Source organism: Polaribacter atrinae, from assembly GCF_038023995.1.
Taxonomy (GTDB): Bacteria; Bacteroidota; Bacteroidia; order Flavobacteriales; family Flavobacteriaceae; genus Polaribacter; species Polaribacter atrinae.
Map to the genome: position 1 here is coordinate 2,775,393 of NZ_CP150660.1, position 57,671 is coordinate 2,833,063.

A 57,671-nucleotide genomic window follows, 5' to 3' on the forward strand; every position below is an offset into this window, starting at 1 on the left:
TAGGATCACCAATTCTAGCAGTAAAATCTCCAACTAAGATGATGACTTGATGTCCTAAATCTTGAAATTCTTTGAGTTTTTTCAATACAACGGCGTGTCCCAAGTGTAAATCTGGGGCAGTTGGGTCAAAGCCAAGTTTAATAATTAGTTTTCGTTTCTGATTTTTAGCTTGTTCTAACTTTTCTTCCAACCCATTTTTTGGAAGAATAATTTCTACGTTTTCTTTTAATCTATTTATTGTTTCCATATTTTTTAAATAAAAAAAGCCCGAGCAAATGCTCGGGCTTTTTAGTTATGTTATAATTTATAAGTATCAGATATTATTTGAAGTATATACATAGCCATTCCGAGCAGATATTATTTTGTAATAATAAGTACTGAAATAAGGAAGGCGTAATATGTTGTTCAATTTTTTCATTCTCTATTGCAAATGTAATTTTAAATTTTTATTCTGCAATTTTTTTTGTAAGATAACTGTGTTTTAACTTGTACCTAAGGTTGTTGTGTTTCCGTACAGTAATTTTTATTTCACCGTAGATTTTTTATCCTCCACCATTTAATTGATTAATTAATGTTCCGTGCATAATTAAAAATGCTGGATAGTATGTGTATATAATTAATTCATTTAAATCAATCAATTCTTCTGGTTGTTTTATGATTTCACAACTTATTTCAAAAACTGAAAAATTGCCTTTAGTCTTTTTATACTTTAGTAAATGAATTTTATTATCATCGTATAAGTTAAATTCCTGTTTAAAGCTATTTATCTTTAAGATGTATTTTTTTTCAAGTCCTTTTTGATTAATCGTAATTATACTATCGAGAAGCCAATTAAAATTGATTGAGCCAATCGTTTCTGAATTTTTAATTATAGAATATTGAAATTTTTCCCACCACTTATCTTTTGTTTTAAACTCAATAGAATCTCCTAAATAATTTATTTTTCCAATAGCGTTTGAATCAGATGTTAATTTGCAAATAGTCTTACCATTTTCATTAATTTCAAAATAGTATTTGTTAAAGTCTGTTTTTATATTCATATCATTGGTTTTACTATTTGAAGAAAATAATATGCAAAAGTTATAATTTTTCCTGATTATTTTTTGTTTTCCGAATTTGGGTTCAATGTTTCTACATGTTTATGTATCAATAATTTCGTGATTAAATAGTGAATTTAGTAGACAAAATATGAAGTACTAAATACCGTAGGAATTTTCCGAATAAATTAAAACCAATAATAAAATTTATTTGGTGTTGGTTGTAGTTATTTTTCAAGTGTTAAGCAATTTTTTTTCACATGATGTTTGTAACTGGCATTATTCAGGATATATTAATTTCCATTCGTATGATGTCACTATTATAGTAATTTTGTGAAATTCCACCACCTCCAGAAAATGTCCCTTTGGAATAATTTTTAAGTTTTGTCCTAACATTAGATATTACTTTAAAATTTAGCTGTTCATTAAAATGATTTTCATAAACAATTATTTGGTTCGGGACAAAATTGTATTTAATTAATAATTGTTCATCCTCAGTGTTGAATTGATAATAAGGTTCACTATCTAACTTGTTGTCAGTTATACATCCTACAATAAAAATAAGTCCGATACTCAGAAGTAACAGTTTTATTTTTTTTTCATAATTGAAATCTTTAGTTTGTTAATGTGTATTACGTTAGCTTGTTTAGCTAAATATCTCTAGATAATAATACATTTTTAGTGTCTTTGTCTACCTTATTTAACTTCTGTAAAGCAATGTCTAATGGGTTTATAATCTCCATTAAATCTTTTCTTCTTACATGCGTATAAATCATGGTAGTTTCTGGTTTTGCATGTCCTAATAAAGATTGAATGTATCTAATGTCAACACCGTTTTCTAATAAGTGTGTAGCATAACTATGTCTTAAAGTGTGTGGTGTAACTGTCTTTTTAATATTAGCTCTAGTACAGCTTTTTCTTAAAAATTGTCTAACACTTTCTGTGCTGTATTTTCCTCCATTATGTCCTTCTACAAAATAAATCTTTGGTTTGTAAGAATAGTAATAGTTAGATAATAGAGGCAAAAAACTATCAGCTAAACTAACATATCGGTCTTTTCTACCTTTGCCATTTTTTACAATCAACTGTTTTCTTTCAATATGAAAATCTACCAATTTTAAATTTGTAAGTTCACTAATTCGTAATCCACAAGAGTAAATTAATGCTAAAATTGCTCTATGTTTTAAGTTTTGTGTGCATCTTATAATTTCTAAAACTTCTTCTTGTGATAATACACTGGGCAATTTTCTAGATTTCTTTGGTCTTTCTAATACTAAATCATTAATTTTTGTTTGTGGAGAAAATATAATAAAAATCTTTAAAGCACTTATAAATTGTCTCTGAGAGCTAATTGAATAATCTCGTTCTATAAAAACTTTTTCAATAAACAGTTCAACACTTCTATTGGTAAGTTCTTCTAAAGGTGTTTTTGTGTGGAAGTTTATAAAATCGGCAACAAAAAAAGTATACGTCTGTATTGTGCTTTTACTGTATCTTTTTCCTTTTAAAAAAAGATAAAAGTTATTCAGTAGTTTTTTCTGATCATCCGTTAAGTTTCTTTTAAAAAGTATTTTTTTACTTAATTTAGAGGTATCAACCGTTGTTATGTTTTTAAAAAGAGTGGTAATTGTATTTAAGTTTTCTGGCGTGTCTTTTAAATACCAGGCAACTAATGTGCTACTCCAATAGGTATCTTTTACAGATTTTACAAGGGCAACGAGTTTATTATTAAAAGTAAATTTTAATAAAAGCTGATCCTCTTTTCTGTGATTTTTTTGTTCTAGATAAATGGTTGGTAGTCTTTTCAAGATATTTTCAGTTTTATAGCACTTTAAATATAATGAAAAAAATAGTATTAACTTATTTATTTTCAATCAATTATAAGTAAACTGAATTTCCTCTTAGAAAAGAAGTCTGAATAAAAACAGTAATTTAATTAATCATTTTCGCTTCATCAAAACTTGTCGTTGGACAAAATAATAAATCTGTAAGGTTATCGATTTCATATTCTTTAGATTTTTTTTACAAAATGATTTAATTTGATTTTCTATTTTTTCTAGGTGAGCTATAATTAAGTTAAGAGAAAGGTTTGTTATATCTAACCCCTATTTTTAGTACTTTTACTAAAAAAGAAAATGTCAAAGTTGCTACCTAATTTACCAATTGAAAATTTAACTACTAAAAATGATTATATAGGAATTATTGAAAAAGGAACACTTCTAAAATCTTTCTTTTTAAACAATAAAGATGAATTTTCTGAGATAAAAATATTTTCTATTTATGGTGAATGGGGAAGTGGGAAAAGTACTTTAATGAAATATTTAGAAAGGGAGTTGAAAGGTTCTTTTAATACTTTTTTCTTTGAATCGTGGGAGTTTGAAAGTGATGAGAATTTGTCCCTTTCTTTATTAGAAACATTAACAAAAAATACAGGTTCAATTACTGATGGATTTATAAAAAATGCAAATAAACTGTTAGAAGGTTTTGCGAAATCGGTAACTTTTAAAACTCCAATTGTAAATATCAATGCAGAAAAAATTATAGAAGAAGTAGATAAAATTTCTTTTTTAGAATTGAAAGAAAAGTTTAAATCAGACTTTATTAATTGGGAGAATAAAATTACTGAAGGAGATAAGTCTCCTGACTATAATATTGTTTTTATTGATGATTTAGATAGGTGTGAACCAGAAAACATCCTGAATCTACTATCTGCAATGAAGCTTTTTTTTACATACGGAAAGAAAACGATTTTTCTATGTGGTATTGATAAAAAGGCAATTAGAGAAGCAGTTAAAACAAAGTATGGTGAGATTGTTAAAGCAAATGAATATCTAGAAAAAGTTTTTGACATTTCTTTTTCGATGCCAGAAAGCGTTGATACTTCAAAATTAGTACATCAATATTTTGGTGAAGATGAAATGTTTGGAGACGAAAAGTTAGGAGATTTAATTAGTGCATTTTTTGACGACCTTCATTTTAAAAACCCAAGAAGAATAAAGAAAATTTTAAATAAATATTTGATCATTAAAATGATGCAGTCAAATGTTGACTTCGATGATTATTTGATTCCTAATATTATTAATAATGAAAAAGGAACTTTGTTTGAAACATATTTAACTTTATATCTCTTAATTTTAAAAGAATTTGAACCTGAAAATTTCAAACTTCTATTTGATTTAACTTATAAAAGAATTAATTATACAACTGCAATTGGTAAGAAAGTTACAGAAAATAATGAATTTAAAAACGCTGTAAATAGTAACCTTATACATTTAAAAGAAGATAGAATAAATAGAAGTTTGGATGAAGATGACATGAGAAGTGTTAAAGGTTTTAATTCTATTGTTGCTTTTTTTTCTCCAAGAGAAATAGACCAGTTAGATGGGTATGCTTTTATTGGTGCTGATGAATTTTCAGAGAAGGTTGGTACAAGTAAAAAAAGTTATGAATATTACTTTACTATATTTATTCTTAAAAATAAGACTAAAATCATTAAAGAGTTTGAAAGTATAAGTTTATCTCTTTTGGACTATAAAAAAATGATCTCAAACTTAATTTAATAAATCATTATAAAAGTCATCCTCCTCATCATCAAAGCTTGCCGTTGGACAAAATAATAAATCTGTAGGGTTATCGATTTCATATAAATACTCATACCCTTTAGATTCTTTTTTACAAAAAGGCTCTAAAAGTCTTGCCATATTTGTAAAACCTTCTAGGGTTAGTATACAGAAAAAAGTTTCGTTGTCTTTGGTTAAGATGCCTTCATCAGTTTTAAATAAACCAAAAATTAAATTGCAATTACGAGGCGTAATAAAATCTACTGTGGCTAAATCTAATTTTTGTTTTTTTTTGATAATGGTGTTTACTATTAGTTCTCTAAATAGAATTGCTTCTTCTTTATTAAAGTTGTAAAGTCTTACAATGTTCTGGTCGTGACCATCTATATTTTCAATATAATCTAATTCCATTTTGTGTCTTAATAAGTTTTTCTACAATTTTTCTTCATAAATGATAGGTAAAGAAAGATTGATGAATGATATTTTTAAATTTTATTCATTAATAGGAATAATATTTTTTTGTCTTTTTCTGTTAATTCATTAGACACCTCTTCTGAGTTAAAATGAAGTTTAAAAGCATAAATAGCATTTTTTATATTGTCGGTTTTATAACCAATATATTTTAAAGCAAAAGTGCTATTAAAGTCTACTGGTAGTACTACCGTTTTTAAATCTTCTTCATCATACCAAATTCCCAACCCACTTTCATACAGTGATTTCCAAGGAAATAATGCACTCGGATCTGTTTTTCTTCCAGGGGCAATGTCTGAGTGCCCCACAATATTTTGTGCTGGTATTTTGTATTTTGTAGTCAGTTTTTTAAGTAAGAAAATCAGACTATTAATTTGTGCATAAGAAAAAGGTTCTTTTCCATTATTATCTAATTCAATACCAATAGAAGCACTATTTATGTCTGTATTTTTACCCCAACTACCATTACCTGCATGCCAACCTCTTACCAAGTCATGTAGCATTTGTGTAGTGGTTCCGTCATCGCAAATTACATAATGAGAGCTTACTTGTGTGCGCTCTAAAGCAAAGGTTTTGTAGGTTTGTTGACAGCTGTCTTGAGCCGTATGATGAATTACGATTAAATTAGGTTTCCTTAAATTAAAATTTTGAGATTCAATAACTTTAGTCGTTCTGTTTCCTATGGTGTCTTGCTCAATTTTAGCAAGAGATTTCCCTAGTTTTTTTGCTTTTTTATGATACGTGTTCTTAGAAACTTGGTAGATGTTTTTAGAACATGAACCAAATAGAGAAATGATGATTAAAAGTCTTAAGTATTTCATTGTTATTTTTTTAATGTGCTTGTAACCAGTTTTCTCCAATTCCAACTTCAACATCTAAAGGAACACTCATTTTAAAAGCATTTTCCATTTCGTACTTTATAATAGGTCTTATAGTTTCTAGTTCGTCTTTATGCGCGTCAAAAACCAATTCATCATGTACCTGTAAAAGCATTTTAGATTTAAAACCTTCTTTCTCAAAACGGTTATGAATATTAATCATGGCTAATTTTATAATGTCTGCTGCAGAACCCTGAATAGGAGCATTTACAGCATTTCTTTCTGCACCAGATCTAACCATGGCGTTTCTAGAATTGATATCTTTTAAGTATCTACGTCTGTTTAAAATTGTTTCTACATAACCATGTTCTCTTGCAAAATCTACTTGTGCAGACATGTAGGCTTTTAACTTCGGATAGGTTTCATAATACGTGTCAATCAATTCTTTAGCTTCGCTTCTAGATAAGTCTGTTTGATTGCTCAACCCAAAAGCAGAAACTCCATAGACAATTCCAAAATTAACCGTTTTAGCATTACTTCTTTGTTCGCGAGTAACTTCTTCTAACGGAACATTAAAAACTTTTGCAGCGGTAGAAGCATGAATATCTTCACCGTTTTTAAAAGCTTCCATCATGTTTTCTTCTTCACTTAAAGCTGCAATAATTCGCAATTCTATTTGAGAATAATCGGCCGCTAACAGCACATAATTTTCATCTCTAGGGATAAATGATTTTCTAACTTCTTTACCACGTTCTGTTCTAATAGGGATATTTTGTAAATTCGGATTGTTAGAACTCAATCTTCCTGTAGCAGCAACTGCTTGCATATATTCCGTATGAATTCTTCCCGTTTTCGGATTGACTTCATTTGGCAAGGCATCTACATACGTACTTTGTAATTTTTTATACTGACGATATTCTTGAATATCTCTAATAATTTTATGGTCTTTTGCTAAGAATGATAAAATATCTTCTCCTGTTTTATATTGACCCGTCTTTGTCTTTTTAGGTTTTTTAACCAATTCCATTTTTTCGAACAAAACAATTCCTAACTGTTTTGGTGAAGCAATATTAAATTCTTCTCCTGCTTGCTCGTAAATATTTTTTTCAAGTCTGTTAATGTCATCCGTTAAGGCAACAGATAATTCTTTTAAGAAATCGATGTTAATGTTAATTCCCTCAATTTCCATGGCTGTTAAAACCGAAACCAACGGCAATTCAATATCATTAAAAAGAGTACTAACATTTCCACTTTCTAATTCACCTGTAAAAAGTTGTTTCAGTTGAAACGTAATATCTGCATCTTCTACAGCATATTCTGTTTGCTCTGCAACTGGCACAACGCGCATAGAAAGTTGATTTTTTCCTTTTTTACCAATCAAATCTACAATAGAAACAGGTTGATAATTTAAGTAGGTTTCTGCCAACATATCCATATTATGACGCATATCTGGATTGATCAAATAATGCGCAATCATCGTATCAAATAACTTCCCTTTTACAGGCATCTCATAATTCGATAATACTTTAATGTCATATTTTAAATTATTCCCAATTTTCTCGATTGCATCGGATGTAAAAAACGGACGAAATTCTTCTAAAATAGCTTTTGTTTCTTCTTGATCTTCTGGGAACGAAACATAATATCCTTTACCCACTTCGTAAGAAAAAGCAATTCCTATCAATTCTACTTCCAAAGCTTTTAAACCCGTAGTTTCTGTATCAAAACAAACCGAAGTTTGTTCCATTAACTTTTTAAGTAATAATTTTCTAGCAAAAGGCGAATCAATATGTTGGTAAAAATGACTCGTATCTTTTATGGTTTTAAAACCAGAGGCAGTTGCTTCTTCAGAAACAGATCCACTACCAGGAGCCGCAAATAAATCAAACTGACCTTCAGGTATTGGTGCTGCTTTTTTTGCAACAACTTTAGCAATTTCTTCTACTGTGCTTTCTGCAGAGTTAGCTCTTTCTGCATTTTCAACAGCAAAAGTTCGTAAGAAATTGGTTAATAAATTTCTAAATTCTAATTCATTAAAAAGTTCCGTTACCTTTTCTTTATCTGGTTGGTCTAATTCAAAATCTTTCGCATTAAAAGTTACCGGAACATCCAACATAATTGTTGCCAATTGTTTAGAAAGCAAACCTAATTCTCCATTTGCCTCTATTTTCTCCTTCATTTTCCCTTTTAGCTCATGTGTGTTTGCCAATAGGTTTTCCATAGAGCCATAAGCTGCTAAAAATTTCTTTGCGGTTTTTTCTCCAACACCAGGTAAACCTGGGATATTATCTGCAGAATCTCCCATCATTCCAAGAAAATCAATTACTTGCTCTGGGTTTTCTACGCCAAACTTTTCTTTTACTTCATCAACTCCCCAAATATCATAACCACCACCAAAACGAGGTTTGTACATAAAAATGTTTTCAGAAACTAACTGAGCAAAATCCTTATCAGGTGTTACCATATAGGTTTTGTAACCTTCTTTTTCTGCTTGTTTAGAAAGGGTTCCAATTACATCATCAGCCTCAAAACCATCTTTTACCATAATAGGAATGTGCATGGCTTTTAAAATTTCTTGAATGTAAGGTACTGCCAGTTTAATAGCTTCGGGAGTTTCATCTCGGTTGGCTTTATAAGCCTCAAACATCTCTACCCTGTCTACACTTCCGCCTTTATCAAAACAAACGGCCAAATGATCTGGTCTTTCACGTTTTATAACGTCTAAAAGAGAGTTCATAAACCCCATAATTGCAGAGGTATCTAGACCTTTACTATTAATTCTTGGGTTTTTTATAAAAGCATAATATCCTCTAAAAATTAATGCAAAGGCATCCACTAAAAAAACTCTTTTTTGATCTGACATTATATTGATTTTGTGGTTTAAATTGATGATAATTTGACCTCAAAAATAGTGTTTTTTGAGATGCGAGAAAGGTACAAAACTTTAACAAGACGTTAAAATCCAATCGATATTTAAACAGTTATCTTTGCCAACATTTTAAAATTTATCTATGCCACGTTGGGTTTTTCCTTTAATTATATTAACGATTGTTATCACTCTTGTAGAAATTTATACTTTTCAGGCTTTTAAAACAGTCTCTAAAAGTAAAATAGTTCGTTATTCCTTTCTATTAGTCAGTATTGCAGTATACATTAATTTTTTTATCAATATAATAACCTATTCTAGAACAGAGGGACAAACAGCTCATTTTCAAATGGGAGTAGGGTTGTTATTAACCATTTCTATCCCTAAACTGGTTATTATCATCTTGCTTTTCGGAGAAGATGCCTATCGTTGGGTTTTAAAATTATTTTCTGCAATTTCAAGCGGAGAAACAAAATCTTTAGTTGGTAGAAGAAAATTTATTTCTCAAATAGCTTTAGGATTAGCAGCAATACCTTTTGCCGCTTTTATTTACGGAATTATTCAAGGTAAATACAATTACAAAGTTTTAAAATATCAGTTAAGTTTTAAAGATTTGCCAGATGCTTTTGATGGTTTTACCATTACTCAAATTTCTGATATTCATTCGGGGAGTTTTACCAATAAAGAAAAAATTCAATACGGAGTCGATTTAATTAATCAACAAAAATCGGATATCATGTTGTTTACAGGTGATATTGTAAATAATAAAGCAGATGAAATGGATGATTGGATGGATGTTTTTGATAAGTTAGAAGCAAAAGAAGGCAAGTATTCCATTTTAGGAAACCATGATTATGGCGATTATATGGATTGGGAGAAACCGCAAGACAAAATAGATAATTTTCAAAAAGTAAAAGATATTCACAAGAAAATAGGATTCGATTTATTGTTAGATGAACATCGTTATTTAGAAAAAGACGGACAAAAAATTGCTTTAGTAGGTGTAGAGAATTGGGGAAAAGGATTTAACCAAGCGGGCGATTTAGCAAAAGCTTCTGCCAACATCAAAAAAGAAGATTTTAAAATCTTAATGAGCCACGATCCAAGTCATTGGGAGTACAAGGTAAAAGAAGATCCTTTTAATTATCAGCTTACATTAAGTGGGCATACACATGGTTTGCAAATCGGAATCGAAATTCCGGGTTGGATCAAATGGAGTCCGTCTAAATACGTGTACAAACAATGGGCAGGTTTGTATGAGGAATACGGGAGATATATTAATGTAAATAGGGGGTTTGGGTATCATGCATTTCCTGGTAGAGTAGGTGTTTGGCCAGAAATTACGGTCATAGAACTTAAAAAAGCTTGACAGTCAGACCATTTAATTACTTTTTAATATATTTGTTAAATTACTAGTAACTATTTATATGTTTTTCCCCCTTAAGAAATCTATACTATGGCAAAGTTTGGTGATTTAATAAGTGCAGAAAAGCCTGTTTTAATTGACTTTTATAAAGATTGGAACGAGGTAGATAATGCCGTACATACGTTAAGAGATGTTGCTGCGGTTTTAGGTGATAAAGCCAAGGTGATTAAAATTGATATTGCTAAAAATGAGGCGCTTGCAGAAGCACTGCGAGTAAATGGAAATCCCACTTTTATGATTTATAAAAATGGCGAAATGAAATGGCGTCAAACAGGTCTTCTAGATGCAAATAGTTTAATAGCATTGGTGCTAAAGTATCTTTAATTTTTTTAGAAGCTATTTCCTGCTTTTCACTATATCTTTTTGCAGAAAAAGCAAAAAGGATGCCGTTTCAATCAGGGCTAGAACTTGGTTGTAGAATTTAAAGATCTATTGCTCTGTGAAAAATTCGTTGAAGCAATTAATTCCACTCAAATCTTTCTCAATTTCTATTTTTTGAGAAGTTGTATTTGCTCTCCAAACTTTTTTAATATTCTTAATTTTTAAACGATCTGTTTTATCAATGATTGCAATAATATTTGTACTATTATCCGTATTTAGATTGCAGTAACCTATGGTTATAGATTCAGTATTTTTTAAGTTAGAAATACTTAAAGTATCTAAAATTTTATAAGTAAGGTTTTTAACGGAATCGGTAGTAATGCCTTTAAATATAACTAAATGTGTCGATTCGTTTTTTAGATGTAGAATTCCATACTTGTCTTCTCTTTTATTTTCATAAATACTGGTATCAGTAACTTTTACATACGCTTTAAGTAGCGATATGTCTTTAAAGTTTCGGGAAGCAGATTCCATTCCAATTATAGAGTGATTTTTTTTGTTTGTTTTATGACCACAACTAACAATCATCAATAAAATTATACTATAGAATGCATTTTTCATGATGTTTGCTTTTAGAATCACTTTTTTGAATTACAAAAGTTATGCCTTTTTTAATTACAAGCCTATTTTTTTATAAAACGTATACCAGATGAGACGTGTATGAAATACAAAAGAAGGGTATTATAAGGTTTGTCAACCCTTAAAAAAAATAGGAATGATACTCTGTAACTTTTATATTGACTTAAATACAAATCCTTTATCAGAAAAATGCTTTAATACTTTTGGTAATGCATATTTCATTCTTTCGGCAGCTTTTACGCTATCATGAAAAACGATAATACTACCGCTTTCAGTATTTTTTAAAACATTCTCTAAGCACTTTTCATTAGAAATAGTCGTGTCAAAATCTGCGGATAAAACACTCCACATAATAATTTTGTACCCTTTTTCAATCAATTTTTTTGCTTGAGACTTTTTTACTTTTCCGTAAGGAGGTCTAAAGAGTTTTAAGTTTTGAGTATTAAGGTTTGAGTTTGCTGCTTTTTTAAATTCTTTATAAATAACATCTTCACACGCTAAAGCATTGTTTACGTATGTGGTTTGATCCGTTTTCCAGCCTTTTAAATGGTTTTGGGTATGGTTCCCAATACTATGACCATCAGTAATAATATTTTGAAAGATTTTTGGGTGATTTTGTATGTTTTTGCCAATACAAAAAAAGGTGGCTTTTGCGTTGTATTTCTTTAATTCGGTTAAAACAAATTGAGTAATATCTGGCGTTGGTCCATCATCAAAAGTGAGAAAAATCTCTTTTTTATCAGAATTAAAACGCCACGTATATTTTGAGAAGAATCTCATCATAAAACGTGGCGTTCTGGGGAAATAATTTTTCATTTATAAAATATTATTCTTCATCTGGCATTAGATGATCAAATAGCTTTACGATAGAAATGAATTCGTTTTGTAAGTCATCTAAATATTCTTTATCAACTTCGCCTGCTTCTGTTTGAGAAATAATGTTTCTGTACATATACAGGGTTGTATCGATGTCGTCAAAAATTAACTCTGTATCATCCATAGAAAAAGTGCTTAACCAGATTAATTTTTCTTTAAAAAGATCTATCAATGTTCTAGCTGTTTCTCTTGCTTTTTTACTGTCTTTTAGACCGTAATAAGCTTCTGGGTATCCCATAGATAAACTATAATGATCAAAGTCTTTAATAGGCATTTTATCTAATGATAAATCTAAAATTTCTAATGCTTTTGCTGTGTCTCCTTCATTTGCGAAAGCTTCAGATAAACGCAATAAGCTATTACGCATAGAAATTGAATTTCTTTTGGTTTGTTCGTCTAAATAAATTTTTCCGTCGTTAATGTTTCTCCAATCCCATTTCTGAACGTTGGTGTACATTTTTTCGGTATCAATTCTTCCCATATCAAACAAGCTCTTATTTGCCATAGGAGTTTTAATAGGAACTAATTTATAAGCCAAACCATCTAATTGTAGGTAGTCTTTTAACCAAAGGTATTCTTCTGGAGCATTTGCGCCACCAGTAAAGTAAATTGGTCTTTCCCAATTGTTATTGGCAAGAATATCTAACATTAAAATTCTATTCTTAAATAAAGCTCTATCATCAATAGTAATATCGATATAAGGCACTATTTTATCAGCATCTTTTTGTGCTACAATTCCGCTTTTTAAGACCGCTTCTTTATTAACAGGAAGTCTAATTTTATTAGTCGGATAAAACTTTTCTTTTTGACCATTTTCTGTTTCTACATAAGTTGCATCACTATCAGAAGCAATCCAACGCATAAAGTTTTTAATAGTCATTACAGAGTCTTTAAAACGTGGATGATCCATAGAATAAGCAACATCTAAAGTTCCGTATTTGTATTGATCGTGTTCTAATTGAGACGGAATAGGTGCAGCCTTATAGGTAGCTCGCTTCATTTGGTCTATGTACCAATCTGTAGCAAATAACGACGTGTTTACTAGTTTTACATCAGTTCTAAAATCTTCCACCTCTTGCATGTACCAAAGTGGGAACGTGTCATTGTCTCCAATGGTAAACATAATAGCGTTTTCATCACAACTTTGTAAATATGCCTTCGCGTTTAAGTGCGTTGTGTATCTGTTAGAACGATCGTGATCATCCCAATTTTGAGAAGCCATTAAAGTAGGTACTGCTAATAGAGAAACCAAAGAAACCGCTATGGCTATTGTTTTCTTATTGCCAAAATTCTTTAAGTATTCATAGAGTGCAAGTACACCAAAACCAATCCAGATCGCAAAAATGTAAAAACTTCCTACCACGGCATAATCTCTTTCTCTAGGCTCAAAAGGCTTTGGGTTTGTATAGAAAATAATGGCAAATCCTGTAAAAGCAAAGAATAAGAAGAGCGTAAAGAAGTTTTCTTTATCCCATTTAATTTGATACAATAAGCCAATAATCCCTAAGATTAAAGGTAAAAAGTAGTATTTGTTTCTTCCTTTATTTTCTAAAACCTGAGAAGGTAAATTCTTTTGAGAACCTAATCTCATTTCATCTAACGCATTAATTCCGCTAATCCAGTTTCCATTAAAAATATCTAAGTTTCCTTGTATGTCATTTTGCCTTCCAACAAAATTCCACATAAAATAGCGTCCGTACATGTAGCCAAACTGATAGCTCATCATAAACTTTACGTTCTCTGCAAATGTAGGTCTACGTTTACTATTTTGTGGAATACCAGCAATAGATTTGTACATTTTTTCTGATGCAGGATTTACCATTCTTGGTATAAAACCTTTGTGTTTATCAGACCAATTAGGTACAACACCTTTGTAGTTATTTACAATCTCGTATCTACCATTTATTTTTTCATACTTAGGTTTGTCATCCTTATAAGGGTTTTTAGCATCTTGTTCTCTATCGTAATTATTAGAATAATACGTGTCATAAAAAACATTAGCATCTCCATATTGTTCACGATCATAATACGCTAATAACTCACGCGCACTAGAAGGGTTGTTCTCGTTAATTGTGGTGTTTGCGTTTGCTCTAATTGGTAACATCATCCAAGAAGAGAAACCAATCATAATAAACAATACAGAAAGGATTAAGGTATTTGTGTGAATTTTATTTTTCTTACGTGTGTAGTTTAAACCTAAGTAAAATAACACAACCAAAATAATTGCAGCAATAATACTTCCAGAATTATAAGGCATTCCTATAGAGTTGATAAAAAATAACTCTGAAGCACTAAAGAATTTTAAAGTAAACGGAAATAAGAACTTAAATACAAACATCAATGCAAGTACAGAAATAATAGTTGCAATTGCAGTTGTTTTTATATTGATGGTTTTATAAGTCTTAAAGAAATATAACATTACAATTGCCGGAATTACCAATAACGAAAGGATGTGAACACCAAACGATAAGCCTACCACAAAACTGATTAGTATTAACCACTTGTTACCTCTAGCTGTATGTAATTCGCTTTCCCACTTTAAACCTAACCAAAATAATAAAGCCATTAAAAAAGATGACATTGCATACACTTCTCCTTCTACCGCACTAAACCAGAAACTGTCTGAAAAAGTATACGCTAAAGCACCTACAACAGAACTTCCTAAAATTGCAATGTATTTTCCTTCAGAAATTTCACTTGTTTTTAAAGCAAGCTTCAAAGCTAAATTAGAAATGGTCCAAAACATAAATAGAATTGTGAACGCACTTGCCAATGCAGACATAAAGTTTACCATTTTAGCAATGTGCGTAATGTCTGTAGTAAACATGGCAAAAAATGCACCTAACATTTGAAATAAAGGTGCTCCTGGTGGATGCCCAACTTCTAATTTAACGGATGTAGAAATGTACTCTCCACAATCCCAGGCACTCACGGTAGGTTCTAATGTAAGATAGTATGTAATTAAAGCAATTACAAATGTTGCCCATCCTAAGATGATGTTCCATTTTTTAAAGTTTGCTGATGTCATAGTTATTTTAATAATATGTGGCGAATTTACTAATAAATATGAATTAAATTAGTTTGGGATTGGTATTATAACTGATAATTTCATCTTAAATGTTTGTTAAATGTAAAAAAAAATAAAAAAAAGTTTGCAGGTTCTAAATAAAGGTTTAAATTTGCACCCGCATTACAGTATTGGCCTATGGTGTAATTGGTAACACACCGGTTTTTGGTACCGACATTCAAGGTTCGAGTCCTTGTAGGCCAACTGCAAACCCTTTTAATCATTTGATTAAAAGGGTTTTTTTATTTTATACCATTTTGTGTGTCGGTAATTGTGCCGGTATCTCTTTCTTTTCTTTTGACTTTTACTATTTTTATAGCAAAAGTATTATTGGTACTAATACTGATGATTTCTTTTTTAAATGCTTTCTCGTTGCTGTTTTTTACGTTTTTAAAGAAAGGAGGTTTTATTCTTTATAGAAATATTTTCTATTCATAATTTAGTTTGATGATAGTGCTGTTTTGTAGTTTTATTGAGTGAGTCTATTTTCTTGAAAACAAACCTAATTAATTCTAAAAAAAAATAGAAGTTTTAAAAGGAAGTAGTTTGTATTTGTAATCTGATTTTATATTTCAAATTAAATAATTATTTTATCTTTATACTTCAAAATGAGTATGTTTCCTGTCGATTCGTTTAATTACCTCCTTGTAGTCATTTTTAGGGAAACTAAAATTAATAATTTTTAGTATAAATGCGTTTTTTACTTTTATTTTTAATCCCTCTTGCTGCTTTCTCTCAAATAGAGAATCAATCTCAAAAATTTGATTCCATTTACTATCATATTGCTATAAATGTTTCTTCTGCGAATCCTGTTAAAGCAATTCATTTAGCAGATTCCCTGTCTTTATATGCTGCTAACAAACAGCAAAAAATAAAATCACTGATGCTTATTGCTGATATTTTAGCAAAACAAGAAAAAAGGGGAGAAGCGATTATTAAAGCGTTGTCGGTTTTAGAAATAGTAAAAGAAGCAAAAGAGTATGTCTTGTTAGCTAGAAATTATGGTTTTTTAGCTACGCAGTATCGGATGATTGGTTTTTTAGATAAGGGGAAAAGTTTTTTAAATGAAGGAATAAAAGTTAGTCGCCTTTTTTCTGATAAAAAACAAGTGGTCAATTATATTGCTATGTGCAATCAGGAACTCGCTGAGTTTGCATTAGTGGAAAAGGATTATAAAAAAATGATAGAATATCTGCAGTTGGCAATGCTTACGTTTGAAAAAGAAGAAAATTTACAAGCTAAATATTTTGTGATGGCTAATGCAGAAGAAATGTTAGGGCGTTCTTATTTATTTTTAGGTGATGTTGATCAGGCTATATCTCATTTTTCTAAGGCCAACTTTTTTATAAATGATGCTGGTGCAGGCAATACGATATGGGCATCTTTAATTTATCAAAGTTTAGGTAATGCTTTTTTAGAATCTAAGAATTTAGATAGTGCTGGTGTTTATTTAAAGAAGTCGCTTTCTGTTGCTAAAGATAGCAATCATGGTTCTTTAAAACAACGTGTGTTTAGAAGTGTGTCTGAATATTATTATCAGGTAAAAGAGATAGATAGTTTTACTATTTATAATTCTAAATATAACACTCAGTTAGCTAAAAATACAGCAGAAAAAAGATTGATGATAAATACTGCTTATAATTCGTTAAATGAGCGCCCAGAAGAAAAATAATCGAACAATAAAATGTATGTTGTAGCATTTATAGTGTTGCTTTCTGCTTTAGGTTTTTATTTTATCAGAAAAAAAGCAAATACAACTGAAGATAAGGATCTTGTTGATGTTGGTAATAAATCATCAGATTTTACAATTTCTCAAAAGACAGAGGATTACCTTGAAACCAAATTAAAAGAGTTTGAAGAATCTGATCTGTTTTTAGATAAGAATATGTCTTTACCTAAATTGTTAGGCTTGTTAAATATCAATTCTAAATATTTTAGAAGGTTTCTTAAGAATAACAAAAAACACAGATTACAATAATTATATTATTAGGTTGAGAATATATTACATTAAAGAAAAGTTAACAACAGATAAAGAGTACTTGAATTATAAAATTAGTTATTTAGTGGAAGAGTGTGGTTTTTCTTCTCATAGTAAATTTTCAGCAAGCTTTAAAAGTGTTCTTGGTGTTAGTCCTTCAGAATTTATTCATAAACTTAAAGATGCTGCTGTTTCATCTTAAAAAAAAAGTGTTTCAATTAATCTAGTTACACAAGTTGTTTTTATGCTAATTTTAGATAGAAACAACTTTTCTGGTTTGCTATGGTTTTTAGAATTCTTTATCGTCATTTATAGTACTATTTTTTCTTCAAAATAATGGTTAGCTATTTAGTTATTGCTACGTTATTTAATTTGTCTTTTTAATCTTAGAAAAGATTCAAGTCTTCATTTTTTATAAATAAAATAGCTATTAATAGTGCTGTAGTTAATTTCTTGCTACAAATAGGTAATCATTTGTTTATTAATTGTTTGTAAGGTGTCTGTTTTACGGAAAACAGCTATTCTGTAGGTTTGTAACAAGCAGATGGTGCTATACTTTTGCGTAAAGTTTTTTTTTAGAAATAATTAAATACAAAAATTTATTACCCCTTCAGCCCCATGGTGTTCATGCAAGCAAACGAAGTGTTGTTTCATTTTAAAATGCTATAGGGGTTGTTTGGAGGGGGAATCAGAATAAAAACACAAGAACAGAAAAATCGCAATTTCATTTTGTGATCTAAATTTTACTATTGAGTTAAAGAATGATTTTTATGAAAAATATTTACGCAATACTTTCTTTTACATTTTTAATGGCAATTACTTTTTCAGAAGCAACTTATGCGCAGTGTACTAGTTGTGATGTTTCTGATCCTAATATAGCGCCAAACACAGCTTATACATTTGCTGCTGGTAAAACAACATGTTTTACTGCAGGTACCACAACAATTAATGGAGATGTTTCATTTGGTGATGGAGGTTCTATTTGTGTTGGTTCTAATGCGACATTAATTTTATCTGCCAATAATTATTCTGCAATTAATTCGGGGACTTTTGCTATAGGCGTTCAAGGAACATTGAAAGTAAATCAAAACCCTACTTGGTCGGGTGATATGGAGGTAACTATTGCTGCTGGTGGAAAAATGACTGCAAATACATTAACCTTAAATGGCGATGTAATGAAAGTTACTAATAATGGTGTTTTTGAACCTGGAACATTACAGTTTTCTAACGCGAATGCAGTAATTACTATTGAGAATAATGGTAGTATGGTTGTTACTAATAACCTTAATGTTAGTAGTGGAGTTGCTCGATTTATAAATTCTGGAGACCTTATGATAGAGGGTAATTACAATTCAAACAATGTTTCTTCATATATTAATTGTGGAATATTTAATGGGAAATTTAACCTTAATAATGGAGGGCAAGTAATTAATACAGGAACGTTTACTACGGAGCAAATAGATTTTGGAGGGCAAACTCTAAAATTAGTAATTATGGAACTTTTAATATTGAAGGAACCATTAATATAGGAGGAGGTACTATTTATAACCAAGGATCGGTAATTGTTAAAAAAGGTGCTCAGGGTATTGCACAAGATGGAAATCTTATAGGGCCTTCAGATTCAAGTCTTCAAGGATATTTTGAATGGGAAAATCTAAGAAATGCTAACAATGGTATTGTTGGTCCAAATTTAATTTTCACAAACCCAAATAAAGGAGCAGGTACTACTATTGATGATATGCTTCAAAATTATGGAAATTTAACAATAGATTCTAGTGTTACTTATGGAGGGGCAGCGCCAAACATAAATGCAACGAATTGCCCAGATGCAGATGGAGGTGTCACGTATTCTGGTATTATTTTTAATGACACGAGTTATAATAATATTGTAGATGGTACAGGTGTGGGGGCTCCTGTTGCTACACAATTATATCTAAATGTTGTTGATGCAAGTAATAATGTAATTGGTGTTGCTTCCGTAGGTAATGATGGTGGGTATACAGTAACTTTAGAGGATGCTTTGGTTGATTATACTTTTCAGTTAAGTAAAAACCAAGGAACAATAGGTAGTGTGGCTCCTGCAATTGCTTTACCAAGCGGTTGGGAGTACAGAAATGAAGGTTTTGGTCCAAATGCAAGTAGTGATGGAGTTCCTAATGGAAGTTTATTTGTACCTAGTTTAAGTTCAGGTTCCATTGATTTTGGTATTAACAAATCAAATTCCTATTGTACAGATGGGGCTAGTACGGATGGTATACCAACTGTGTCAGATTCTGACGGTGACGGAATAAATGATATTTGTGATTTAGATGATGACAATGATGGGATACCCGATGTGCTAGAAAATGATTGTAGTGCTGAAAGTAAAACAGAATTCATAGAGATATATAATGAAGATTTTGGAACAAAATCTGATGGTGTAAGTGAAGATTCGAATGTGGTATTTAATGCGAGTTCTAATTCGCATCGTTTTGATGCATCAAACCCCAATGATGGTTTTTATGCGGTAACTACTTCAGGTGACCAAGGAAAGTACTATGCAAAAACAAACTTAACTGGTAATAAAGACGCAAATGGTAATAGTAATGTTGCAAACATAGGAAATGGCTCTACAGATGGTAGGTTTTTGGTTATTAATATTGATTCGCCCAATTTTACAGACAAAGCAATCTATAGGATAGATGATTTATCTGTAGTAAATAATCAGTTTTATAGGTTTAGAATCGATGTAGCTGGTCTATGTGATAATTGTAATGATACCCCAAATTTTAGACTTGTAATTGAAGATGCAGATGATGGTAGTGAGTTAGCGTCTACTACGTCTTCAGAATTAGGTTTGGAAAATGATGATGTTTGGAGAAGAATTATATTAGATTTTGAGGCGACTTTAACTTCAATAAATATTGTAATTAATAATTTTCAACCAAATGGTGGTTCCGGAAATGATGTAGGTATAGATAATATTGTTTTGTATTCTATAGATTGTGATAGTGATGGAGACGGCATCCCTAACCGTTTAGATTTAGATGCAGATAATGATGGAATTCCAGATAATATAGAAGCACAAACTACAACAGGTTATGTTGCGCCTTCGGGAGTAGATACAGATAATGATGGTTTAGATGATGCTTACGATCCAGATTGTACTGGATCAAACTGTTCTGGGGTTACCGGAGTTCTTATTGTACCTGTAAATGCAGATAATATTGATGCTCCAGATTATTTAGATTTAGACTCAGATAATGATGGTGTTTTTGATGTTGTTGAGTCGGGAAGTGAGCTACCAAATGATGGTAATGGAGTTGTAACTGGTAAGTTAGGAGGCAACGGTTTGGTAGATGATATAGAAGCAGACAATATAGATCAAGGTTATAGTGATGTAAATGGTGAATATGACAATACACAAACAGATAATTTTACTGATACCGATAAAGATGTAAATGATTTAGGAGATCTAGATTATAGAGATGTGCCAGATCCAGCAGCTGTTATGATTACACAAGTGTATCAATATGGTACAGAAAGATGGATTGAAATTACAAATTTTAGCAATTCAGATATTCCTGCAAATACCATTAAAATTCAATTGTATAAAGATCAAACAGAGGATCAAGCTAATTTTGTACCAAGTGTTTCTTATACAGTGGGTACAGTGTTAGAAGCGGGTAAATCTGTTTTATTTAAAAATTATAATAATTCGATTATTACGAGTGCAGAAATAGCGTCTGATGCAACTATTGTGGTTCACAATATGTTAACAGATATTGAGGGAGAAGATGATGTAATTACACTTTCGGTAGCAGAAGGAGTTTATTCATGGGGAAATAAATATGACGTTATTTCAGATATTACAAACAAAACATCGTTTGTTAGAATAGATGAAACGTTAACACCAAACAAAAACTACAATGCGGATGAATGGGTGGTTTTTATAGATGATGAAATTGCGCCTTATCAAGCTGTAAATAATCTTGGGAGTACTAAGGTTGTTACAAGAAGGCACCCTCAAGATCCCTTAATTTCAGAAATCAAAACATCTAATGCTGATGCAAATACTTTGTTAGGTTTACATAGAATAAATAGTACTACTTCAAGTTCTAATAGTAGTACATGGACAAATGGGTTTCCAGACAGATCTCGTTTTGTGGTAATTGATCAAGATTTTGAACATACAGGTAATTGATTAAGTGCAAGAAAACTAAAAGTAAATTCAAATGTTAACTTAACGGTAACGAATCAGTTATTAGTGGTTACTAATAATCTTATTTTAGATGGTAATATTCGTTTAGCAGGAACCTCTCAATTAGTGCAAACGCATACAGGTACTAGTACAGTAACAGCTATAGTTGTGGGTAAAGTAGGTAGATTATTAGTGGAACAAAATTCAGAAATACCTAGTTTGTATAGATATGGATATATGAGTTCGCCAGTTAACTCAGGGGTAAATACATATACAATAGAAGGTGTTTTAAAAGATGGTACTATTCCGTTAGACGCTACATCTAAAATAGGAACTACACTTGCAAAAGATATTAAATTTACTTCAGGTTATGATGGTGCAATTACAGATCCTATTTCGTTAGCAGACTATTGGGTTTATACGTATGGTACAGGGTCTAACGGACGATCTAATTGGTTGCATAAATACAAATCAGGATTGATTGCGCGTGGAGATGGTTATATTTTTAAAGGACCAGGAAGGCCTCAGAATTATACTTTTGTAGGTACGCCTAATGATGGAAAATTTAATACTTCTAAATCTGTAAATGCAGGTGAGGATTATTTAATAGGGAATCCTTTTCCTTCGGCAATGAATGCTAGAAAATTTATGGAAGATAATGAAAGTGTTATAGAGCAGACACTTTATTTCTGGGAACATCAACAGAGTGCAAATGGAGAAGGAGTCGGTATAGATGGTCATATTTATGGTGGTTACGCAACTCTAAACTTAACGATGGGCTTAGCTCCAAATAGTGCAGTTCCAAGTAATAATAATAACGGTACTTATGGTTTGGGGGGTGATTTATCTATTTATAAAGCACCTAAACCTTACATTCCAATTGCGCAAGGTTTCTTTGTGGAAGGAAGTGCAACGGGAGGGAGTATTACTTTTAATAACAGTCAAAGAGCATTTGTTACTGAAGAAGGAGAAGAAAATGCTGAGTCTGTGTTTTTTAAAGGAAGTAGAAAAAGTAGGGTAGATAAAGCAATAACTACAAGTAATTTATTGCCGATTATTAAATTAGGGTTTGAGTATAAAAATGCAGAAGAATTGTTACTTCACCGCCAAATAGGAATCTCTTTTCAAGAAATAAATTCATTTGGATATGATAAAGAGGCAGACTCTGAGGTTTATGGAGTTGATGTAACAGATATGTATTGGAAATTTTCTAATGATGATAGAAAATATGTAATTGCAGGTGTGCAAGCAATCTCAGATGACTTAGAAGTTCCTTTAGAGATTACAATGGGTTATTCTGGTGAGGTAGGTATAATGATTGATGAAAAACAAAATGTTTCTAGAGATATTTATATTACAGATAAGTTAAAAGGAGTTTCTTACCGTATTTCTGATGAAAAAATTACGTTAACATTAGGCAAAGGTGTTTATTCAGATCGTTTCGTACTTGCTTTTAGAGAAAGTGATGTACTTAGTTTAGAAGAAGATGTTTGGTCCAATGGCCTTCATATGTATTCGGATAATGAAAATCATCATATTGTGATTTCTAAAAACTTGAATGTAAACCTCTATAAAGTTGAGCTGTTTGATATGTTAGGTAAAAAAGTAAGTCTTTGGGATATTAAAGAGCAGAAAACTTCTTATCAATTAGAGATTGAAAAGCAAATTCCAGTAGGTGTATATGTTGTAAGGTTAAATACTGATCTCGGTATTATAAATAAGAAAGTTGTAGTAGAATAAAAAAGTAGAGATAGTTTTTTCTAAGAACACAAAAACGAATAGAAATAAGGCTGTAATAGAAAAGATTGATTAAAGGGTTTTTAAGTAAGTTTCTCCTTTTAATTGTAATTTTTAGTCACATCCCCATGTAGCTAAACTCTTTTCTATTGTGCCTTCTTTAAAAGTGAATATATGATTTTTTTACAAGTACCCCCAGTAATGGGGCCTCCACCTCCTCCAGGACTTCCTATTGATTCAAGTGTAACTATATTATTGATTATTGCAATTGTTTATGGAGTATTAATTATTAGAGGAAAATTAAGTGAGCATCATTTAAAAAATTGTCCTATTTGTAATTCAAAAAAAATTAATCGATTATAAAAAAGTTCTTTTTATAAAGGAATGCCTATTCTTTCAAAAAAGTATGAGTGCAATAAGTGTGAAAATTTATTTGTAATACTACTATTCTCGAAACAGAACCGTAAAGAACTTTTTAAAATTAAAGGTAATAGATAAGTTGAAACTGTATAAAACAAGATAGGCGATAGTTTCATTTAACAGTGTTAATATGGAGAATTGATATTTATTACTGAAGAGCTAGCGGTTCATTGTTAAAATAATATTCTGTCGGATATTCTTTTTATTATGAGTGATGTTTAGTTTGGAGAAGCGCAAAAAGAGATGCTATTCTAATCCATAATAATACATAGTATTCAGATTAATCCTATTTTTTTAAGAATGTTACCTTATATATAAGAGTCTATCTAATTCGTATTGTAGGAAGATTTATTATGATAATAGTATTCCAAATACCTTCATGCTTGTTAGTTTAAGTGATTTTTTACCCAAAAAACGCTAATGAGAATTAGTTTAGAATAAAAAAAATGATTTTTCTAAACGAGAAAACACATTTCAAACACCATTATTCTAAGAATAATCAATCTTTGATTAAAAAGGACAGGATTTAAATGCCTATTTCCGCAAAAAATTAACCTCTATTTTATATAAAACAATTTACCAAAAACTACGCTCCACTTTAAAGTCATCATAAAATACTAAAACTTACAAATAATATCAAAAAAACAAGTGTTATAAAATATTCAAAACAAGTACGTTAAAGTGAAGTGTAAAATTAAATTAAAATAAGTGTAAAAAAATAGTTGTTAGATTAAAAATGAGTTGTAAGTTTGCACCCGCTAACGGATATAGTAGTTTGTTAGTTTCGTTCATTAAAATTTGCTTTAAGTCTTTAGAGAACTTTATTAAGAAGGTGTTAAAGATTTAATCTTAGGTTTAAAAACAAGTAAAAAAAAAGTTTATTTTTTTATTGTCAGATTAGAAATAGTTTGTATGTTTGCAGCCGCTAAGAAATACAGCGAAAAAAGATTAGAGAAAATTTGGAATGACTATTAAATAAGTCAGTTAGTTCGATTCTAACGTTTCTACAAATTGAATTTTAAATACCTGTTTAAATACAGGGAGTGCAAGATTTAAGAAGTTCATTGAAAATATTGAAATTGACAGCGTAATTAAAGAGTAGAATAACCATGTTTAGATTTATTTAAACAAATTCTTTTGAAACTTATTCATTATAATATTTACAATATACAATGAAGAGTTTGATCCTGGCTCAGGATGAACGCTAGCGGCAGGCTTAACACATGCAAGTCGAGGGGTAACATTGTGCTTGCACAGATGACGACCGGCGCACGGGTGCGTAACGCGTATAGAACCTACCTTTTACTGAGGGATAGCCTTTAGAAATGAAGATTAATACCTCATAGTATTGAGACTTGGCATCGAGTTTTAATTAAAGATTTATTGGTAAAAGATGGCTATGCGTCCTATTAGTTAGATGGTAAGGTAACGGCTTACCATGACTTTGATAGGTAGGGGTCCTGAGAGGGAGATCCCCCACACTGGTACTGAGACACGGACCAGACTCCTACGGGAGGCAGCAGTGAGGAATATTGGGCAATGGAGGCAACTCTGACCCAGCCATGCCGCGTGCAGGAAGACTGCCCTATGGGTTGTAAACTGCTTTTATACAGGAAGAAACACTGGTATGTATACCAGCTTGACGGTACTGTAAGAATAAGGACCGGCTAACTCCGTGCCAGCAGCCGCGGTAATACGGAGGGTCCGAGCGTTATCCGGAATCATTGGGTTTAAAGGGTCCGCAGGCGGTCAATTAAGTCAGAGGTGAAATCCCATAGCTCAACTATGGAACTGCCTTTGATACTGGTTGACTTGAGTCATATGGAAGTAGATAGAATGTGTAGTGTAGCGGTGAAATGCATAGATATTACACAGAATACCGATTGCGAAGGCAGTCTACTACGTATGTACTGACGCTGAGGGACGAAAGCGTGGGGAGCGAACAGGATTAGATACCCTGGTAGTCCACGCCGTAAACGATGGATACTAGTTGTTGGGCATTAGCTCAGTGACTAAGCGAAAGTGATAAGTATCCCACCTGGGGAGTACGGTCGCAAGACTGAAACTCAAAGGAATTGACGGGGGCCCGCACAAGCGGTGGAGCATGTGGTTTAATTCGATGATACGCGAGGAACCTTACCAGGGCTTAAATGTAGTATGACAGGACTAGAGATAGTTTTTTCTTCGGACATATTACAAGGTGCTGCATGGTTGTCGTCAGCTCGTGCCGTGAGGTGTCAGGTTAAGTCCTATAACGAGCGCAACCCCTGTCGTTAGTTGCCAGCATGTTATGATGGGGACTCTAACGAGACTGCCTACGCAAGTAGTGAGGAAGGTGGGGATGACGTCAAATCATCACGGCCCTTACGTCCTGGGCCACACACGTGCTACAATGGTATGGACAATGAGCAGCCATCTGGCAACAGAGAGCGAATCTATAAACCATATCACAGTTCGGATCGGAGTCTGCAACTCGACTCCGTGAAGCTGGAATCGCTAGTAATCGGATATCAGCCATGATCCGGTGAATACGTTCCCGGGCCTTGTACACACCGCCCGTCAAGCCATGGAAGCTGGGAGTGCCTGAAGTCGGTCACCGCAAGGAGCCGCCTAGGGTAAAACTGGTAACTAGGGCTAAGTCGTAACAAGGTAGCCGTACCGGAAGGTGCGGCTGGAACACCTCCTTTCTAGAGAAAGATGGTGAGTTACAAAAAAAGGTCATTTTTACTCTTTGCTGTTAATTTTATAATATAAGTATTTTAAGCTATTATAGTCTCGTAGCTCAGCTGGTTAGAGCGCTACACTGATAATGTAGAGGTCGGCAGTTCGAGTCTGCCCGGGACTACAAAAAGCAAAATACTAAGGAAATTCTGGAAGTAAGAGGATTCTACATTCATAATTTAGGATTTATTCTGAATTTCATAATGGGGGATTAGCTCAGCTGGCTAGAGCGCTTGCCTTGCACGCAAGAGGTCATCGGTTCGACTCCGATATTCTCCACCAGGCAATGCCTGGAGATGATGTATATTATCTCTAGATTATTGCAGGAGAGCACTAATGATGATTTAAATTGTCAGTGGTGACTCACCACAAGTTCATTGACATATTGGTAAAATGATATCGTAAGAATCAAATAGATAGAGAACGATTAGATTTATCTAATCAAAAATTTTTTTATAAAAATATAAAAGAGTTCATTATAGTGTGGCAACACACTGTAGCAAAAAGTACAATAAGTTAAGTAAGGGCGTATGGCGGATGCCTAGGCTCTCAGAGACGACGAAGGACGTGATAAGCTGCGAAAAGCTACGGGGAGGGGCACATACCTTTTGATCCGTAGATCTCCGAATGGGGCAACCCGTCATGTTGAAGACATGTCACCTAGCAATAGGGGTAAACCCGGTGAACTGAAACATCTAAGTAACCGGAGGAAGAGAAAACAATAGTGATTCCGTTAGTAGTGGCGAGCGAACGCGGATTAGCCCAAACCTATTTTGTTACGGCAAAATAGGGGTTGTAGGGCCACGATATTCGAAGATAAGTGAATTAGAACAGTTTGGAAAGACTGACCATAGAGGGTGATAGTCCCGTAAAAGTAAGCGAATTATAGATAGTGGTACCCTGAGTAGTGCGGGACACGAGTAATCCTGTATGAATCCACCGGGACCATCCGGTAAGGCTAAATACTCCTGAGAGACCGATAGTGAACTAGTACCGTGAGGGAAAGGTGAAAAGAACCCTAAGTAAGGGAGTGAAATAGAACCTGAAACCGTACGCCTACAAGCGGTCGGAGCAGCATTTATGTTGTGACGGCGTGCCTTTTGCATAATGAGCCTACGAGTTACTGTTTCTAGCAAGGTTAATTGATTAAGTCAAGGAGCCGTAGCGAAAGCGAGTCTGAATAGGGCGCTTTAGTTAGTAGTAGTAGACGCGAAACCGAGTGATCTACCCATGGGCAGGTTGAAGCTGTGGTAACACACAGTGGAGGACCGAACCAGTTGACGTTGAAAAGTCTTTGGATGACCTGTGGGTAGGGGTGAAAGGCCAATCAAACTCGGAAATAGCTCGTACTCCCCGAAATGCATTTAGGTGCAGCGTTGAGTAAAAGTTTTATAGAGGTAGAGCTACTGATTGGATGCGGGGGCTTCACCGCCTACCAATTCCTGACAAACTCCGAATGCTATAAAATGTTTCTCAGCAGTGAGGGCATGGGTGCTAAGGTCCATGTCCGAGAGGGAAAGAACCCAGACCATCAGCTAAGGTCCCCAAATATATGTTAAGTTGAAAAAACGAGGTGAAATTGCTTAGACAGCTAGGATGTTGGCTTGGAAGCAGCCATTCATTTAAAGAGTGCGTAACAGCTCACTAGTCGAGCGATTTTGCATGGATAATAATCGGGCATAAACATATTACCGAAGCTATGGATTAACTTTGAAATATAAGTTAGTGGTAGGGGAGCATTGTAATCAGCGTAGAAGGTGTACTGTGAGGTATGCTGGAGTGTTTACAAAAGAAAATGTAGGCATAAGTAACGATAATGGGGGCGAGAAACCCCCACACCGAAAGACTAAGGTTTCCTCAGCGATGCTAATCAGCTGAGGGTTAGTCGGGTCCTAAGGCGAATCCGAAGGGAGTAGTCGATGGATAACAGGTTAATATTCCTGTACTTCTTATAATTGCGATGGGGTGACGGAGTAATGAAAGCAGCGCGAACTGACGGAATAGTTCGTTGAAACATGTAGCTATTAGAACTGTAGGTAAATCCGCAGATTTAGGTGAAATGTGATAGTACCAAGCGTCTTCGGACAATTGGATAGTGTGCCTAAGGGCTTCCAAGAAAAACCTCTAAGCTTCAGATTATAAGAACCCGTACCGTAAACCGACACAGGTAGTTGGGATGAGAATTCTAAGGTGCTCGAGAGATTCATGGCTAAGGAACTAGGCAAAATAGACCCGTAACTTCGGGAGAAGGGTCGCCCATCTTCGGATGGGCCGCAGTGAAAAGGTCCAGGCGACTGTTTATCAAAAACACAGGGCTTTGCTAAATTGAAAGATGATGTATAAGGCCTGACACCTGCCCGGTGCTGGAAGGTTAAGTGGAGGGTTTAGCTTCGGCGAAGATCTGAAATGAAGCCCCAGTAAACGGCGGCCGTAACTATAACGGTCCTAAGGTAGCGAAATTCCTTGTCGGGTAAGTTCCGACCTGCACGAATGGTGCAACGATCTGGACACTGTCTCAGCCATGAGCTCGGTGAAATTGTAGTATCGGTGAAGATGCCGATTACCCGCAGCGGGACGAAAAGACCCCGTGAACCTTTACTATAGCTTAGTATTGGCTTTGGATAAGTAATGTGTAGGATAGGTGGGAGACATCGAAGCAGCGTCGCTAGGCGTTGTGGAGTCGTCCTTGAAATACCACCCTTTGCTTATCTAGAGTCTAACTCAGAGATGAGGACAGTGCTTGGTGGGTAGTTTGACTGGGGTGGTCGCCTCCAAAAGAGTAACGGAGGCTTCTAAAGGTACCCTCAGTACGCTTGGTAACCGTACGTAGAGTGCAATGGCATAAGGGTGCTTGACTGAGAGACATACAGGTCGATCAGGTTGGAAACAAGAGCATAGTGATCCGGTGGTTCCGCATGGAAGGGCCATCGCTCAAAGGATAAAAGGTACTCCGGGGATAACAGGCTGATCTCCCCCAAGAGCTCATATCGACGGGGGGGTTTGGCACCTCGATGTCGGCTCGTCACATCCTGGGGCTGGAGAAGGTCCCAAGGGTTGGGCTGTTCGCCCATTAAAGTGGCACGCGAGCTGGGTTCAGAACGTCGTGAGACAGTTCGGTCTCTATCTGCTGTGGGCGTTAGAAATTTGCGTGGATCTGACTCTAGTACGAGAGGACCGAGTTGGACTGACCTCTAGTGTACCTGTTGTTTCGCCAGAAGCATAGCAGGGTAGCTACGTCGGGAAGGGATAAGCGCTGAAAGCATATAAGCGCGAAACCCACCACAAGATGAGATTTCTTTAAAGGGTCGTTGGAGATTACAACGTTGATAGGTCATAGGTGTAAAGGCAGTAATGTCATAGCCAAGTGATACTAATAACCCATAGACTTATGTACGCTTCCCGCCGAAAGGCGGGAGCATAGACTCTTTATTTATTAGACGATTTAGATATTATTTTACCATATGTTAACTTATACAGTTAAATAAATTTAGCTGAAAATTTTAGGGTGGTTATAGCATTGGGGCTCACCTCTTCCCATCTCGAACAGAGAAGTTAAGCCCAATCGCGCCGATGGTACTGCATTTATGTGGGAGAGTAGGTCGCCGCCTTTCTTTAATACGGACTAAAGTCCGTATCTATTAACCTCAATTCTTACGAATTGAGGTTTTTTTTGCTCTAAATTTAAATGGTTTATTTGTATTAGACATACTGCAAAAAGGTATCATTAATTTCTGCTGTTTGACCTTATAATCTTAATTGGACTGGGGTTATTGTTAGTTGTATCGATAATATTGGGTGCATTGGACTAATTAGCTAGTAATAATTTACCAAAAGAGGTTGGTGTATGAAAATTAGGGATTTTTGTGTTTGGGTTTGTCCAAGTAATCCATGTGGGTTTATAAGTATTATCTTTTTGCTGATTATATTTTGCTCTATAAATTCCTGTTTCAATACTGCGATCTTTTAATAATTTTAAATTCTTTAAAGATTGAAGTGAAATTGTAATTTCTACAATGAAGTTATTTTCATTTATTGATGATTTTATGACTATCTCTTCAGTTGGCCAACACCAATTAAAATCAAATTCTCTATTTGGGCGAGCTTTAAAATCCATAATTCTACCTGTTGTATCCATTTCTAAACAATAATATGGATCTAAAGAAGCATCACTCCTAAAAAATAGTTCTACTCTATCTGAATTATTTATGCTTTCATCTTTATCTATTGAAGGATGAATGTGGGTTTGATGATCTTCTACTATGAATTGAAAAAATATGTTTTCTGAATTATGTACCGCTTTAAATTCTATTTTTTTTACAGGCTTATCATCCCAAGGAGATATAAAATTTGTTAAAGAATCTGCTTCTTTCCAAATTGGGTTATTTCCATCACCTGAAATAATTAATTCTTTTTCTTTTATTGATATTACTCTATAACTATTCATTTTTTTATTTCGATTTGTTTATTTTTTTAACGTCTTAGAAATTTGAATTTGATATATTTTACCATTGATGTTCATAATTAATACAAAATATAAATTGATTGAATTTTACCTTTCTCTGTCAAAAGTTCTGTGTTCTGTTAGTACTTTATGTAAAGTTACTATTTAATTGCCTTAAATCATTTAATAGAAGTGTTTACCGTTCATATAAGTATCCTTCTTTTATCTAATATCTATAGATTTTTATAGTTTTGTACAAGTATTTTAATTTATTTTTAAGCTTGTTAGTTATTGATTTAGGTTTTATATAATAATATTATTTATTCCTGTACAAATTTGAATTAGTTTTTTAATATTTTTTATCACTTTAAAAAATTTCAATTCAGTGTTAATCTTAAAATAAAAAATTCACAAAAAGTAAAAAGTCCTAACAAATTTAATTTGTTAGGACTTTTTACTTTTTATATAAGATTTGTTAATAACTACTTCATTAAGAAATCTTTCAAATCTTGATAATTAGAAGCTTTGTAAGCCACTTTTTTATTATTGATTACCTTTTTAATCTGTGCTGGTATTTCTACTTTTACAGGTAACGTTTCTTCTACTACGTCTAAGAATTTTACAGGATGCGCTGTTTCAAGGAAAACACCAAATTCGTTTTCTTTTAATCCATGTTTTTTTAAACCTAAATAACCAACAGCTCCATGAGGATCTGCAACATAACCAGAATTGTTATAAATATCTTTCATGGTAGCGCGAGTTTCATCATCAGAAAAACTATACGAAGAAAAAGCACTTTTAAGAGCTTCTAAGTCATTATTGAATAATTCTTGTATTCTGATAAAGTTACTTGGGTTACCAACATCCATAGCGTTAGAAATAGTTGCTTTAGATGGTTTTGGTTTGTAAACTCCGTCTACTAAATAATTAGGTACGGTATCATTTACGTTTGTAGAAGCTACAAAGTGTTTAATAGGTAAACCTAATTTCTGAGCCATAATTCCTGCACAGATATTACCAAAGTTTCCACTTGGTACAGAAAAGATTAAATCTTTGTGTTTTTTGTGTAATTCTTTATAGGCAAAGAAAAAGTAAAACATTTGTGGCAACCAACGTGCAACGTTTATAGAATTAGCAGATGTTAATGTCTTTGTAATTTCTTCATCTAAAAAAGCCGTTTTTACCATTTCTTGACAATCATCAAAAACTCCATCAACTTCTAAAGCAGTAATATTCTGACCTAAAGTTGTTAATTGTTTTTCTTGAATGTCGCTTACTTTTCCTGAAGGATATAAAATAACAACATTTACGCCTTTTGCACCTAAAAATCCGTTTGCAACTGCACCACCAGTATCTCCAGAAGTTGCTACTAAAACAGTAACTTCATCGTCGTTATCTTTGTTAAAATACTCTAAACATTGTGCCATAAATTTAGCACCAACGTCTTTAAAAGCCATGGTTGGTCCATGAAACAGTTCTAAAGAAGCGATATTATCATCAACCTTTACTAAAGGAAAATCGAAAGAAACTGTTTTTGCAACAATCTCTTTTAATTTTTCAGCCGGAATTTCATCACCTACAAACTGTTTAATAACTTCATACGCAATTTCGTGATTTGAATAATCAGAAATGTTTTCAATAAAATCTTTTGAAAGTTGTTGAATATTATCTGGAAAATAAATTCCTCTGTCTTTTGCTAAACCTTGTACAACTGCATTTTTAAAAGTTGATATTGGCGATTTATGGTGTAAACTGTAGTAGTTCATTTTTTTTGATTTTGTCTGTAATTGTTAGAGAAACGAAGCAATCTGTTTGTTAGAAAGAGATTACTTCAGTCATTCTTCCTTTGTAATGACGATTATTCTAATATTTTTATTCCTTCGTGATTCACTTTCGAAATAAACATTTCAAAGTCAATACCTGTATTTTTATAACTTTCTTCGATGCTTTTATAAACATCTTTGGCAATTTTATCACCTTTACAAAGTGCAAAAATTGTTGGACCAGAACCACTAATTCCAGCACCTAAAGCACCTGCTTTTGTTGCTGCATTTTTAACATCGTCAAAAAACGGAATTAATTTTTTTCTATGAGGTTCTACTATAATATCTACTAAAGAATTACTAATTAGCTTGTAATTATCGGAATATAAACCACTAATTAAACCACCAACATTTGCCCATTGCGTAACAGCGTCTTTCAAGGCTATTTCTGTTGGTAAAACTTCTCTAGCATCTTTTGTTTTTACTTCTACCTGCGGATGAATGGCTACAACTCTTAATTCACTAGGAACCGGTAATTTTATAATTTCTAAAGGACTGTAGCTTCTCACTAAAACAAAACCACCATATATAGCAGCAGAAACATTGTCTGCAATTGGAGTTCCGCAAGCAACTTCTTCTCCAAACATGGCAAATTTAGTCAACTCTAAGTCCGAGTAAATATTCCCTAATAATTGGTTTGCACCAAAAGCAGCACCTGCAGCACTAGCAGCTGAACTTCCTAATCCACTTCCTGGAGAAAAACCTTTGTGAATTGTTAATTCAATTCCGAAATCTGCGTTTGCTTCATTCAGTATTTTCTTAACAACAGCACTTGCAGCATTTTCATCAACATTATACGTTAAATTTGCACCAGTGATATTTGTTATTTTAACGCCTTTTTCAGTCGTTTTTGTAAAGGTCATTTCATCTCCAATTGCATCAACAGCAAAACCTAGAGAATCGAATCCGCAAGAAACATTAGCAACAGTAGCGGGAGCAAAAATTTTTAAATAATCCATATTTTTTAGTTTGCAGTTTTCAGTCTCAGTTTTCAGTCAGTTGCTAACTGAAAACTGCTACTGTTAACTGAATGCTTTTTTATTTATTTGCAATTCTAATTACATCAGCAAAAATACCAGAAGCAGTAACATCTGCACCAGCACCAGCACCTTTTATAATTAAAGGATTTTCTGGGTATCTGTCTGTAAAGAATAATACAATATTATCACTTCCTTCTAAATTATAAAAAGGATGGTCTGACGGAATGTGTTGTAAACCAACATTTGCTTTTCCGTCAGCAAATTCAGCAACATATTTTAAGCGACAATCTTTGTCATTTGCTTCTTTAAATATATTTTGAAAATGTGCTTCGTTTTTAGTTAATGATGCATAAAAATCATTATTATTAGTGGTTTTTAAACTTTTTTCAGGTAAAAAGGCATTTTTTGCAATGTCTTCTAATTCCATTTTATAACCACTTTCTCTCGCTAAAATTAAAATCTTTCTAGCAACATCAACTCCGCTTAAATCAATTTTTGGATCTGGTTCTGTATAACCTTCTTTCTGAGCTGCAGCAACCACGTCATGGAAAGTTGAATCTGCATTAAAGTTATTGAAAACAAAATTTAAACTTCCAGATAAAACAGCTTGAATTTTATTGACTCTATCGCCAGAGTTTACTAAATTCTTTAAAGTATCTATAATTGGTAATCCTGCACCAACATTAGTTTCAAATAAGAAAGAAGCATTGTATTTTCTAGAAAGATGTTTTAGGTTTTTATAGTTATCAAAACTAGAAGCACATGCGATTTTGTTACAAGTTACTACAGAAATACTATCACGTAAGTATTTTTCATAGATTTCTGATACTTGCTGATTTGCAGTATTGTCTATAAAAACACTATTAATATGATTGCTTTCTTTAACTTTTTTATGAAAACTGTCTAAAGTTGTAGGTTCTCCGTTTTCTAAAGCATCTTTCCAATTATCTAGATCGATACCATTATCATCGAAAGCCATTTTTCTAGAATTAGCAATTCCGATAACCTTAATACTTAATTTTAAGTTCTCTTTTAAGAATTTCTTTTGTTGATGTATTTGAGCTAAAAAGCGCTCACCAACATTACCAACACCAGTTACAAATAAGTTTAACTGTTTTGTTCTTTCTTCAAAGAATTGCTCATGTAACGTATTTAATGCCTTTTTTGCATCGTATTTATTAATAACTGCAGAGATGTTTTTTTCTGATGAACCTTGTGCAATTGCTCTAACATTTACATTATTTCTACCTAAGGCGCTAAACATTTGTCCGCTTAAACCTTGGTAGTTTTTCATGCTTTCACCAACAACCGCAATAATTGCCAAGTTGCTTTCTACAATAATTGGTTTTATTTTTTTCTTGTCTATTTCTATGCTAAAAGTTTCATCCAAAAGCTCTTTTGCTTTTGCAGCATCATTTTCAAAAACACCTACACAAATAGAATGTTCTGATGAAGCTTGTGTTATAAAGACAACATTTATTTTTGCAACAGAAAGTGTTTCAAACAAACGTTTAGAAAAACCAGGAATTCCTACCATTCCACCGCCTTCTAAAGTAATTAAACTAATGTCTTCTATGTGAGAAATTCCTTTTACTTCATTCCCGTTTTTAGGATTCTTGCAAATTAATGTTCCAGCACTTTCTGGTTCAAATGTATTTTTAATTCTGATGGCAATTTCTTTTCTTAAGGCAGGCTGAATTGTTGGTGGATACAAAACTTTTGCACCAAAATGTGACAATTCCATAGCCTCTTCATAAGAGATTTCTGAAATAGGATATGCTTGTTTTACAACTCTTGGGTTGGCAGTATACATACCACTAACGTCTGTCCATATTTGTAATTCGTTAGCCTCTAAAGCGGCAGCATAAATAGCTGCAGTAAAATCAGAACCACCTCTACCTAATGTAGTTGTTTCTTCAAAAACATTAGAAGAAATAAAACCACCTAAAACAATAACCTGATGCTTATTTTCTTCGAAAAATGAAGTGATATTTTTGTTTGTGACTTTAAAATTTACTTGAGCATTTAAGTACTCATTATTTGTAATGATTAAATCTCTACTTTCTTTATGGTTGGCGTCAAATAATTCTTTTGCAGCATTTGCAATAATGTAAGAAGAAAGTCTTTCTCCAAAACTAGAAACTTTTGCAAGTGTTTTGTCAGATAATTCTTGTAATAAAAAGATTCCTTCATATATAGACGTTAATCTATTAAATAGAGATGTAACTTCTTCTGAAACCTCTTGTTTATTTTTTTTAACTAAATCGTCAATAACATTAAAGTGTAGTTCTTTAAGGTTTTCTATAATCTCTTTTGCTACGCTAATATTATTTAAAGCTTCGTTGGCGCCTGCTAAAAGATTATTGGTTGTTTTTCCGAAAGCAGAAACTACTACTGCAACTTTTTGGTTTTTAGATTCTTTAGCAACAATAGCTAAGACTTTTTGTATGTTTTCTGAGTTTGCGACAGATGAACCGCCAAATTTTAATACTTTCATTTCTAATGAATAGTTTGTGTAATTAAATATTTTATTGAGTTTGTTTCGATGTTATTCGAAACAATATATAACCTGTGGTGATATGAATATAGCAGAACCCCTAAAGGGTAATTGTTGTAGTTGTGCGGATAATTGTGCGCATAGAAGTATAAACTACGTTTGTAGTTTTAGAAGAATTAGTATGTGTATACGATAAATTCACAAGACAAAAATAGGAGTATTATTTAATCTTTTGCCTTTTGGTAGAGATTATTTCCTGAAATTTAATGATTTATGCAGTATTATTAAAAATATGCTATTTCTAATGTAATTTTGATATTATTTACTAATTGGTTTTATTTTTTCTTTAATTATTAGAGCAATCGGTTTATTCTGAATTTTACTTTCTAACCAAGATAAGATATCTAGGTATAGGAAGGCTCTTTTTTCATAAGGATGGTTCTCGAATTTCTTTAATTTGGCATGAATTTTCTTAAACTCATTTCTTATTTCATGCGGAAAAACATCGCTTAAATCTCTAATAGAAGTTAGAAAAACTTTTTGAACTTCTTGTAAATTTTCCATTTTTAATAAAAACTTGTAGGTGTCTACAAACTGTCTTTCTAAGTCGTAATCTAATCCACATTCATAATGTGCAATTAAGTTTAAGATACGTGCAAAACATTGTAAATCTTCTGCAGAGCCTATGTTTTTAGACTTAATAATCTTTTGTAAATAGATAATACATAACTTGTTTTTACCCATTCCAAAATACAAACAAGCAATTTTGTAGTATAGTAAAACGATGTAATGATTGTCTAATCTGTTTTTATATTTATCAATTTTATTGTTGATAATATCAACCAAATATTCTCCTTTTTCAAAAGAACCTTCTAAGAAATGAAAATGTAATTTGTTAGAATACAGATATAGAAATATTAACAACTCTGTATTGGTATTCATTGGTATTTCTTTTTGATCTATTTCAGACTCAAAAAGGGATAATTCTCTTTTAAATGTAGATACTTTTTTTACTAAAAATGAAGCTTCTAGTAAGTAGTTCTTAGATTTTAAATAGAAAACTGGGTGTGTATTTATTAGTTTTGGAGAATCAAATAAGTCGACACATTTTTTAGCGTATTTATAGCTCAATAAAAAATCTTGCACTAAAAAACTATGCCATAAATGTGCTTTGTATAACCATAGTTTTTCACGAAAACCTAGTTTCTGATAATCATATTTTGGCATTCGGTCACTAAAGTATTTGTCCACAAACTCTAGCTCTTCTATATTTTTTACATAACCATTTTGTATTAAATGACTGTATAGTTGTAAAGATAGGTTAGAGAGTTTACTGGCAATTACATTGTCTTGGCTTAGTTCTTTTGCTTCAATAGAGAGTTGGTTTGCTCTATTACTTAAACTTCTTGTTATGTATTGTGTTTCAATTACTTTTTCTAGCTCTACAATTTCGTAAGCAATATTTTTTTCTTCTGTATCTAAAGCCATGTGTTTGGCTTTTTCTAGCAGTTTTAAACTTTGTTTGTATAATCCTTTTTGGTATAAAACAGTAGCAAAATCTAATTGTTCTCTAATTTGAATTCGTACATTTTTATGAGCAGGATTTAAACGTAAACTAATTAAAATCTGTTTATATAAATGTGCCTTTAGGTTAGAGAGTTGTTGTTTAGAAACAATTCCGCTACCAATGATCACTTTTTCATCATATACTTTAAGTTTTTCTAAAAATTTAAATAAAGAAAAAAACTTAGCATCGATGTTTCCACCTAATCTTCCTACATATAAATTAAATTGCCTCTTTTCTGATTTAGTTAAAGACTTAATTAAAACAAATAGAGCATCATTTTGTTGATTGGCTGATGTAACATTTTTACTCATAAAAAACTGGTAATTAGGTGTTTGAGTTTTTATAGGTGATATTAGAAATCGTACGGAACTGTAAAAATAACTATTTATTTTAAGTTCAATATATACATTTGAGTTTAAATAAGATAATCTTTACAGAAATTATGCAAGATAACAAGGTTCAAATTTTTGATACAACATTGAGAGATGGGGAGCAGGTCCCTGGGTGTAAGTTAGATACAAAACAAAAATTGGTAATTGCTGAAAGATTAGATTTGTTGGGTGTAAATGTAATTGAAGCTGGTTTTCCGGTTTCTAGCCCAGGAGATTTTATTTCAGTAACCGAGATTTCAAAAATTATAAAAAATGCAACAGTTTGTGGGTTAACCAGAGCTGTAGAAAATGATATTAAAGTAGCTGCAGAAGCACTAAAGTATGCAAAATACCCAAGAATTCATACGGGTATTGGTACCAGTGATTCTCATATAAAATTTAAATTTAATTCCTCTAGAGAAGAAGTAATAGAACGTGCAGTAAAAGCAGTTTCTTATTCTAAATCTTTTGTAGAAGATGTGGAGTTTTATGCAGAAGATGCAGGTAGAACAGATAATGAATATTTGGCAAGAGTTTGTGAGGCAGTTATTAAAGCAGGAGCAACAGTTTTAAACATTCCAGATACAACAGGATATTGTTTACCAGAAGAATATGGTGCAAAAATTAAATATTTACGTGAAAACGTAAAAGGAATAGATAATGTTATTCTTTCATGTCACTGTCATAACGATTTAGGTATGGCAACAGCAAATTCAATAGCAGGTGTTATAAATGGTGCACGTCAAATAGAGTGTACAATTAATGGTATTGGAGAAAGAGCAGGTAACACCGCGTTAGAAGAAGTAGTTATGGTGTTAAAGCAACATCCATATTTAAACCTAGAAACAAGTATCAATACAAAACTATTGTATGATACAAGTATAATGGTTAGAGAAAGTATGGGGATGCCAGTACAACCAAACAAAGCTATTGTAGGTGCAAATGCATTTGCGCATAGTTCTGGTATACATCAAGATGGCGTAATCAAAAACAGAGAAACATATGAAATTATGGATCCTGAAGATGTTGGTGTTACAGAAAGTGCTATTGTTTTAACTGCAAGAAGTGGTAGAGCAGCGTTGGCGTACAGAGCTAAAAAGGTTGGTTATGAATTAACTAAAGTGCAGCTAGATATTGCTTATGATGCTTTTTTAAGTACTGCAGATAAGCAAAAAGAAGTAAAAGATGATGATATTCATGCTATTATGAAAGAGGTTGGTAAAATTTCTAAAGTAGCAACAGCATAAAAAAAACTTTGTCTTCAGGGGTAGTTGTGAATTTTAAGACAACTATTTTAAAATAATCAACTACCTTTGATAAACAGAATAATTTTTACAAGTACAGGATGAAATATACAATTGCAATAATCCCAGGAGATGGTATTGGACCAGAAGTAACCACACAAGCAAAGAAAGCTTTAGATGCTGTTGCAGAAGTTTACGACCATATATTTTTATATAAAGAAGCTCAAATGGGCGCTTGTGCAATTGATAAAACGGGTGATCCATTACCGCAAGAAACCATAGAAATATGTAAAAATGCCGATGCAATTTTATGTGGAGCTATTGGAGAATTAAAGTATGATAATGACCCAACCTTAAAAATAAGACCAGAACAAGGTTTGTTGCGTTTAAGACAAGAGTTAGAATTGTTCTGTAATGTAAGACCTGTAAAAGCGTATCCTAAATTACTTAAAAACTCTCCTCTTAAAAAAGAGATCATTTCAGGAACAGATATCGTTATTTATAGAGAGTTAACATCTGGAATATACTTCGGAAAAAAAGAAATAAGTGAAGATGGTTTAAAAGCATCAGACGTTTGTTCTTACACCGTAGATGAAATTTCTAGAATTACACACTTAGCTTTTAAAGCAGCTCAAGACAGAAAGAAAAAAGTAACTTTAATAGACAAAGCAAATGTTTTAGCAACTTCTCGTTTATGGAGAAAAACTGTTGCAAAAATTGGGGAACAATACCCAGACGTTGCTTTAGATTTTATGTTTATAGATAATGCAGCAATGCAAATTGTATTAAACCCAAAACGATTCGATGTTATTTTAACAGAAAACCTTTTTGGAGACGTTATTTCAGATGTAGCTTGTGTTATAGGAGGTTCAATTGGTATTTTAGCATCTAGTTCGGTAGGAGAAAAAAATGCATTATTCGAGCCAATTCACGGTTCATATCCGCAAGCAGCGGGTAAAGATATTGCAAATCCTTTAGCGTCTATTTTATCAGCAGCATTAATGCTAGAACATTTAGGTTTACATGATGAGGCAGATGCGATACAAAGAGCTGTAGAAAAATCATTAGACTTAGGTATTACAACACAAGATTTAAAAGGGAAAAACCAATACGCTGCTTCCACAGCAAAAGTGGGCGATTTTATTGCAGATTATATAGCAAACCAAGAAGATAGTAATATGAATTTTAAAAACATTCATATGGGGCAAAGTACTATTATTTAATTTTTTTAGAAGCTATTTCCAGCTTTCATTACTCGCTTTTTTTGAGAAAAACAAAAAAGAGCTCAAACAGACCATTCAATCTGGGCTAGACTTGTTTACAAGCGGTTATCAATAAAAAAAATATTAGTTGCGTATTTAAATATTAATCGCAATATTTACACCAATGAAAAAACAATTATTAAATATTATTTCTATTATCAATGTCAACGTAATTATTACGAATTGGTAAGGAAGTGATATTTATATTTTTTATAAACGAACCTTCCATTAAAATGGAAGGTTTTTTTATGATTTTATTTTAAAGATTGAGTATCATATTAAAACGTTATTAAAAAACTGAAAAACAGTTCTTTAGGTGGTTTTTTAAACACGTGAATTTAAAGATTATTATTGAATTTTATTCAATGAAAATACAGAAACATAGTAATTTAGACAACAAATTGAAGAAAACATTAAATGAAACTAAATAAACACAGTAGCAGATTAACACAAGATGAATCTCAACCAGCATCACAAGCAATGTTGTATGCGGTAGGTTTAACGGATGAAGACATGCAGAAAGCGCAAGTTGGTATTGCGAGCACTGGTTATGATGGTAACCCATGTAATATGCATTTAAATAACTTGGCAGCAGAAGTCAAGATTGAAAGCAAGATTGCAGGTTTAGTCGGTTTAGGATTCAATACAATAGGAGTTTCAGATGGTATTTCTATGGGAACTTCTGGTATGAATTACTCGTTAGCTTCTAGAGATATTATTGCAGACTCTATAGAAACTGTAATGAATGCTCAAAGTTATGATGCTTTAGTTTCTGTTGTTGGTTGTGATAAGAACATGCCAGGAGCAGTAATTGCAATGTTACGTTTAAACCGCCCATCAATTATGATGTATGGTGGTACCATTGCATCAGGAAATTATAAAGGAAAAAAATTAAATATTGTTTCTGCTTTTGAGGCTTTAGGTCAAAAAGTAGCAGGAGAAATAGAAGAAGAAGAATATAGAGAAATTATAAAAAGAGCAATTCCAGGAGCTGGGGCTTGTGGTGGTATGTATACTGCAAATACCATGGCTTCTGCAATAGAATGTATGGGGTTCTCTTTACCTTATAACTCATCTATACCGGCAGAAAATCCTAATAAATTATCTGAAGCAGAAAGAACTGCTTTAGCTATTAAAAATTTATTAGAATTAGATTTAAAGCCTTTAGATATCATTACTAAAAAGTCTTTAGAAAATGCAATTGCAATTGTAAATGCTTTAGGCGGATCTACAAATGCAGTGTTACACTTTTTAGCAATAGCACACGCAGCAGATATTGAGTTTACGTTGGCAGATTTTCAAAGAGTTTCAGACAGAACTCCGTTAATAGCAGATTTAAAACCATCTGGTAAATATTTAATGGAAGATGTGCACGGAATTGGTGGAACGCCTGCAATTATGAAATATTTATTAGAGAATGGATATTTACATGGAGATTGTATGACGGTTACTGGTAAAACATTGGCAGAGAATCTTGCAGATGTAGAAGCAATGGAATTTGATGAGCAAGATGTGATTTATCCAAAAGATAAGGCATTAAAATCATCAGGAAACATTCAAATTATATATGGAAACCTTGCAACAGAAGGAGCAGTAGCTAAAATTTCTGGAAACGAAGGTTTACTTTTTGAAGGAAAAGCTGTTGTGTATGATGGTGAACAAGCTGCAAATACAGGTATTTCTAATGGAGAAGTAGAAAGAGGAGATGTAGTCGTCATTAGGTATGTTGGACCTAAAGGAGGACCAGGAATGCCAGAAATGTTAAAACCAACTTCTTTAATTATGGGAGCAGGTTTAGGTAAATCTGTAGCTTTAATTACAGATGGTCGTTTTTCTGGAGGAACCCATGGTTTTGTGGTTGGACATATTACACCAGAGGCACAATCTGGAGGTGCAATTGGCTTATTAGAAACTGGAGATAAAATTAGAATTAGCGCAGAAGACAATTCGATTAACGTTTTATTATCTGATGAAGAGTTAGCTAAAAGAAAAACGAAATGGGTTGCACCACCATTAAAACATAAAAAAGGAATTTTATACAAATACGCAAAATCAGTAGCATCTGCATCTAAAGGATGTATAACTGACGCTTAATAATATATAATATGGAAACGCAAACCATAAAAAATAAACAAAACTCAGCAAAAGTTACAGAAAGGATTTCTGGTAGCGAAGCAATCGTAAGGTGTTTAATAGAAGAAGATACTAAAATAATTTATGGATATCCTGGAGGAGCAATTATGCCAGTGTATGATGAGTTATATAAATATCAAGACAAGATTCATCACGTTTTAACGCGTCACGAACAAGGTGCAACACATTCTGCACAGGGATTTGCAAGAATTTCTGGTAAAGTTGGTGTGTGTATTGCAACTTCTGGTCCGGGAGCAACTAATTTAATTACGGGTATTGCAGATGCACAAATAGACTCTACACCAATGGTGTGTATTACAGGTCAGGTTTTTTCTCATTTATTGGGAAGTGATGCATTTCAAGAAACGGATATTGTTGGTATTTCTACGCCAGTTACAAAATGGAACTGTCAGGTTACAAAAGCCGCAGATATTCCAGAAGCAATGGCAAAAGCATTTTATATTGCTAAAAGCGGAAGACCGGGACCTGTTTTGGTAGATATTACTAAGGATGCACAAATGGAAATGTTTGATTTTTCTTATGAAAAGTGTACTAAAATAAGAAGTTATATTCCTGTACCTAAAACTGATGTTGCGTCTCTTGAGGCAGCAGCAGCATTAATAAATTCTGCAAAGAAGCCATTAGTGGTTTGGGGCCAAGGAGTTATTTTAAGTAAGGCAGAAGAAGCGTTTAAAGCAGTTATTGAAAAAGCAGGAATTCCTTCTGCATGGACAATTTTAGGAGCTTCTGCAATTCCTACTAAACATCCTTTAAATGTAGGTATGGTTGGTATGCATGGTAATTATGCACCTAATGTTTTAACTAACGAATGTGATGTTTTAATTGCAGTCGGAATGCGTTTTGATGATAGGGTTACTGGTAAGTTAGATGAATATGCTACACAAGCAAAAGTGATTCATTTTGAAATAGATCCAGCAGAAATAGATAAAAATGTTAAAACGGATGTTGCTGTTTTAGGGGATGCAAAAGCTAGCTTAGAAGCAATTTTACCGTTAATAAATGAAAATTCTCATACAGATTGGCATCAGAAATTTAAAGATTTATATGCTATCGAGTATGAAAAAGTAATAAAAGACGATATACACCCAACCAAAGAAGGGTTAACAATGGGTGAGGTTTTAAACCAAATTAATATTTACAGTAAAGGGAATGCTGCCATTGTTTCTGATGTTGGTCAGCACCAAATGATTGCTTGTAGATATGCAGAATTCAATAAAACTAAAAGTAATATTACTTCTGGTGGTTTGGGTACAATGGGCTTTGGTTTACCCGCGGCAATTGGAGCAAAAATGGCTGCACCAGATAGAGAAGTAGTTTCTATTTCTGGTGATGGTGGTTACCAAATGACGATTCAAGAATTAGGAACTATTTTTCAGCAAAAAGCAGCTGTAAAAGTGGTAGTTTTAAATAACGATTTCTTAGGAATGGTACGTCAGTGGCAACAGTTGTTTTTCGATAAACGTTACGCATCAACAGAAATGGTAAACCCTAATTTTGTTGCTATTGCAGAAGGGTATTATATAAAAGCAAGAAAAGTTACTAAACGAGAAGATTTAGCAGAAGCTGTTAAAGAAATGATGGAAAGTAAAGAAGCTTATTTTTTAGAGGTTTGTGTAGAAAAAGAAGGAAACGTTTTTCCAATGATTCCTACAGGAGCAAGTGTTTCAGATATAAGACTAGCGTAATAAAATTAGAGAAAAGAGTAGAGAACAAAGAATAAAGATTTTATCAAAATAACAAGACCTTGCAAGTCTATTTTCTAATATCTTTCTTCTATCATCTTTTAAAAATATGAATACAGAAAAACAATTATTTACCATATCTGTTTACACAGAAAATAATATAGGATTGTTGAATAGAATTTCGGCAATTTTTCAAAGAAGACACATCAACATAGAAAGTTTAAATATTTCTCCATCAGAAATTGAAGGAGTTGCTAAATTTACGATTGTTGTTAATATGGCCGAAGAAAACGTTAAGAAAATAATCGGTCAGATAGAAAAACAAGTAGAGGTTATAAAAGCTTACTACCATGATCAAGATGAGATTATCTATCAAATTTCTGGGTTATTTAAAATTAAATCTGAGTTGTTGTTCGAAGAACGTCAAATTCAGAATATAATTAAAGAAAGCAATGCTAGAATTGTAACTGTTAATAAAGAGTTTTTTGTTTTAGAAAAATCAGGTAAGCAAGACGAAATAGTAGCATTATACAATCAATTAAGTGTGTTTGGTATTATGCAATATACTCGTTCTGGTTTAATTGCAATTACCAAAGAGGAAATGAAGATTTCAGCATTATTAGAAACATACAACAACTAAAATAAAAAGAGTGTAGAAAAAAGAGTATAAATTATAGGCTTCTTATGTTATTATCGGTTTATTTTTTTTCTCTATCTTCTAGAGTCTTACATATCAAACAAAAACAATAAAAATGTCAAATTATTTTAACACATTAACATTAAGAGAACAATTAGAACAATTAGGTAAATGTCGTTTTATGGACGCTTCAGAATTTGAAGACGGAGTAGAAGCATTAAAAGGGAAGAAAATTGTTATTGTAGGTTGTGGAGCGCAAGGTTTAAACCAAGGTTTAAATATGAGAGAGTCTGGTTTAGATATTTCTTATACATTAAGACAGGCTGCTATCGATCAAAAAAGACAGTCTTATATTAACGCATCTTCAAATAATTTTGAAGTTGGTAGTTATGAAGAAATGTTACCAAGTGCAGATGTTGTTATTAATTTAACGCCAGATAAACAACATACAAATGTTGTAAATGCAGTAATGCCTTTAATGAAAAAAGGAGCTACATTGTCTTATTCTCATGGTTTTAATATTGTTGAAGAAGGGATGAAAGTTCGTGAAGATTTAACGGTAATCATGGTGGCGCCAAAATCTCCAGGATCTGAAGTTAGAGAAGAATATAAAAGAGGATTTGGAGTGCCAACACTAATTGCGGTTCACCCAGAGAATGACCCACAAGGAAAAGGTTGGGCAGAAGCAAAAGCGTATGCAGTAGGAACAGGTGGACATAAAGCCGGAGTTTTACAATCTTCTTTTGTTGCTGAGGTAAAATCTGATTTAATGGGAGAACAAACTATTTTATGTGGTTTGTTACAAACAGGAGCAATTTTATCTTTTGATAAAATGGTAGAAGAAGGAATTGAGCCAGGTTATGCAGCTAAATTAATTCAATATGGTTGGGAAACTGTTACAGAAGCTTTAAAGCATGGAGGAATCACTAACATGATGGACAGATTGTCTAATCCTGCAAAAGTAGAAGCTTTTAGATTATCTGAAGAATTAAAAGACATTATGCGTCCGTTGTTTCAAAAACATATGGATGATATTATGACAGGTCACTTCTCTAAAACAATGATGGAAGACTGGGCTAATGATGATAAAAACTTATTAACTTGGAGAGCTGCAACAGGAGAAACTGCTTTTGAGAAGCAAGAAGTTACTGATCAAGAAATTCCAGAACAAGAATACTTTGACCACGGAACTTTATTAGTTGCTTTTGTAAGAGCAGGTGTAGAATTAGCTTTTGAAGCAATGACAGAGTCTGGTATTATTGCTGCTTCTGCTTATTATGAGTCTTTACACGAAACGCCATTAATTGCAAATACAATTGCAAGAATGAAATTGGCAGAAATGAACCGTGTAATTTCTGATACTGCAGAATATGGTTGTTATTTATTTGACCATGCTTGTAAGCCTTTATTAACAGATTTTATGAAAGGTGTTAAAACAGATGTTATTGGTAAATCTTTTAGTTCAGAAAACGGAGTTGATAACCAAGAGTTAATTAGAATTAACGCTATTATTAGAAATCATCCAGTAGAAATAGTAGGGGCGAAATTAAGAGCTTCTATGACGGCAATGAAAGTGGTAAAAACTGCATAAATAAAGTATGTTTTTATAATAAAAAATCCTAAAATATTTGTAAATTAGGGTTTCTATAAAAAACCATTTCCCCCCAAAAATGGAATTAAAAAAACCTGTTAGATTTCTTAATCTGACAGGTTTTCTTTTTACATTTGATTAATGCAAACAAATCTAATTTATTACCCCAGTTTAGAAAGCGTAAAAGAGGCTTTAGAAAACTTAAAAGGTGTTGCTTTTGAGACACCACTTAGTAAAAACTTTAATCTATCAAAAGAGCTAGAAGCAACAATTCTTTTTAAAAGAGAAGACTTACAAGTGGTACGTTCTTATAAAATTAGAGGAGCATATAATAAGATGTCTTCTTTAACTTTAGATGAAAAACAACGAGGAATTGTTTGTGCCAGTGCAGGGAATCATGCACAAGGAGTAGCTTTGTCTTGTAAAATATTGCAAATAAAGGGAACTATCTTTATGCCGTCTCCAACGCCAAATCAAAAAATTAACCAAGTAAAAATGTTTGGTGAAGATTTTATTGAAATTGTAATTGAAGGAGATACTTTTGATGATGCTTCTGATGCCGCAAAACTAGAATGTGACTCTAAAAATAAAACGTTTATTCATCCTTTTAATGATGAAAAGGTTATTGAAGGTCAGGCTACTGTTGGTTTAGAAATTTTAAATCAAACTAAAGAAAAAATAGATTATGTTTTTGTGCCTATTGGAGGTGGAGGATTGTCTGCAGGATTGTCATCTGTTTTTAAATATCTATCACCAGAAACTAAAATAATAGGTGTTGAGCCAGAAGGAGCTCCTTCTATGCTTACGTCTTTTAAAAATAAAGAAAATACTACGTTAAATAAAATAGATCCTTTTGTAGACGGGGCAGCTGTAAAGAGGGTAGGCGATTTAAATTTTGCTATTTGTCAACAAAATTTAACAGAAGTAATTACGGTTCCCGAAGGTAAGATTTGTCAGACAATTTTAGATTTATATAATAAAGATGCCATTGTAGTAGAACCTGCTGGTGCTTTAAGTATTGCTGCTTTAGATTTTTTTGCTGATAAAATAAAAGGAAAAAACGTAGTTTGTGTAGTAAGTGGTAGTAATAATGATATTACAAGAACTGCAGAAATTAAAGAACGTGCATTGTTGTATGCAAATCTTAAACATTACTTTATTGTAAAGTTTCCACAAAGAGCAGGAGCATTAAAAGAATTTGTGGTAGAGATTTTAGGTCCTAATGATGATATTACTCATTTTGAATATACCAAAAAGAATAACAGAACAAATGGGTCTGCTGTTGTTGGTTTAGAGTTAAAATCTTCTCAAGATTTAGAGCCATTAATTAAAAGAATGAAAGAAAATAATTTTTTTGGCGACTACTTAAATAACAAGCCAGATTTATTTCAATTTTTGGTGTAATTATATTGATAATTTAATTTGTAATATAAATAGAACCTCGAAAACCATTTCGTGTTTAAAAGTGTAAATGAGGTGTTTTGCAGTTATTTTTAGTTAATTTTGAACTATAAATAATGAGTTATTTATTTTTTAAATTATTATTTTTTATACAATTTATAAAATTAATTTATGAAGAAACAATTTACAGAAGTTCCAGAAGCATATAAGATAACATCACCGTTACACCAAAAAACATATTTAGTTAGTGGTGAGTTAAAAGAATGGAAAGGAGAAACTACAGAAGTATATTCTACAATTTCATCAACTAAAGACTACAAACCAACATTATTAGGTACTGTTCCTAATTTAACAGGTGAAGAAGGTTTAGAAGCATTGAATTCTGCTTATAGAGCTTATGATAAAGGACAGGGTTTATGGCCTACAATGAGGGTTGCAGACAGAATTGAGTGTATGGAGGAGTTTGCAGAGCAAATGAAAACCAAACGAGATGAGGTTGTAAAATTATTAATGTGGGAAATTGGAAAAGCTTTACCAGATTCAGAGAAAGAATTTGATAGAACTATAGAGTATATCTACGATACGATTGAGGATTATAAGCAAATGGATAGAGATTCTGCTAAGTTTGAAAAAAATAGCGGAGTACATGCTCATATTAGACGTGGTCCTTTAGGTGTAGTTTTATGTTTAGGTCCTTATAATTACCCTTTAAATGAAACATTTGCATTGTTAATCCCTGCATTAATTATGGGGAATACAGTTGTTTTTAAACCTGCAAAACATGGGGTTTTATTGTTATCTCCGTTGTTAGAAGCTTTTCAAAATAGTTTTCCAGAAGGCGTGGTAAATGTAATTTATGGTAGAGGTAGAGTTCTAGCAACACCTATCATGAAAACGGGTAAAGTAGATGTATTAGCTTTAATAGGTAATAGTAAATCTGCAAATGCCATTCAAGCAAATCACCCTTTTAAAAATAGATTACGTTTAGTTTTAGGTTTAGAAGCTAAAAACCCTGGAATTGTATTGCCAGATGCAGATTTAGACTTAGCAATAGATGAGTGTCTTTCTGGTGCAACTTCTTTTAATGGACAGCGTTGTACTGCTTTAAAGATTTTATATGTTCATGAACATATTGTAGATAAATTTAACAAACGATTTGCTAAAAGAGTAGATGCATTAAAGTTTGGAAATCCATGGGAAGAGGGTGTGAAATTAACACCTTTACCAGAACCAGGAAAACCAGCATATATTCAAGAGTTAATAGATGATGCTACTTCTAAAGGAGCAAAAGTGATTAACAAAAAAGGAGGGAAAACTTCTGAAAATTATATTTTTCCAGCAGTTTTATATCCAGTTTCTAAAGACATGCGAGTTTTTCAAGAAGAACAATTTGGTCCAGTAACACCTATTGTTTCTTTTAAAAATATTCAAGAGCCTTTAGATGATATGGCAGAATCTAATTATGGCCAACAAGTAAGTGTTTTTGGTAGTGAAGTAAAAACTTTGGCGCCGTTAATTGATACTTTGGTAAACTTAGTTTGTAGAGTAAACTTAAATAGTGCGGCTCAAAGGGGACCAGATGTGTATCCTTTTACAGGTAGAAAAGACTCGGCCGTTGCAACTTTAAGTGTACATGATGCATTGCGTTCTTTTTCTATTAGAACTTTTGTAGCGTCTAAGGATACTCCTTATAACAATGCTATTTTAGAGGAGTTATTAGATAAAAAAGCATCTAACTTTATCAATACAGATTATCTATTGTAAAAAGATTAGAAATATTTTATATGTAAAAACCTCCAGGAATGGAGGTTTTTTGTTTTTTACTTAATACTAACATGAATATGCAACATTTAAGTGTTCTACGTTTTATAATAAGTTTAGAAACAAACTAAACCTTAATGGTTAACATTGGTTTTAAGGCATTTTTAGTCAGGTTTTTGGTAACACTACCTGTAAATAAATGCGCTAAACCGCTTCTACCGTGAGTGCTTAAGGCAATTAAGTCTGCGTTAATATCTGTAGCAAAGTTTAAGATGCCTTTTTCTACAGAAACATCACTATAGACGTTTATTTTATATTTTGGTAAATTAAAATCGGTAATAAAGTCTTTTATTTTTTGTTTTGCCTCTGAAGTTGGTTGAAAGTTAGCTGGAGTGTTTATTTTTAGTAAATGAATATTGCTATTAAAAATTTTTGCAAAATTCACAAGCTTACCAAATACTTCTTTGTTCTCTTCTTTAAAATTAGAAGCAAAAACTAATTTTTTTAATTTAAATTTTTCGCAGTCTTTTTTTACAACAATAACTGGTCTTTTAGAGTTTCGTACTACTTTTTCTGTGTTAGAGCCAATAAGCATTTCTTCTAGTTCAGAATGACCTTTAGACCCCATTATTATAAGATCTGCATCAACTTTATCAGCATATTTTTGTATACCTTCAAAAGGATTGTTTAATTTTATAAAATACTTAACCTGAGTGTCTTTGTTAAAAAAGTTTTCTTTAAACTCAAGTACCTTTTCTCTAACTTTTCTTAAATAAAGCATGCTTTCTGGAATACTAAATTTAGTTCCGAAACCTAGATCTGTAATGCCTTTAGGGAGCTCTATTAAGTGAATAAGGTAAACGGTAGCATTTGTTTTTATAGCAATTTTTGCAGCCATTTTTGATGCATATTCAGATGTTTTTGAAAAATCTATTGGGACTAAAATTTTTTTCATAAGACAGCAAATTAGAGGTTAATATGAATATATATAAAGTTACAAAAAATAATTGACTTAAACTTAGTTTGGTAAATCCCAAACATTTAGTATATTTGCACCGAAATTTACAATAAATGGAGAAGGAAGGGGACTAAAGAGTCCCCTCTTTTTATATTTTATTTTAGGATTTAAAATGGACCAAACCAAGGTAAGAAATTTAGTAGAGGAAGCACTGGCCGAAAACGAGTCGTTATATTTGATAGATTTATCTATCTCAGAAAACAACAAAATTCAGGTTACAGTAGATGGTGATAATGGTGTTCCTTTAAGTGAATGCATTAGAATTAGTAGAAGTGTAGATAATAATTTTGATAGAGAAGAAGAAGATTTTTCTCTTGAAGTTTCTACACCAGACATTTCGCATCCATTAAAAGTGAAAAGACAATATATTAAAAACATCAATAGAATACTTAAAGTAAAAACTTCTGAAGAAGAATTTGAAGGGACTTTGGTTGAAGCAGATGAAGATAAAATTGTTTTAAATTGGAAAGCAAGAGAGCCAAAACCAATAGGTAAAGGGAAAGTTACTGTTACAAAAACAGCGACATTAGCCTATAAGGATATTAAAGAAGCAAAAGTGAAGATTGTATTTTAAGCAAAAAATGTAATGGAGAATATAGCATTAATTGATTCGTTTTCAGAATTTAAAGATAACAAGAGTATAGACAGAGTAACATTAATGTCTATTTTAGAAGAGGTTTTTAGAGCTGCCCTAAAACGTAAGTTTGGTTCGGATGATAATTTTGATATAATTATTAACCCAGATAAAGGAGATTTAGAAATTTGGAGAAACAGAGTTGTTGTTGCAGATGGATTTTCTGAAGATGATAATGAAGAAATTGAATTAGCGGAAGCAAGACTAATTGAGCCGGATTTTGAGATTGGTGAAGATGTGTCTGAAGAAGTTAAGTTGATAGATTTAGGTAGAAGAGCTATCTTAGCATTACGTCAGAACTTAATTTCTAAAATTTACGAGCACGATAGTACAAATATCTTTAAACAATTTAAAGATTTAGAAGGCGAGTTATATACCGCAGAAGTACATCACATTCGTCACAATGCAATTATTTTGTTAGATGATGAAGGGAATGAAATTGTATTACCAAAGAGTGAGCAAATCCGTTCAGACTTTTTTAGAAAAGGAGATTCTGTAAAAGGAATTATTAAGACGGTAGAATTAAGAGGAAACAAACCAGCGATTATCTTATCTAGAACATCGCCAGTTTTCTTAAATAAATTATTTGAGCAAGAAATTCCAGAAGTATTTGATGGTTTAATTACTGTCGAAGGAGTTGCTAGAATACCAGGAGAAAAAGCAAAAGTAGCAGTAGATTCTTATGATGATAGAATAGACCCTGTTGGAGCTTGTGTTGGTGTTAAAGGTTCAAGAATTCACGGTATTGTACGTGAATTAGGTAATGAGAATATAGATGTTATTAACTATACCAAAAACGAACAGTTATTTATTTCAAGAGCATTAAGTCCTGCAAAAGTGACTTCAATGGAAATAGAAATGTTCGAAGAAGAAAGAAACGGTAAGAAAGGACGTGTAAGCGTTTTATTAAAACCAGAAGAAGTTTCTAAAGCAATTGGTAGAGGTGGTGTAAATATTCGTTTGGCAAGTGAGTTAACAGGTTACGAAATAGACGTTAAGAGAGAAGGTCTAGAAGAAGAAGACGTAGAGTTAACAGAATTTGGAGATGAAATTGAAGGTTGGGTGATTACTGAATTCAAAAAGATTGGTTTAGATACTGCTAGAAGCGTATTAGAAACTAGTGTTGCAGAGTTGGTAAAAAGAACCGATTTAGAAGAAGAAACGATTATGGATGTTCAAAAAATCTTGAAAGAAGAATTTGAGGACTAAGTATAGTAAAGAAGTAACGTAAAAAGCATATTTTTACAAGTATAAAGTTAAAAAGAATATATGTCTGTAGGCAAAACAATGAGGCTTAATAAAGTTTTAAGAGAATTAAACATTTCTCTTGATAGAGCAGTCGAATATTTAGCGGGAAAGGGTCACGAAATAGAATCGAGGCCAACCACTAAAATTACGGGTGACGTCTATCAAGTTTTACTTGATGGCTTTGAAAAAGATGCTAATAAGAAAGCAGCATCTAAAGAAGTTGGAGAGGAAAAACGAAAAGAGAAAGAAGCTATTCGTTTAGAGCATGAAGCTAAATTAGAGAAGAAAAGAGCGGAAGAGGTTAAGAAGGAAGAGGTTTTAAGAGCCAAAGCAGATAAATTAGAGTTTAAAACTGTTGGTAAAATCGATATTGATAATATTGGTAAAAAACCTGCTGATAACGTTGAAAAGGTAAAAGAAGAACCTGTAGAGGTTGTTGCTGAACCTAAAGCTAAAACAGAAACACCTAAAGTTGAAGAACCTAAAGTAGTAGCAGAAGCTCCAGTTGTAGAGACTAAAGCAGAAGCTCCTAAGGTAGCAGAAACACCTGTTGTTGAGAAACCAGTTGTTGAAAAACCAAAGGTTGTTATACCAGAAGTTAAAAAAACTGTTTCTGAAATAGAAAAAGAAGTTTCTAAAGTTGGTGATAAACCAAAAGGAAAAAAGGACGCTTCAAAATCAGAGGAAAAAACAGAAGAGGTTACTGCAGAAAATGCAGAAGCTATCAAAACGCAGTATAAAAAATTAGACGGTCCTAATTTTACAGGTAAGAAGATTGATTTAAAACAATTTGAAAGACCTAAGAAAAAGAAACCTGAACCTAAAAAAGATGCAAACGCGGACAAGAAGAAACGTAAGCGTATTGTAACTAAAGCTGGTGCGCCAGGTTCTGCTACTGCAAGACCAAGTAGACCAGGTCAAGGTAATAGAGCAGGTGGTGGAAGTAGACCTCCATTTAATAGAGGTGGTAGAGGTGCAGCTAGACCAGCAGCAGTTAAAAAAGAAGAACCAACTGAAGCAGAAATTCAAAAGCAAGTAAGAGAAACACTTGAGAAACTGCAAGGAAAATCTTCTAGAGGTAAAGGAGCAAAATACCGTAGAAATAAAAGGGATGCCCATAGAGAACATTCTGATGCTGAGTTAGAAGCTCAAGCATTAGACAACAAGATCTTAAAAGTAACAGAATTTGTTACTGTAAGTGAAGTTGCAACGATGATGGAAGTACCTGTTACAAATATTATTTCTGCATGTATGTCTTTAGGTATGATGGTAACAATGAATCAGCGTTTAGACGCAGAAACATTAGTTATTGTTGCTGAAGAATTTAACCACAAAGTAGAATTTGTTGGGGCAGAAGTAGAAGAGTCTATAGAAGAAGTAATAGATAAACCAGAAGATTTAGAAACTCGTGCACCAATTATTACGGTAATGGGTCACGTAGATCATGGTAAAACATCTTTATTAGATTACATTAGAAAAGCAAATGTTATTGATGGTGAAAGTGGTGGAATTACACAACACATTGGTGCATATTCTGTAAAAGTTGGAGATCAAAAAATAGCATTTTTAGATACACCAGGTCACGAGGCGTTTACAGCAATGCGTGCACGTGGAGCTCAGGTAACGGATTTAGTTATTATTGTAGTTGCAGCAGATGATGATGTAATGCCACAAACTAAAGAAGCAATTTCTCATGCGCAAGCAGCAGGAGTCCCTATTATATTTGCAATTAATAAGATTGATAAACCAAATGCAAATCCAGATAATGTAAAAACGCAATTATCTCAAATGAATTTGTTGATAGAAGAATGGGGTGGTAACATACAATCTCAAGATATCTCAGCAAAACATGGAACAGGTGTTCCAGAATTATTAGAGAAAGTCTTGTTAGAAGCTGAAGTTTTAGAATTGAAAGCGAATCCTAAGAAGAATGCAGTTGGAGCAGTAGTGGAAGCATTATTAGATAAAGGTAGAGGATATGTTTCTACGATATTAGTACAAGCTGGAACTTTAAAAATTGGAGATTACTTGTTAGCAGGTAAGCACAGTGGTAAAGTAAGAGCAATGTTTGATGATAAAGGAAACAATTTAAAAACTGCCGGACCATCAACACCTGTATCAATATTAGGTTTAGATGGAGCACCACAAGCAGGTGATAAGTTTGTTGTATTTGATGATGAAAGAGAAGCAAAACAAATTGCATCGAAACGTTCTCAATTACAACGTGAGCAATCTGTAAGAACTCAGAAAACATTAACGTTAGATGAAATTGGACGTAGAATTGCGTTAGGAGACTTTAAAGAATTAAATATTATCTTAAAAGGAGATGTAGATGGTTCTGTAGAAGCTTTAACAGATTCTTTCCAGAAATTATCTACTGAAGAAATTCAAGTTAATATTTTACATAAAGGTGTTGGTGCCATTACAGAAAGTGATGTGTTATTAGCAACAGCTTCAGATGCTATTATTGTTGGGTTTAATGTTCGTCCGCAAGGAAATGCAAGAGCCGTAGCAGATAGAGAAGAAGTAGATATTAGAACATACTCTATTATTTATGCAGCTATCAATGACTTAAAAGACGCCATGGAAGGAATGTTATCTCCTGAAATGAAAGAAGAAGTTACTGGTAATGTAGAAATTAGAGAAATTTATAAAATATCTAAAGTTGGTAACATTGCAGGTTGTATGGTAATGTCTGGTAAAATTCAAAGAGATTCTCAAATTAGAATTATTAGAGACGGAATTGTAGTTCATGACGGAACTTTAACAGCGTTAAAACGTTTTAAAGATGATGTTAGAGAAGTTACAAAAGGATTCGATTGTGGGGTTCAAATTAAAAACTACAATGATATTGTAGAAGGAGATGTAATTGAAGCTTACAAAGAAGTAGCAGTTAAGAAGAAATTGAAATAATAATTTCAAACTTATATATTAAGTCGAGATTTCAGCATTCTGAAATCTCGACTTTTTTTTTATTCTTATTTTAGCATACATAAAATGCTTATTTTAGATTATAATTTAAAATAATAAGAAACCTTTGTAAGGTTCTCATTTTTTAGAAGACTTGAATACTAATATTAGAAACAATTAAATATAATAAACCATGAAAAAATCTATTTTATCAATTGCAATTTTTGCAATTACCCTAATTAGTTTAACAGAAACAAATGCGCAAGAATTTAAAGATTTAGATAAAAGCCCAATGGATGCTGCTTCATATCCAAGTAGCTATAAAATTTCAGATAAAGTTGTAAAAGTAACTTATGGTAGACCACAACTAAAAGGAAGAGCATTAAGTAAATTAGCTCCTGTTGATGAAGTTTGGAGAACTGGTGCAAATGAAGCACCGGAAATTACATTTTATAAAGATGTTGTTTTTGGAGGTAAAGCTGTAAAAGCAGGAACTTATACTTTATTTACAATTCCTAAAACAGAAGGTGACTGGGTTGTAATTTTAAGTACGGCAAAAAATGTTTGGGGATCTTACTTTTATAAAGAAGACCAAGATGTTGTTAGAGTACCTGGTACTGTTTCTACTTCAGATAAAAATATAGAAGCTTTTTCTATGATATTTTCAGACGATATGACTTTAAAAATGGGATGGGCTAATACAGTAGTTTCTGTTTCTATTCAATAATTTTCTTAAAGAAATAAATGAAACTGTCTAAAGAAATTTAGACAGTTTTTTTTATGTCGTTTAATTTAAAGAAATCAATTTCTTGCTTACAAAGAATAAACGTAAATTTGCTTACTTTAATAAAAGAATCAAATGCAATATAATCACCTAGATATAGAAAAGAAATGGCAAAAATTTTGGGCAGAGAACCAAACTTTTAAAGCCAGTAATGAATCGGAAAAACCTAAATATTATGTTTTAGACATGTTTCCTTATCCATCCGGAGCAGGTTTACATGTTGGACATCCGTTAGGGTATATTGCCAGTGATATTTATGCACGTTACAAGCGTCATAAAGGGTTTAATGTATTGCATCCGCAGGGATATGATTCTTTTGGTTTACCGGCAGAACAATATGCAATACAAACAGGTCAACATCCTGCAAAAACTACAGAAGAAAATGTTGCAACGTATAGAAGACAATTAGATACTATTGGTTTTTCTTTTGATTGGAGCAGAGAAGTAAGAACTTCGAGTCCTGAATATTATAAATGGACTCAGTGGATTTTTATTCAATTATTCAACTCTTGGTATAATAAAGATACAGACAAAGCAGAAGATGTTTCTACGTTGATTTCTATCTTTAAAAAAGAAGGAAATACAACTGTAAACGCAGTTTGTGATGAAGATATTCAAACTTTTTCGGCGGATGAATGGAAAGTTTTATCAACAAAAGAACAAGAGGAAATATTATTACAATACCGCTTAACGTTTTTGTCTGATACAGAAGTAAACTGGTGTCCTGCTTTAGGAACCGTTTTAGCAAATGATGAAATTGTAAACGGAGTATCAGAACGTGGAAGTCATCCTGTTATTAGGAAAAAAATGACACAATGGTCTATGCGAATTTCTGCATATGCACAACGTCTTTTAGACGGATTAGAAAAAATAGATTGGCCACAACCTTTAAAAGATTCTCAAACTAATTGGATTGGAAAATCTGTGGGTGCCATGGTTACTTTTGATGTAGCAAATGGTTCTGAAAAAGTATCATCTGAAGTAAAATTATCTTATAAAGAATTAGAAGCATTAAAAGAATTACGTCAGAATTTATCGAAAGCAGAAACAGTTCTTTGGGATGAATTAAAGAATAAAAAAGGAGCATCAAAATTTAGAAAAAAATATACAATTGGTACTTTTTTAGTAGATTATGTTTGTGTTGCTAAAAACTTAATTGTTGAGTTTTCTGGTAAAGAAGATGAAGCTGCAAGAGATCTTTATTTTGCAAGCGAAGGTTTTAATGTTGTTCGTTTTACAAATGAAGAAGTAGTTGAAAATGTACTTAAAGTTGTTGCTGCAATTAATAATGCAATTCAATTTCCAAAAAAGATTGAAAAAACAACAGAAAAAGAAGTTGTAGCTAAAGACGAAAATCAATATAAGATTGATGTTTTTACAACACGTCCAGATACAATTTACGGAGTAAGTTTTATGACATTGGCTCCAGAACATGAGTTGGTATCAAAAATTACAACAGATGCGCAAAAAGCCGAAGTAGAGGCTTATATTGCAGCCACTGCAAAACGTTCTGAACGTGATAGAATGGCAGATGTAAAAACCATTTCTG

The 57,671-nt window shown here is 32.4% G+C and carries 38 protein-coding genes, 3 tRNA genes and 3 rRNA genes (2 of these 44 cut by a window edge); 29 read left to right on the forward strand and 15 right to left on the reverse strand.

Annotated features, from left to right (window positions below):
• From tyrS to WG945_RS12105, 3 genes are all read right to left on the reverse strand, one after another.
• Nucleotides 1-247, reverse strand: the start of a protein-coding gene (tyrS, locus tag WG945_RS12095) for a tyrosine--tRNA ligase (protein WP_068449340.1). The gene continues 962 nt to the left of window position 1, outside the view; only the first 247 of its 1,209 coding nucleotides appear in the window; the start codon lies at nucleotides 245-247; the stop codon falls past the left edge of the window.
• A 295-nt stretch (nucleotides 248-542) separates the two neighbouring features.
• Nucleotides 543-1,040 (reverse strand): hypothetical protein, encoded by a 498-nt coding sequence (locus WG945_RS12100; RefSeq protein WP_068449342.1) that lies wholly within the window; start codon nucleotides 1,038-1,040, stop codon nucleotides 543-545.
• A 647-nt stretch (nucleotides 1,041-1,687) separates the two neighbouring features.
• Nucleotides 1,688-2,845 carry a tyrosine-type recombinase/integrase gene (locus WG945_RS12105; RefSeq protein WP_068449344.1) on the reverse strand — a complete coding sequence of 386 codons (1,158 nt, stop codon included), beginning with the start codon at nucleotides 2,843-2,845 and terminating at the stop codon, nucleotides 1,688-1,690.
• Nucleotides 2,846-3,172: 327 nt separating this feature from the next.
• Here WG945_RS12105 and WG945_RS12110 point away from each other — a divergent pair, with 327 nt between their 5' ends.
• Entirely contained in the window at nucleotides 3,173-4,597 is a 1,425-nt protein-coding gene (locus WG945_RS12110; RefSeq protein WP_068449346.1) for a KAP family P-loop NTPase fold protein, read from the forward strand.
• On the opposite strand, the gene WG945_RS12115 is transcribed toward WG945_RS12110, so the two are convergent.
• The 3 genes from WG945_RS12115 to polA form a co-directional block, all read right to left on the reverse strand.
• Nucleotides 4,589-5,008 carry a hypothetical protein gene (locus tag WG945_RS12115; RefSeq protein WP_068449348.1) on the reverse strand — a complete coding sequence of 140 codons (420 nt, stop codon included), beginning with the start codon at nucleotides 5,006-5,008 and terminating at the stop codon, nucleotides 4,589-4,591. The two genes, WG945_RS12110 and WG945_RS12115, sit on opposite strands and share 9 nt — an antisense overlap.
• A 74-nt stretch (nucleotides 5,009-5,082) precedes the next feature.
• On the reverse strand, nucleotides 5,083-5,889 hold the full coding sequence (locus tag WG945_RS12120) for an N-acetylmuramoyl-L-alanine amidase (protein WP_068449398.1): 807 nt from the start codon (nucleotides 5,887-5,889) through the stop codon (nucleotides 5,083-5,085).
• 10 nt (nucleotides 5,890-5,899) lie between these two features.
• A complete protein-coding gene (gene polA, locus WG945_RS12125) occupies nucleotides 5,900-8,749 on the reverse strand; it encodes a DNA polymerase I (RefSeq protein ID WP_068449350.1) in 2,850 nt (949 codons plus the stop codon).
• A 148-nt stretch (nucleotides 8,750-8,897) separates the two neighbouring features.
• Between polA and WG945_RS12130 the strand changes: the two genes are divergently transcribed.
• Together WG945_RS12130 and WG945_RS12135 are read left to right on the forward strand one after the other, a co-directional pair.
• The gene (locus WG945_RS12130) at nucleotides 8,898-10,121 is read left to right on the forward strand and encodes a metallophosphoesterase (protein ID WP_068449352.1); all 1,224 of its coding nucleotides are present in this window, start codon (nucleotides 8,898-8,900) and stop codon (nucleotides 10,119-10,121) included.
• Between the two features lie 87 nt (nucleotides 10,122-10,208).
• Entirely contained in the window at nucleotides 10,209-10,502 is a 294-nt protein-coding gene (locus WG945_RS12135) for a thioredoxin family protein (RefSeq protein WP_068449354.1), read from the forward strand.
• Between the two features lie 105 nt (nucleotides 10,503-10,607).
• Here the strand turns inward: WG945_RS12135 and WG945_RS12140 are convergent, their stop codons facing one another.
• The 3 genes from WG945_RS12140 to WG945_RS12150 form a co-directional block, all read right to left on the reverse strand.
• Nucleotides 10,608-11,120, reverse strand: a complete 513-nt coding sequence (locus WG945_RS12140) for a hypothetical protein (RefSeq protein ID WP_068449356.1) — start codon at nucleotides 11,118-11,120, stop codon at nucleotides 10,608-10,610.
• 171 nt (nucleotides 11,121-11,291) lie between these two features.
• The gene (locus WG945_RS12145; protein WP_197482073.1) at nucleotides 11,292-11,954 is read right to left on the reverse strand and encodes a polysaccharide deacetylase family protein; all 663 of its coding nucleotides are present in this window, start codon (nucleotides 11,952-11,954) and stop codon (nucleotides 11,292-11,294) included.
• Between the two features lie 10 nt (nucleotides 11,955-11,964).
• Nucleotides 11,965-15,042 (reverse strand): DUF2723 domain-containing protein, encoded by a 3,078-nt coding sequence (locus WG945_RS12150; RefSeq protein ID WP_068449360.1) that lies wholly within the window; start codon nucleotides 15,040-15,042, stop codon nucleotides 11,965-11,967.
• Between the two features lie 171 nt (nucleotides 15,043-15,213).
• On the opposite strand from WG945_RS12150, the gene WG945_RS12155 reads away from it, so the two are divergent.
• From WG945_RS12155 to rrf, 13 genes are all read left to right on the forward strand, one after another.
• Nucleotides 15,214-15,285: transfer RNA gene (locus tag WG945_RS12155), tRNA-Gln, on the forward strand.
• A gap of 487 nt (nucleotides 15,286-15,772) precedes the next feature.
• Nucleotides 15,773-16,753: a tetratricopeptide repeat protein gene (locus WG945_RS12160; protein ID WP_068449362.1), complete on the forward strand. Its 981-nt coding sequence runs from the start codon at nucleotides 15,773-15,775 to the stop codon at nucleotides 16,751-16,753.
• A 12-nt stretch (nucleotides 16,754-16,765) separates the two neighbouring features.
• Nucleotides 16,766-17,059 (forward strand): hypothetical protein, encoded by a 294-nt coding sequence (locus WG945_RS12165; RefSeq protein WP_068449364.1) that lies wholly within the window; start codon nucleotides 16,766-16,768, stop codon nucleotides 17,057-17,059.
• A 13-nt stretch (nucleotides 17,060-17,072) separates the two neighbouring features.
• On the forward strand, nucleotides 17,073-17,261 hold the full coding sequence (locus WG945_RS12170; protein WP_068449366.1) for a helix-turn-helix domain-containing protein: 189 nt from the start codon (nucleotides 17,073-17,075) through the stop codon (nucleotides 17,259-17,261).
• A gap of 568 nt (nucleotides 17,262-17,829) precedes the next feature.
• Entirely contained in the window at nucleotides 17,830-18,588 is a 759-nt protein-coding gene (locus tag WG945_RS12175) for a hypothetical protein (RefSeq protein ID WP_157603591.1), read from the forward strand.
• Nucleotides 18,589-18,797: 209 nt separating this feature from the next.
• On the forward strand, nucleotides 18,798-21,242 hold the full coding sequence (locus WG945_RS12180; protein WP_068449370.1) for a hypothetical protein: 2,445 nt from the start codon (nucleotides 18,798-18,800) through the stop codon (nucleotides 21,240-21,242).
• Nucleotides 21,243-21,305: 63 nt separating this feature from the next.
• Nucleotides 21,306-22,979 carry a T9SS type A sorting domain-containing protein gene (locus WG945_RS12185; RefSeq protein ID WP_068449372.1) on the forward strand — a complete coding sequence of 558 codons (1,674 nt, stop codon included), beginning with the start codon at nucleotides 21,306-21,308 and terminating at the stop codon, nucleotides 22,977-22,979.
• Nucleotides 22,980-23,150: 171 nt separating this feature from the next.
• On the forward strand, nucleotides 23,151-23,339 hold the full coding sequence (locus WG945_RS12190; protein ID WP_068449374.1) for a hypothetical protein: 189 nt from the start codon (nucleotides 23,151-23,153) through the stop codon (nucleotides 23,337-23,339).
• 1,226 nt (nucleotides 23,340-24,565) lie between these two features.
• Nucleotides 24,566-26,083, forward strand: a 16S ribosomal RNA gene (locus WG945_RS12195).
• Between the two features lie 84 nt (nucleotides 26,084-26,167).
• A tRNA-Ile gene (locus WG945_RS12200) sits at nucleotides 26,168-26,241 on the forward strand.
• 81 nt (nucleotides 26,242-26,322) lie between these two features.
• Nucleotides 26,323-26,399: transfer RNA gene (locus tag WG945_RS12205), tRNA-Ala, on the forward strand.
• A 227-nt stretch (nucleotides 26,400-26,626) separates the two neighbouring features.
• Nucleotides 26,627-29,511 (forward strand): 23S ribosomal RNA (locus tag WG945_RS12210).
• Between the two features lie 107 nt (nucleotides 29,512-29,618).
• Nucleotides 29,619-29,728: ribosomal RNA gene (rrf, locus tag WG945_RS12215) — 5S ribosomal RNA — on the forward strand.
• Together the 16S, 23S and 5S rRNA genes with 2 tRNA genes alongside form the textbook arrangement of a ribosomal RNA operon.
• A gap of 194 nt (nucleotides 29,729-29,922) precedes the next feature.
• Here the strand turns inward: rrf and WG945_RS12220 are convergent.
• From WG945_RS12220 to WG945_RS12240, 5 genes are all read right to left on the reverse strand, one after another.
• Complete coding sequence (locus WG945_RS12220; RefSeq protein ID WP_068449594.1) at nucleotides 29,923-30,561, reverse strand: carbohydrate-binding family 9-like protein; 639 nt, start codon at nucleotides 30,559-30,561, stop codon at nucleotides 29,923-29,925.
• Between the two features lie 479 nt (nucleotides 30,562-31,040).
• On the reverse strand, nucleotides 31,041-32,324 hold the full coding sequence (gene thrC / locus WG945_RS12225; protein ID WP_068449586.1) for a threonine synthase: 1,284 nt from the start codon (nucleotides 32,322-32,324) through the stop codon (nucleotides 31,041-31,043).
• Nucleotides 32,325-32,416: 92 nt separating this feature from the next.
• Nucleotides 32,417-33,340 (reverse strand): homoserine kinase, encoded by a 924-nt coding sequence (locus tag WG945_RS12230; RefSeq protein ID WP_068449585.1) that lies wholly within the window; start codon nucleotides 33,338-33,340, stop codon nucleotides 32,417-32,419.
• A 79-nt stretch (nucleotides 33,341-33,419) separates the two neighbouring features.
• Nucleotides 33,420-35,858 (reverse strand): bifunctional aspartate kinase/homoserine dehydrogenase I, encoded by a 2,439-nt coding sequence (thrA, locus tag WG945_RS12235; RefSeq protein WP_068449584.1) that lies wholly within the window; start codon nucleotides 35,856-35,858, stop codon nucleotides 33,420-33,422.
• A 318-nt stretch (nucleotides 35,859-36,176) separates the two neighbouring features.
• Nucleotides 36,177-37,736, reverse strand: a complete 1,560-nt coding sequence (locus tag WG945_RS12240) for a hypothetical protein (protein ID WP_068449583.1) — start codon at nucleotides 37,734-37,736, stop codon at nucleotides 36,177-36,179.
• Nucleotides 37,737-37,867: 131 nt separating this feature from the next.
• Here WG945_RS12240 and WG945_RS12245 point away from each other — a divergent pair, with 131 nt between their 5' ends.
• From WG945_RS12245 to WG945_RS12280, 8 genes are all read left to right on the forward strand, one after another.
• On the forward strand, nucleotides 37,868-39,043 hold the full coding sequence (locus WG945_RS12245) for a 2-isopropylmalate synthase (RefSeq protein WP_082864223.1): 1,176 nt from the start codon (nucleotides 37,868-37,870) through the stop codon (nucleotides 39,041-39,043).
• Between the two features lie 98 nt (nucleotides 39,044-39,141).
• Nucleotides 39,142-40,263 (forward strand): 3-isopropylmalate dehydrogenase, encoded by a 1,122-nt coding sequence (gene leuB, locus WG945_RS12250; RefSeq protein WP_068449582.1) that lies wholly within the window; start codon nucleotides 39,142-39,144, stop codon nucleotides 40,261-40,263.
• Between the two features lie 456 nt (nucleotides 40,264-40,719).
• Nucleotides 40,720-42,396 (forward strand): dihydroxy-acid dehydratase, encoded by a 1,677-nt coding sequence (ilvD, locus tag WG945_RS12255; RefSeq protein ID WP_068449581.1) that lies wholly within the window; start codon nucleotides 40,720-40,722, stop codon nucleotides 42,394-42,396.
• A gap of 11 nt (nucleotides 42,397-42,407) precedes the next feature.
• Nucleotides 42,408-44,141 carry a biosynthetic-type acetolactate synthase large subunit gene (ilvB, locus tag WG945_RS12260; RefSeq protein ID WP_068449580.1) on the forward strand — a complete coding sequence of 578 codons (1,734 nt, stop codon included), beginning with the start codon at nucleotides 42,408-42,410 and terminating at the stop codon, nucleotides 44,139-44,141.
• Between the two features lie 106 nt (nucleotides 44,142-44,247).
• Entirely contained in the window at nucleotides 44,248-44,778 is a 531-nt protein-coding gene (ilvN, locus tag WG945_RS12265; RefSeq protein ID WP_068449579.1) for an acetolactate synthase small subunit, read from the forward strand.
• 112 nt (nucleotides 44,779-44,890) lie between these two features.
• The gene (ilvC, locus tag WG945_RS12270) at nucleotides 44,891-46,366 is read left to right on the forward strand and encodes a ketol-acid reductoisomerase (RefSeq protein WP_068449578.1); all 1,476 of its coding nucleotides are present in this window, start codon (nucleotides 44,891-44,893) and stop codon (nucleotides 46,364-46,366) included.
• 141 nt (nucleotides 46,367-46,507) lie between these two features.
• Complete coding sequence (gene ilvA, locus WG945_RS12275; RefSeq protein ID WP_068449577.1) at nucleotides 46,508-47,770, forward strand: threonine ammonia-lyase IlvA; 1,263 nt, start codon at nucleotides 46,508-46,510, stop codon at nucleotides 47,768-47,770.
• 168 nt (nucleotides 47,771-47,938) lie between these two features.
• Nucleotides 47,939-49,531 carry an NADP-dependent glyceraldehyde-3-phosphate dehydrogenase gene (locus WG945_RS12280; protein WP_068449576.1) on the forward strand — a complete coding sequence of 531 codons (1,593 nt, stop codon included), beginning with the start codon at nucleotides 47,939-47,941 and terminating at the stop codon, nucleotides 49,529-49,531.
• A 124-nt stretch (nucleotides 49,532-49,655) separates the two neighbouring features.
• Here WG945_RS12280 and WG945_RS12285 read toward each other — a convergent pair whose 3' ends face one another.
• Entirely contained in the window at nucleotides 49,656-50,483 is an 828-nt protein-coding gene (locus WG945_RS12285; protein ID WP_068449575.1) for a universal stress protein, read from the reverse strand.
• Between the two features lie 175 nt (nucleotides 50,484-50,658).
• Here WG945_RS12285 and rimP point away from each other — a divergent pair, with 175 nt between their 5' ends.
• From rimP to WG945_RS12310, 5 genes are all read left to right on the forward strand, one after another.
• The gene (rimP, locus tag WG945_RS12290) at nucleotides 50,659-51,120 is read left to right on the forward strand and encodes a ribosome assembly cofactor RimP (RefSeq protein ID WP_068449574.1); all 462 of its coding nucleotides are present in this window, start codon (nucleotides 50,659-50,661) and stop codon (nucleotides 51,118-51,120) included.
• Nucleotides 51,121-51,132: 12 nt separating this feature from the next.
• Entirely contained in the window at nucleotides 51,133-52,389 is a 1,257-nt protein-coding gene (gene nusA, locus WG945_RS12295) for a transcription termination factor NusA (protein WP_068449573.1), read from the forward strand.
• Between the two features lie 60 nt (nucleotides 52,390-52,449).
• On the forward strand, nucleotides 52,450-55,341 hold the full coding sequence (gene infB, locus WG945_RS12300; protein ID WP_068449572.1) for a translation initiation factor IF-2: 2,892 nt from the start codon (nucleotides 52,450-52,452) through the stop codon (nucleotides 55,339-55,341).
• A 190-nt stretch (nucleotides 55,342-55,531) separates the two neighbouring features.
• Complete coding sequence (locus WG945_RS12305) at nucleotides 55,532-56,065, forward strand: DUF2911 domain-containing protein (RefSeq protein WP_068449571.1); 534 nt, start codon at nucleotides 55,532-55,534, stop codon at nucleotides 56,063-56,065.
• Between the two features lie 132 nt (nucleotides 56,066-56,197).
• A protein-coding gene (locus tag WG945_RS12310; RefSeq protein WP_068449570.1) for a leucine--tRNA ligase crosses the window boundary here: on the forward strand, nucleotides 56,198-57,671 show its 5' end (the start). The gene runs 1,886 nt beyond the window's last position; 1,474 of the gene's 3,360 nt are visible here — the first part of the coding sequence; the start codon lies at nucleotides 56,198-56,200; its stop codon lies beyond the right edge, outside the window.

Bases quoted from the DNA above. Each gene is read 5' to 3' on its own strand.
- WG945_RS12100 (WP_068449342.1), bottom strand. From the start codon at position 1,040: ATGAATATAAAAACAGACTTTAACAAATACTATTTTGAAATTAATGAA.
- WG945_RS12110 (WP_068449346.1), top strand. From the start codon at position 3,173: ATGTCAAAGTTGCTACCTAATTTACCAATTGAAAATTTAACTACTAAA.
- WG945_RS12115 (WP_068449348.1), bottom strand. From the start codon at position 5,008: ATGGAATTAGATTATATTGAAAATATAGATGGTCACGACCAGAACATT.
- WG945_RS12120 (WP_068449398.1), bottom strand. From the start codon at position 5,889: ATGAAATACTTAAGACTTTTAATCATCATTTCTCTATTTGGTTCATGT.
- polA (WP_068449350.1), bottom strand. From the start codon at position 8,749: ATGTCAGATCAAAAAAGAGTTTTTTTAGTGGATGCCTTTGCATTAATT.
- WG945_RS12130 (WP_068449352.1), top strand. From the start codon at position 8,898: ATGCCACGTTGGGTTTTTCCTTTAATTATATTAACGATTGTTATCACT.
- WG945_RS12135 (WP_068449354.1), top strand. From the start codon at position 10,209: ATGGCAAAGTTTGGTGATTTAATAAGTGCAGAAAAGCCTGTTTTAATT.
- WG945_RS12140 (WP_068449356.1), bottom strand. From the start codon at position 11,120: ATGAAAAATGCATTCTATAGTATAATTTTATTGATGATTGTTAGTTGT.
- WG945_RS12145 (WP_197482073.1), bottom strand. From the start codon at position 11,954: ATGAAAAATTATTTCCCCAGAACGCCACGTTTTATGATGAGATTCTTC.
- WG945_RS12150 (WP_068449360.1), bottom strand. From the start codon at position 15,042: ATGACATCAGCAAACTTTAAAAAATGGAACATCATCTTAGGATGGGCA.
- WG945_RS12160 (WP_068449362.1), top strand. From the start codon at position 15,773: ATGCGTTTTTTACTTTTATTTTTAATCCCTCTTGCTGCTTTCTCTCAA.
- WG945_RS12165 (WP_068449364.1), top strand. From the start codon at position 16,766: ATGTATGTTGTAGCATTTATAGTGTTGCTTTCTGCTTTAGGTTTTTAT.
- WG945_RS12175 (WP_157603591.1), top strand. From the start codon at position 17,830: ATGAAAAATATTTACGCAATACTTTCTTTTACATTTTTAATGGCAATT.
- WG945_RS12180 (WP_068449370.1), top strand. From the start codon at position 18,798: ATGCTTCAAAATTATGGAAATTTAACAATAGATTCTAGTGTTACTTAT.
- WG945_RS12190 (WP_068449374.1), top strand. From the start codon at position 23,151: ATGATTTTTTTACAAGTACCCCCAGTAATGGGGCCTCCACCTCCTCCA.
- WG945_RS12220 (WP_068449594.1), bottom strand. From the start codon at position 30,561: ATGAATAGTTATAGAGTAATATCAATAAAAGAAAAAGAATTAATTATT.
- thrC (WP_068449586.1), bottom strand. From the start codon at position 32,324: ATGAACTACTACAGTTTACACCATAAATCGCCAATATCAACTTTTAAA.
- WG945_RS12230 (WP_068449585.1), bottom strand. From the start codon at position 33,340: ATGGATTATTTAAAAATTTTTGCTCCCGCTACTGTTGCTAATGTTTCT.
- thrA (WP_068449584.1), bottom strand. From the start codon at position 35,858: ATGAAAGTATTAAAATTTGGCGGTTCATCTGTCGCAAACTCAGAAAAC.
- WG945_RS12240 (WP_068449583.1), bottom strand. From the start codon at position 37,736: ATGAGTAAAAATGTTACATCAGCCAATCAACAAAATGATGCTCTATTT.
- WG945_RS12245 (WP_082864223.1), top strand. From the start codon at position 37,868: ATGCAAGATAACAAGGTTCAAATTTTTGATACAACATTGAGAGATGGG.
- leuB (WP_068449582.1), top strand. From the start codon at position 39,142: ATGAAATATACAATTGCAATAATCCCAGGAGATGGTATTGGACCAGAA.
- ilvD (WP_068449581.1), top strand. From the start codon at position 40,720: ATGAAACTAAATAAACACAGTAGCAGATTAACACAAGATGAATCTCAA.
- ilvB (WP_068449580.1), top strand. From the start codon at position 42,408: ATGGAAACGCAAACCATAAAAAATAAACAAAACTCAGCAAAAGTTACA.
- ilvN (WP_068449579.1), top strand. From the start codon at position 44,248: ATGAATACAGAAAAACAATTATTTACCATATCTGTTTACACAGAAAAT.
- ilvC (WP_068449578.1), top strand. From the start codon at position 44,891: ATGTCAAATTATTTTAACACATTAACATTAAGAGAACAATTAGAACAA.
- ilvA (WP_068449577.1), top strand. From the start codon at position 46,508: ATGCAAACAAATCTAATTTATTACCCCAGTTTAGAAAGCGTAAAAGAG.
- WG945_RS12280 (WP_068449576.1), top strand. From the start codon at position 47,939: ATGAAGAAACAATTTACAGAAGTTCCAGAAGCATATAAGATAACATCA.
- WG945_RS12285 (WP_068449575.1), bottom strand. From the start codon at position 50,483: ATGAAAAAAATTTTAGTCCCAATAGATTTTTCAAAAACATCTGAATAT.
- rimP (WP_068449574.1), top strand. From the start codon at position 50,659: ATGGACCAAACCAAGGTAAGAAATTTAGTAGAGGAAGCACTGGCCGAA.
- nusA (WP_068449573.1), top strand. From the start codon at position 51,133: ATGGAGAATATAGCATTAATTGATTCGTTTTCAGAATTTAAAGATAAC.
- infB (WP_068449572.1), top strand. From the start codon at position 52,450: ATGTCTGTAGGCAAAACAATGAGGCTTAATAAAGTTTTAAGAGAATTA.
- WG945_RS12305 (WP_068449571.1), top strand. From the start codon at position 55,532: ATGAAAAAATCTATTTTATCAATTGCAATTTTTGCAATTACCCTAATT.